55 protein-coding genes, 1 other RNA gene and 3 pseudogenes (1 of these 59 running past the window's edge) are annotated in these 57671 nt (G+C 39.0%); 43 read left to right on the top strand and 16 right to left on the bottom strand.

Annotated features, from left to right (window positions below; all coding sequences use genetic code 11):
- A partial coding sequence (locus tag H1X92_RS11345) for a hypothetical protein (RefSeq protein ID WP_180559000.1) occupies positions 1-1110 on the top strand: 1110 nt, incomplete at its 5' end.
- 205 nt (positions 1111-1315) lie between these two features.
- On the opposite strand, the gene nadS is transcribed toward H1X92_RS11345, so the two are convergent.
- Together nadS and H1X92_RS11355 are read right to left on the bottom strand one after the other, a co-directional pair.
- Entirely contained in the window at positions 1316-1612 is a 297-nt protein-coding gene (nadS, locus tag H1X92_RS11350) for a NadS family protein (RefSeq protein ID WP_180560259.1), read from the bottom strand.
- A 46-nt stretch (positions 1613-1658) separates the two neighbouring features.
- A complete protein-coding gene (locus tag H1X92_RS11355; protein WP_180560260.1) occupies positions 1659-1982 on the bottom strand; it encodes a type II toxin-antitoxin system RelE/ParE family toxin in 324 nt (107 codons plus the stop codon).
- 375 nt (positions 1983-2357) lie between these two features.
- Between H1X92_RS11355 and H1X92_RS15925 the strand changes: the two are divergent.
- A pseudogene (locus H1X92_RS15925) lies at positions 2358-2711 on the top strand (BRO-N domain-containing protein); the annotation flags it as partial.
- A gap of 759 nt (positions 2712-3470) precedes the next feature.
- Here the strand turns inward: H1X92_RS15925 and H1X92_RS11365 are convergent.
- Positions 3471-3842 carry a hypothetical protein gene (locus tag H1X92_RS11365; RefSeq protein ID WP_180560262.1) on the bottom strand — a complete coding sequence of 124 codons (372 nt, stop codon included), beginning with the start codon at positions 3840-3842 and terminating at the stop codon, positions 3471-3473.
- Between the two features lie 516 nt (positions 3843-4358).
- Here H1X92_RS11365 and H1X92_RS16265 point away from each other — a divergent pair.
- The gene (locus tag H1X92_RS16265) at positions 4359-4961 is read left to right on the top strand and encodes a BRO family protein (protein WP_180560263.1); all 603 of its coding nucleotides are present in this window, start codon (positions 4359-4361) and stop codon (positions 4959-4961) included.
- A gap of 93 nt (positions 4962-5054) precedes the next feature.
- Here the strand turns inward: H1X92_RS16265 and ssrA are convergent.
- Positions 5055-5417, bottom strand: a transfer-messenger RNA (tmRNA) gene (gene ssrA, locus H1X92_RS11375).
- Positions 5418-5473: 56 nt separating this feature from the next.
- Positions 5474-5956 (bottom strand): SsrA-binding protein SmpB, encoded by a 483-nt coding sequence (smpB, locus tag H1X92_RS11380; RefSeq protein ID WP_180560264.1) that lies wholly within the window; start codon positions 5954-5956, stop codon positions 5474-5476.
- A 157-nt stretch (positions 5957-6113) separates the two neighbouring features.
- On the opposite strand from smpB, the gene H1X92_RS11385 reads away from it, so the two are divergent.
- The gene (locus H1X92_RS11385; protein WP_026821677.1) at positions 6114-6548 is read left to right on the top strand and encodes a type II toxin-antitoxin system RatA family toxin; all 435 of its coding nucleotides are present in this window, start codon (positions 6114-6116) and stop codon (positions 6546-6548) included.
- A complete protein-coding gene (locus H1X92_RS11390; RefSeq protein ID WP_180560266.1) occupies positions 6541-6831 on the top strand; it encodes an RnfH family protein in 291 nt (96 codons plus the stop codon). Before H1X92_RS11385 ends, H1X92_RS11390 begins: the two co-directional genes overlap by 8 nt.
- A 101-nt stretch (positions 6832-6932) precedes the next feature.
- On the opposite strand, the gene bamE is transcribed toward H1X92_RS11390, so the two are convergent.
- From bamE to nadK, 3 genes are all read right to left on the bottom strand, one after another.
- Positions 6933-7289 (bottom strand): outer membrane protein assembly factor BamE, encoded by a 357-nt coding sequence (gene bamE / locus H1X92_RS11395; RefSeq protein WP_180560267.1) that lies wholly within the window; start codon positions 7287-7289, stop codon positions 6933-6935.
- Between the two features lie 113 nt (positions 7290-7402).
- The gene (gene recN / locus H1X92_RS11400) at positions 7403-9064 is read right to left on the bottom strand and encodes a DNA repair protein RecN (protein WP_180560268.1); all 1662 of its coding nucleotides are present in this window, start codon (positions 9062-9064) and stop codon (positions 7403-7405) included.
- An 86-nt stretch (positions 9065-9150) separates the two neighbouring features.
- Entirely contained in the window at positions 9151-10050 is a 900-nt protein-coding gene (nadK, locus tag H1X92_RS11405; RefSeq protein WP_180560269.1) for an NAD(+) kinase, read from the bottom strand.
- A 106-nt stretch (positions 10051-10156) separates the two neighbouring features.
- Between nadK and grpE the strand changes: the two genes are divergently transcribed.
- A complete protein-coding gene (grpE, locus tag H1X92_RS11410; RefSeq protein WP_180560270.1) occupies positions 10157-10765 on the top strand; it encodes a nucleotide exchange factor GrpE in 609 nt (202 codons plus the stop codon).
- Between the two features lie 38 nt (positions 10766-10803).
- On the opposite strand, the gene ung is transcribed toward grpE, so the two are convergent.
- Positions 10804-11487 (bottom strand): uracil-DNA glycosylase, encoded by a 684-nt coding sequence (gene ung / locus H1X92_RS11415; RefSeq protein ID WP_180560271.1) that lies wholly within the window; start codon positions 11485-11487, stop codon positions 10804-10806.
- 334 nt (positions 11488-11821) lie between these two features.
- Here ung and grcA point away from each other — a divergent pair, with 334 nt between their 5' ends.
- A complete protein-coding gene (grcA, locus tag H1X92_RS11420) occupies positions 11822-12205 on the top strand; it encodes an autonomous glycyl radical cofactor GrcA (protein WP_180560272.1) in 384 nt (127 codons plus the stop codon).
- Positions 12206-12313: 108 nt separating this feature from the next.
- Here the strand turns inward: grcA and srmB are convergent, their stop codons facing one another.
- Both srmB and nadB read right to left on the bottom strand, forming a co-directional pair.
- Positions 12314-13645 (bottom strand): ATP-dependent RNA helicase SrmB, encoded by a 1332-nt coding sequence (srmB, locus tag H1X92_RS11425; RefSeq protein ID WP_180560273.1) that lies wholly within the window; start codon positions 13643-13645, stop codon positions 12314-12316.
- A gap of 172 nt (positions 13646-13817) precedes the next feature.
- The gene (gene nadB, locus H1X92_RS11430) at positions 13818-15410 is read right to left on the bottom strand and encodes an L-aspartate oxidase (protein WP_180560274.1); all 1593 of its coding nucleotides are present in this window, start codon (positions 15408-15410) and stop codon (positions 13818-13820) included.
- Positions 15411-15662: 252 nt separating this feature from the next.
- Between nadB and rpoE the strand changes: the two genes are divergently transcribed.
- From rpoE to acpS, 11 genes are all read left to right on the top strand, one after another.
- On the top strand, positions 15663-16238 hold the full coding sequence (gene rpoE, locus H1X92_RS11435) for an RNA polymerase sigma factor RpoE (protein ID WP_180560275.1): 576 nt from the start codon (positions 15663-15665) through the stop codon (positions 16236-16238).
- Between the two features lie 34 nt (positions 16239-16272).
- Positions 16273-16899: an anti-sigma-E factor RseA gene (gene rseA, locus H1X92_RS11440; protein WP_180560276.1), complete on the top strand. Its 627-nt coding sequence runs from the start codon at positions 16273-16275 to the stop codon at positions 16897-16899.
- A 5-nt stretch (positions 16900-16904) separates the two neighbouring features.
- Positions 16905-17864, top strand: coding sequence for a sigma-E factor regulatory protein RseB (gene rseB, locus H1X92_RS11445; RefSeq protein WP_180560277.1), 960 nt, complete (start codon positions 16905-16907; stop codon positions 17862-17864).
- A complete protein-coding gene (rseC, locus tag H1X92_RS11450) occupies positions 17864-18322 on the top strand; it encodes a SoxR-reducing system protein RseC (protein ID WP_180560278.1) in 459 nt (152 codons plus the stop codon). The genes rseB and rseC overlap by 1 nt, the downstream gene beginning before the upstream one ends.
- A 243-nt stretch (positions 18323-18565) precedes the next feature.
- Entirely contained in the window at positions 18566-20362 is a 1797-nt protein-coding gene (gene lepA / locus H1X92_RS11455; RefSeq protein ID WP_180560327.1) for a translation elongation factor 4, read from the top strand.
- An 18-nt stretch (positions 20363-20380) separates the two neighbouring features.
- On the top strand, positions 20381-21349 hold the full coding sequence (lepB, locus tag H1X92_RS11460; protein WP_180560279.1) for a signal peptidase I: 969 nt from the start codon (positions 20381-20383) through the stop codon (positions 21347-21349).
- Between the two features lie 191 nt (positions 21350-21540).
- Entirely contained in the window at positions 21541-22245 is a 705-nt protein-coding gene (rnc, locus tag H1X92_RS11465; RefSeq protein WP_180560280.1) for a ribonuclease III, read from the top strand.
- The gene (gene era, locus H1X92_RS11470) at positions 22242-23150 is read left to right on the top strand and encodes a GTPase Era (RefSeq protein ID WP_180560281.1); all 909 of its coding nucleotides are present in this window, start codon (positions 22242-22244) and stop codon (positions 23148-23150) included. Before rnc ends, era begins: the two co-directional genes overlap by 4 nt.
- Positions 23151-23161: 11 nt before the next feature.
- A complete protein-coding gene (gene recO, locus H1X92_RS11475; protein WP_180560282.1) occupies positions 23162-23875 on the top strand; it encodes a DNA repair protein RecO in 714 nt (237 codons plus the stop codon).
- Between the two features lie 87 nt (positions 23876-23962).
- Positions 23963-24694 carry a pyridoxine 5'-phosphate synthase gene (pdxJ, locus tag H1X92_RS11480; RefSeq protein WP_180560283.1) on the top strand — a complete coding sequence of 244 codons (732 nt, stop codon included), beginning with the start codon at positions 23963-23965 and terminating at the stop codon, positions 24692-24694.
- Positions 24694-25074 carry a holo-ACP synthase gene (gene acpS / locus H1X92_RS11485; RefSeq protein ID WP_180560284.1) on the top strand — a complete coding sequence of 127 codons (381 nt, stop codon included), beginning with the start codon at positions 24694-24696 and terminating at the stop codon, positions 25072-25074. Before pdxJ ends, acpS begins: the two co-directional genes overlap by 1 nt.
- Here acpS and H1X92_RS11490 read toward each other — a convergent pair.
- Positions 25071-25331 carry a YfhL family 4Fe-4S dicluster ferredoxin gene (locus H1X92_RS11490; protein ID WP_180560285.1) on the bottom strand — a complete coding sequence of 87 codons (261 nt, stop codon included), beginning with the start codon at positions 25329-25331 and terminating at the stop codon, positions 25071-25073. The genes acpS and H1X92_RS11490 overlap by 4 nt on opposite strands.
- Before the next feature lie 172 nt (positions 25332-25503).
- Positions 25504-27030: a sulfatase-like hydrolase/transferase gene (locus tag H1X92_RS11495; RefSeq protein WP_180560286.1), complete on the bottom strand. Its 1527-nt coding sequence runs from the start codon at positions 27028-27030 to the stop codon at positions 25504-25506.
- Positions 27031-27234: 204 nt separating this feature from the next.
- Between H1X92_RS11495 and tadA the strand changes: the two genes are divergently transcribed.
- Positions 27235-27729, top strand: a complete 495-nt coding sequence (gene tadA, locus H1X92_RS11500; protein WP_225507143.1) for a tRNA adenosine(34) deaminase TadA — start codon at positions 27235-27237, stop codon at positions 27727-27729.
- Positions 27730-27808: 79 nt separating this feature from the next.
- On the opposite strand, the gene mltF is transcribed toward tadA, so the two are convergent.
- Entirely contained in the window at positions 27809-29260 is a 1452-nt protein-coding gene (gene mltF, locus H1X92_RS11505; RefSeq protein WP_180560287.1) for a membrane-bound lytic murein transglycosylase MltF, read from the bottom strand.
- 265 nt (positions 29261-29525) lie between these two features.
- Here mltF and purL point away from each other — a divergent pair, with 265 nt between their 5' ends.
- The 6 genes from purL to glnB all read left to right on the top strand — a co-directional run bounded on the left by purL (position 29526) and on the right by glnB (position 39903).
- On the top strand, positions 29526-33416 hold the full coding sequence (purL, locus tag H1X92_RS11510) for a phosphoribosylformylglycinamidine synthase (RefSeq protein ID WP_180560288.1): 3891 nt from the start codon (positions 29526-29528) through the stop codon (positions 33414-33416).
- A gap of 867 nt (positions 33417-34283) precedes the next feature.
- Positions 34284-35723 carry a sensor histidine kinase gene (locus H1X92_RS11515; protein ID WP_180560289.1) on the top strand — a complete coding sequence of 480 codons (1440 nt, stop codon included), beginning with the start codon at positions 34284-34286 and terminating at the stop codon, positions 35721-35723.
- Positions 35724-35767: 44 nt separating this feature from the next.
- Positions 35768-36565 carry a two-component system QseEF-associated lipoprotein QseG gene (gene qseG, locus H1X92_RS11520; protein WP_180560290.1) on the top strand — a complete coding sequence of 266 codons (798 nt, stop codon included), beginning with the start codon at positions 35768-35770 and terminating at the stop codon, positions 36563-36565.
- Positions 36562-37899 (top strand): two-component system response regulator GlrR, encoded by a 1338-nt coding sequence (glrR, locus tag H1X92_RS11525; RefSeq protein WP_180560291.1) that lies wholly within the window; start codon positions 36562-36564, stop codon positions 37897-37899. Before qseG ends, glrR begins: the two co-directional genes overlap by 4 nt.
- Before the next feature lie 26 nt (positions 37900-37925).
- Entirely contained in the window at positions 37926-39548 is a 1623-nt protein-coding gene (locus H1X92_RS11530; RefSeq protein WP_180560292.1) for an NAD+ synthase, read from the top strand.
- Positions 39549-39564: 16 nt separating this feature from the next.
- Positions 39565-39903, top strand: a complete 339-nt coding sequence (glnB, locus tag H1X92_RS11535) for a nitrogen regulatory protein P-II (RefSeq protein WP_180560293.1) — start codon at positions 39565-39567, stop codon at positions 39901-39903.
- 109 nt (positions 39904-40012) lie between these two features.
- Here the strand turns inward: glnB and hmpA are convergent, their stop codons facing one another.
- Positions 40013-41221, bottom strand: a complete 1209-nt coding sequence (gene hmpA / locus H1X92_RS11540) for an NO-inducible flavohemoprotein (RefSeq protein ID WP_180560294.1) — start codon at positions 41219-41221, stop codon at positions 40013-40015.
- A 287-nt stretch (positions 41222-41508) separates the two neighbouring features.
- On the opposite strand from hmpA, the gene glyA reads away from it, so the two are divergent.
- The 3 genes from glyA to H1X92_RS11555 all read left to right on the top strand — a co-directional run bounded on the left by glyA (position 41509) and on the right by H1X92_RS11555 (position 44776).
- On the top strand, positions 41509-42762 hold the full coding sequence (gene glyA, locus H1X92_RS11545; protein ID WP_180560295.1) for a serine hydroxymethyltransferase: 1254 nt from the start codon (positions 41509-41511) through the stop codon (positions 42760-42762).
- Between the two features lie 89 nt (positions 42763-42851).
- Positions 42852-44003 (top strand): 3-phenylpropionate MFS transporter, encoded by a 1152-nt coding sequence (locus H1X92_RS11550; protein WP_180560296.1) that lies wholly within the window; start codon positions 42852-42854, stop codon positions 44001-44003.
- A gap of 476 nt (positions 44004-44479) precedes the next feature.
- Positions 44480-44776, top strand: a complete 297-nt coding sequence (locus H1X92_RS11555; protein ID WP_180560297.1) for a hypothetical protein — start codon at positions 44480-44482, stop codon at positions 44774-44776.
- A 254-nt stretch (positions 44777-45030) separates the two neighbouring features.
- Here the strand turns inward: H1X92_RS11555 and suhB are convergent, their stop codons facing one another.
- On the bottom strand, positions 45031-45834 hold the full coding sequence (suhB, locus tag H1X92_RS11560) for an inositol-1-monophosphatase (RefSeq protein ID WP_180560298.1): 804 nt from the start codon (positions 45832-45834) through the stop codon (positions 45031-45033).
- Between the two features lie 125 nt (positions 45835-45959).
- Between suhB and trmJ the strand changes: the two genes are divergently transcribed.
- The 15 genes and pseudogenes from trmJ to rodZ all read left to right on the top strand — a co-directional run.
- A complete protein-coding gene (gene trmJ / locus H1X92_RS11565) occupies positions 45960-46688 on the top strand; it encodes a tRNA (cytosine(32)/uridine(32)-2'-O)-methyltransferase TrmJ (RefSeq protein ID WP_180560299.1) in 729 nt (242 codons plus the stop codon).
- A gap of 87 nt (positions 46689-46775) precedes the next feature.
- Positions 46776-47270: a Fe-S cluster assembly transcriptional regulator IscR gene (gene iscR, locus H1X92_RS11570; RefSeq protein ID WP_180560300.1), complete on the top strand. Its 495-nt coding sequence runs from the start codon at positions 46776-46778 to the stop codon at positions 47268-47270.
- An 81-nt stretch (positions 47271-47351) separates the two neighbouring features.
- Positions 47352-48566, top strand: a complete 1215-nt coding sequence (locus H1X92_RS11575; protein WP_180560301.1) for an IscS subfamily cysteine desulfurase — start codon at positions 47352-47354, stop codon at positions 48564-48566.
- Positions 48567-48598: 32 nt separating this feature from the next.
- Positions 48599-48985, top strand: coding sequence for a Fe-S cluster assembly scaffold IscU (iscU, locus tag H1X92_RS11580; protein ID WP_180560302.1), 387 nt, complete (start codon positions 48599-48601; stop codon positions 48983-48985).
- 90 nt (positions 48986-49075) lie between these two features.
- Positions 49076-49399, top strand: a complete 324-nt coding sequence (gene iscA, locus H1X92_RS11585) for an iron-sulfur cluster assembly protein IscA (RefSeq protein ID WP_180560303.1) — start codon at positions 49076-49078, stop codon at positions 49397-49399.
- 97 nt (positions 49400-49496) lie between these two features.
- Positions 49497-50018, top strand: a pseudogene (gene hscB, locus H1X92_RS11590) (co-chaperone HscB).
- Positions 50019-50028: 10 nt separating this feature from the next.
- Positions 50029-51879: pseudogene (gene hscA, locus H1X92_RS11595) on the top strand (Fe-S protein assembly chaperone HscA).
- A gap of 2 nt (positions 51880-51881) precedes the next feature.
- On the top strand, positions 51882-52217 hold the full coding sequence (fdx, locus tag H1X92_RS11600; protein ID WP_026821717.1) for an ISC system 2Fe-2S type ferredoxin: 336 nt from the start codon (positions 51882-51884) through the stop codon (positions 52215-52217).
- A gap of 27 nt (positions 52218-52244) precedes the next feature.
- Complete coding sequence (iscX, locus tag H1X92_RS11605; protein WP_180560304.1) at positions 52245-52445, top strand: Fe-S cluster assembly protein IscX; 201 nt, start codon at positions 52245-52247, stop codon at positions 52443-52445.
- A gap of 166 nt (positions 52446-52611) precedes the next feature.
- A complete protein-coding gene (gene pepB / locus H1X92_RS11610; RefSeq protein WP_180560305.1) occupies positions 52612-53907 on the top strand; it encodes an aminopeptidase PepB in 1296 nt (431 codons plus the stop codon).
- An 89-nt stretch (positions 53908-53996) separates the two neighbouring features.
- Complete coding sequence (locus tag H1X92_RS11615; RefSeq protein ID WP_180560306.1) at positions 53997-54431, top strand: enhanced serine sensitivity protein SseB C-terminal domain-containing protein; 435 nt, start codon at positions 53997-53999, stop codon at positions 54429-54431.
- Between the two features lie 335 nt (positions 54432-54766).
- On the top strand, positions 54767-55192 hold the full coding sequence (gene ndk / locus H1X92_RS11620) for a nucleoside-diphosphate kinase (RefSeq protein ID WP_180560307.1): 426 nt from the start codon (positions 54767-54769) through the stop codon (positions 55190-55192).
- Positions 55193-55380: 188 nt separating this feature from the next.
- Positions 55381-56550, top strand: a complete 1170-nt coding sequence (locus H1X92_RS11625) for a bifunctional tRNA (adenosine(37)-C2)-methyltransferase TrmG/ribosomal RNA large subunit methyltransferase RlmN (protein WP_180560308.1) — start codon at positions 55381-55383, stop codon at positions 56548-56550.
- 77 nt (positions 56551-56627) lie between these two features.
- Positions 56628-57041: a fimbrial assembly protein gene (locus H1X92_RS11630; protein WP_180560309.1), complete on the top strand. Its 414-nt coding sequence runs from the start codon at positions 56628-56630 to the stop codon at positions 57039-57041.
- Between the two features lie 106 nt (positions 57042-57147).
- Positions 57148-57671, top strand: the 5' portion of a protein-coding gene (gene rodZ, locus H1X92_RS11635; protein WP_180560310.1) for a cytoskeleton protein RodZ. The gene runs 499 nt beyond the window's last position; only the first 524 of its 1023 coding nucleotides appear in the window; it begins with the start codon at positions 57148-57150; its stop codon lies beyond the right edge, outside the window.

Below are 57671 nucleotides of genomic sequence, written 5' to 3' on the forward strand. Positions count from 1 at the left end.
AACAGCGCCACCTTTCCATTAATACCCGCCTTACGAGCCGGAACAGTGGTAAACGGTAAGCGCGTGCATAAAGTCCAGCTTGATAACGATGATATCACGCTTTACTGGTTGGCGATTAATCCACTTACTGGAAAGGCCAAAAATAAAACCCCAATTCAAAGCCAGATAGATAAAGCTTACCCCGAATTATCAGCAGGTTTGCATTTACCAAAATTCGCGAGAATTGAATCACCAAGTGAAGCAGTCAGTGCTGGTGATATTTCTGATCCGTTCCGGCCAAAATATGCTGTAGATGTGCAATTACTGGATAGTGATGGCAACGAATCAGCCGCACCTACCTACAAAGCAGTGCCGCTGCCTTTACCCATGGCAGGGGTTGAATGTGGTATGTTTCAATTTCCACCGGAGGGAACTTTAGTTGAAATTGCTTTTGAAGGTGGGAGGCCCGATAAACCGTTTATCCGGCAAACACTCAGTCAAAATAATACCCTCCCAGACATACAACCAGGGGAACAATTGCAGCAGCAACGCAAAGAAGTTTTTCAGCGCGTGACACAAGATGGTAGCTGGAATCGTGAAACAGACCAAAGCATCAATGAAGCATCAATGATCCGAAATATCAAAGCGGACAAAGAACAACGCGAACTGGTCGCGAGAGAAACCACAGTACAGGCCAATGACACATTAACCGTTTTAGGTACTAGAAAACTATTAGCAGGTGCAATCCAGAATTTAGCCGAGGGTGACTACGCAATAGCAACATCATCAAACTATGTCGGCAGTATTGAAAAAGACATGACTATTGAGGTTGGTCAGAATGCCACTGTAGAAATTGGACAGAAGCTAATAGAGAAAGTTGGGCAAATAAAGCAAAGTATTGCTGGCGTACAACAACAAATCATAGCCCCTATCATTTGGATAGGTAGCCAACAAATCAACGTTGCTCAGCTGATGATAGATACGTTAGATGTGGTCAAGGAATTAGCAGAACTCACCGCATCACATACTCACAGTAATACAGGCACACCAACTAACGCATCAGCTATCAAAGGCACTGGCACCAAGTCAGACAGCTTGAATAAAAAGTATTCCCCTGTTATTGGTAAGTAAAGTTATCGTCCACCATTTGCCCATCTAACGTGGGCTTTTTGTACCTTCAATAAAACTGTCTGAGCGCCATTCTGAGCGCATCACATAACAAACCACATCAACGATAAACAAAATGGAACGCACCTGCTGCATAGCCCTGAGAAATCACAGCGCCCACGAAATAAAAGTTTTCACCACGTAAAGAATGATGAGGAAATAGAAAATGTCAAAGTGTACTTAGCTCATTAATTAGCGTTGGATTACGCTCAAGCATTTTAAGTAATTTAAGTGCTGAACCAGAAGGAATACGGCGGTGTTGTTCCCAGCTCTGAATTAAGGATGCAGAAACGCCAACAGCTTCGGCAAATTCACTTTGCTTTAAGCCAAAGGTTTCACGTAGGTTTTTTACATTAGGCAGACGATGGCGATGAATATTTTCAGAAGGAATAGAACGTTCCCCTTTTTCCATCGCTACCATCTGATTCATGCTTTCAACCAGATCGCCAAAAAGTTTTTTGTCCATCGTGCCTCCGTTGTATGAATATGTCGCGTATCTACGCAGCGGTTGATTATTGCAATTTATTAATGATGGCTTTAAGTACTTCTTTTTCTTTTGAGGTTAAGTCATCTTTTTTATTTTTTGGGTAGATTAAAAGAAGATAGATCTTTCCAATTTTCGTCATGGTGTAGTAAATGATTCTGACACCGCCCTGTTTTCCCATTCCTTCCCTCAACCAACGGATCTTTTTACATCCTCCAGTAGCGCTAATGGTACTGCCTTGTTCATGATTTTTTAGTAAGTATTGTTGTAGTTGTCTAAATTCATCATCGGTTAACAGTTCTGTACGTTCTCTACTAAATACAGGGGTTTCAATAAAAAGTAGGTATTCCATAAAAAACATCCTTTCCTTCTATAGTTAATAGATTACTCGTACTACGTACGATTGTCAAGATATTATCGTACATGGTACGAAAATTTAATATTCAAAGGAATATATAGTTGACCTTCCGAAAGTAATTCATTAAAGTTCTGCACACGAGGACTCAAAACCTCTTAAAGCGGTACAAACCAACCCCGTCAGTGTTGGATTTTTTATGCCTATCATTATTGAGCGCATTATGCGTTCATACCCGGAACAATGTCGGGAGGGCGACTAATACAACACCCTAGAGGGGAATAAGTCCGCGGTATCTTTAAGCCGTTTTGAGCCTCCCGACGCCATATTATTGGTATAAATATAAATCTCAAAAAAATTAAAGAGGCTATAATGGCTAGCTTATTAATCACTCCTTTCATGTTTGAAAATCATCAATTACGCACATTTGTTAAAAATGGCATCCCTTGGTTTGTTGCTCAGGATATTTGCGATGCTTTACAGATTACAAATAGTCGAAAAGCTATCGCAGCACTTGATGATGATGAAAAGGATGTAACTTTGAGTTACACCCTTGGCGGAAAACAGAGAATAAACATTATCAATGAATCGGGAATGTACACTTTAGTACTCCGTTGTCGTGATGCTGTTAAACAAGGAACGCTACCTCATCGATTCCGCAAATGGGTAACAAATGAAGTATTGCCTTCAATTCGCAAAACTGGAAGTTATCAAACTTCAAAGAGAGTTGCTTCAACCGCCACCCTTGTGACTTGTCCTTGCTGCAAAAAGCCAGCAGGTATAATCACGATACATAAGACCCATAGAGAACATACAGAAATAGTAGCTATATGCCAAGACAGGCATTGCCAGAAAGAACCATTCAAGTATGACTTAACCTTTTCATATTACATAGAACTTAGCAAAATAAAGATCGATAATAAGGCTAAAAAGGTCATAGATAAACTCTCATAAAAAAACAATTAGCTCTTGCGAAGTAATTGTCTCATTAAATGATTATTTGCCCACATTACGTGGGCTTTTTGTACCTGCAATAAAACTGTCTGAGCGCCATTCTGAGCGTATCACATAACAAACTACATCAACAGATAAACAAAATGGATCGCATTCACTGAATAGCGCTGACGACTCACAGCACCCACGAAATAAAAGTTTTCACCACGTAAAACGCACTACACCGCACCCGCCTGCACAATTTGGATCTAAAAATTATTTCAGTTTTAAAATTCTACAAAACATATCGCCAAGCCGCGCCAATACTAAGGACTTGCCGAAAACTTCAAATTGAAATGTGTGAAAATAATTTCAATAGATTTCCGTTTTTAGATCACGAACTGGATCGCACAAAAATACAACGCAATGAAATATAAAAGAAAATTCTATTTTACGTGGGTTTGATTGGATCGCGAAATGAGCCGCATAATTTCAAAAAGCTAGTAAACATGCGGCTTGAGAGGACATGAAATACTGAAATACATGTAACAATTATTTTTCTTGTTCTTCTTTATCGTCTGCATGAGCAATGCGAATTGTGTCGCTTGCTTCGATTAAGCGGAGGGCTTCTTCTTCTGAGTAGCCTTTTAAATCGACATTCTTTTTGTCGGTATAAACTTCAATTCTAACGTTACGTTCTTGACCAAACATTTTTAATATCCCTATAAATTTTTTAGCCATTTCGGACTTAGCAGCAGTTTCGTATAGCACTCTTATGATGCTAGGCGGATTTGTTGAAAAGCATTTTAATTCACCAGCATCAACGCCAGCCTGTTCACATTCTAACAGAAATTGTTCTTTCAAGTCCGCAGGTATAGTCATGCGAATGGAACTGTACTTAGCTACAGAGTTAGTATTGCTCATACAAACTTATCCTAAAAAATATCAAGTTTGTCTAGTGTGACATATTTTAGAAAAAATAAAACACGGCGTGACATGTCACGAAAATGATTATGTGGTTAGAATGCTATTGACCTCAAAAGGATAATTATCTACTGTTCATATTGATGGTAAATACATCCTATTCAGTAATGTCGGGAGGGTGGCAAATATAACACCTGAAAGGGAAATAAGCCCACGGTACTTGTAGCCGTTTTGAGCCCCCTGACACCATCATATTATAATATTATTGACCTTTAGGACATTATTATTTATTGTCTACTCGCGAGGCGTCGAAAACCTCTAAAAGCGGATCACACCAACCCCGTCAGCGTTGGCTTTTTTGTGCCTATAAACGGCTCTCTGGCATAGTTCCATCCGAATTATGTTGGGAGGACGGTGAATAAAATACCCTTAGGGGAAATAAACCGTGTGGTTACTTTTGGCCATTTCGAACCTCCCAGCACCCAACTTATTCGAAAAAAACAAAAGGAGTCAGTAATGGCTAATCTATCATTAACCCCATTTATATTTGAAAATCAGCAAATACGCACATTGATTAAAAATGGTATCCCTTGGTTTGTTGCTCAAGATATTTGCAACGCCTTGCAGATCACAAATAGCCGACAAGCTATCGCCACACTTGATGATGATGAAAAGGGTGTAACTTTAAGTGACACCCTTGGCGGGAAACAAAAAGTAAACATCATTAATGAATCTGGTATGTACACATTAATGCTGCGTTCTCGTGATGCCATTAAAAAAGGTTCGATATCCCATAGGCTGAGAAAATGGGTTACAAGTGAAGTAATTCCATCTATCAGAAAAACAGGTAGTTACTCACATAATAAAAATCCTAATCAAATAGAATTTATATGCCCTGAGTGTGGATCAAAAGCAAACATTATAGAGAGTCAATATAGGCATCGTTGCTTAACAGAGTGCTATATAAAATGTACGAACAAGCATTGTTTAACTGCAGCATTGCTGGACATTCAACTTAGACAAATTCTGACATATCCCAATAAAGATAAAGTTAAAAAGACAATAATGTCTATGAGCAAAATGGATAGGGCAATAGCACTTGATATGCTGATGAGCTAATTAAAAGTGTCCACTTGATTATAAGTGGTGGACGCAAAGTGGACATTAGGTAAATCAAAGGGGCTACGTTTTCACGTAACCCCTTGTTTTATTTGGTGGAGCTGGCGGGAGTTGAACCCGCGTCCGAAATTTCTACATCCTCGGTACTACATGCTTAGTCTAGTCTTTACATTCGCCAGCTAGCTGTGGACAGACACACTACTAACAGACTAGCCTGATTAAGTTTAACGCTTCAACCCCAGGCTAGGCATCCACGCGATCTCTTTTAGGTTTGACCTCTCTTGATCCCCGTCCTAAGAGCGGAGGCTAGGGAGAGAGGGCTCTAAGCAGGTTATTAAGCTGCTAGAGCGTAGTTATCGTCGTTTGCGACTATTTTTTGCGGCTTTTTACGAGGCCAACCGCCCCTCGGCATGCACCTTGGGTTTCGCAAATCCCGTCGAATCCAGAATCAGCCCCAAGTTGATTATTCAATTATATCAGAAAAAAACTTAATAATGCTAGCACTTAGCTCATTAGCGGCCAGCATTTTTCATAATTCTTGCTTTGTCTAACTTCCATTCGCGCTCTTTAATATCTGAACGCTTGTCGTGCTCTTTTTTACCCTTGGCGACACCAATTTTGATTTTACACCAGGCATTTTTCCAGTAAAGGGATAATGCTACCGCAGTGTGTCCTTCGCGATTGATTTTACCAAACAGCGAATCAAGTTCACGTTGATTTAGCAATAACTTTCGGGTACGCATTGGATCACACACCACATGGGAAGAAGCCACATTTAGCGGGGTAATTGTGGCGCCAAAAAGATATGCTTCACCCTCTTTTAGTAAAACATAACTGTCACTAATATTGGCTTTGCCTGCGCGTAGTGCTTTAACTTCCCAACCTTGCAAAGCTAGACCCGCCTCGATTTCTTCACTAATGAAGTATTCATGGCGTGCTCTTTTATTTAGCGTAATCGTTGCCGAACCAGGCTTGTGTGCTTTTTTCTTTGTCATAATCGGCGATTATACTGTATGTATAACTAAATGGCACGGTAAGGATCTATTATTTGGTGTTAAGTGAGCATTTATTAGACTAAGTTGCCGCCCAGAATTTTTATTTCAGTGTATATCAATGTTATTATTGTTTTTGATTTACTTGGTGAGAATGGTTATGCCGCAAATTAGTCGTTCTGCATTAGTGCCTTATAGTGCGGAGAAAATGTACAATTTAGTCAATGATGTGGATTCATATCCGCAATTTTTGCCCGGTTGTGTGGGTAGTCGGGTGTTGAATTATGCTAATAATGAAATGACCGCGTCTGTTGAGGTTGCTAAAGCAGGTATTAGTAAAACTTTTGTTACTCATAATATATTAAAGGATAATAAGAGTATTAAAATACAGCTGGTAAAAGGGCCATTTCGTAAGTTAATGGGTAATTGGTTATTTACACCATTGAATGAAAATGCCTGTAAAGTAGAGTTATACCTTGATTTTGAATTTACTAATAAACTGATAGAGTTGGCTTTTGGTCGTATTTTTAAAGAGCTGGCTGGAAATATGGTGCAAGCTTTTACTCAACGGGCGCACGAGGTTTATCGTGGCTGATATAGATATTGAAGTGGTTTTTGCATTGCCAGATAGGCAATTTCTGTTGCACGTCAAGCTAGCAGAAGGCGCTTGTGTTGAAGAGGCGATTGTGCAATCAGGTATATTGGCGCTTCGTGATGACATTGATTTAAGTAAAAATAAAGTGGGTATTTATAGTCGACCCGCTAAATTATCCGATATTTTATCTGATGGTGATCGGGTTGAAATTTATCGTCCGTTACTTGCTGATCCGAAAGAAATACGGCGAAAGCGGGCAGAAAAAGCCAAACAAAAATCTTAGTAACTTATTTGTAATGAACTAGAGTGACCGCCAATTGTGTTGCCGTTTAATTGGCGGTCTAGTGATAATTTTACATAAATATCAATAGCATTGCGTAGGGGTTACATGAGTGTTGATGCTTTCTGTGCTGCTAAGCTATCGTTATTTTTGATATCGACTAAAATACCATTGCGATCAAAAGTAAGGGTTAATGTTTGTTGTTTAACCTTTTCATGTCCAGGCTGTTGACGGAAAATATAATACCAAATTAGCTGGCCAAACGGATCCTTTAGCATTGGTGTGCCTAATGTATAGGCGACTTGCTGTTGAGTCATCCCTTTTTGGATTTTTGCAACATCACTGGCAGAAAGATAGTTGCCTTGATTAATGTCAGGACGGTAAACAAGCCGTTCTGCCATAGAACAACCTGCTGTTAAAACAACAGACATTGCAGCAGCAATTAACAGTTTACAACGCATGGTCATATATTCCTTTGAGAGTCAGAATATCGATAATAATCGACATTGATGAAATTGAAAACCTTTCCTCATTATTCTATGAGCCATAATATACAATAAAGTTGAGGATGTTTTTAGGCAGCAAGTAGATCTTTTGCGCTAGCTAGGATGTTTTTAGTTACTTCGCTACCGCCCAGTAACCGGGCAATTTCTTGTAAGCGGTTTTTTTTATCTAATAATTGCATTTGCGTTTCTGTTTCACAACCATTAGTTTGTTTGCTCACATAAAAATGGTGATGACCACAGGCTGCAACTTGAGGTAAATGGGTAACGCACATAACTTGAGTTGAATTGCCTAATTCGCGTAATAGTTTTCCAACCACCGCGGCGGTAGGACCACTAATCCCCACATCAACCTCATCGAAAATGAGTGCGGGCGTATCCATTTTTTTGGCTGTTATCACTTGTATGGCCAGTGCGATACGTGAAAGTTCTCCACCTGAAGCAACTTTTATTAATGCTTGATGAGGTTGTCCCGGATTGGTTGTAACGTTGAATTCGACTTGGCTTGCTCCATCAATTTGTAAATGTTCAGGATTAAAATTGACATCAACCGTAAAATAGCCATGCGGCATTGAAAGTTGATGCATACTGTTGGTGATTAATTGACTTAATTCACTGGCATATTGTTGCCGTATTTGATGCAGTTTGCTGGCTATTTCTAACGCATATTGATGATGACCTTCGACTTGAGTCGTTAGGTGGTCACAATCATCTTGTTGCTGATTGAGCTTTTCTTGTTCTGCCAGTAGTTGTTGATGTAATTCAAACAGTAATTCGGGCGCAACGCGATGTTTACGGGCTAAATTGACATATTTTGCGATGCGTTGTTCTAATTCGAATAGTTGGCTAGGATCTAGCTCTGTCCGGTCACCATAATGACGTAATTCATTACTCACTTCATGAATTTGGATCGAGGCTTCTTCAAGCATATCAAGTAAATGACTGAATTGATTACTAACAGAAGAAAGCTCATTAATCTCTTGCTTTACATGATTTAGCATACTGATAATATTTTGTTCTTCATTGTCATTAAGGATTTGTAATGCATTTTGACTTAAGGAAAGAAATTGTTCACGGTTGGCCAGTTGTTTATATTCTTGCTCTAGTTTTTGATATTCATCCGCTTGTGGTTTTAATTCATCCAATTCTTTCAGATGATATTCAATAAGTTGTTGGCGTGATAGGCGTTCAGCGGCTTGTTGTTGAAATTTTGTTAATTCTTGGCAGCTTTGATGCCAATTTTTCCAGGCTGATTTCATTTCAGCTAAGATAGCGGTTTGGTTGGCGTAAGTATCCAACAGATATTTTTGATGCTGATTATCTAATAGTAATTGGTGAGCGTAATGGCCATGTATTTGAATAAGTAATGTCCCTAGTTCACGTAATTGAGATAAGGGAACCGCGGTGCCATTAATAAAACCGCGTGATCGTCCATCAGCCGTGATGATTCTGCGTAGCAAACATTCATTATGGTTATCTAATTGGTAATTTTTTAGCCAATCTTGTGCTGTGGGAGTGTCAGTAAGGGAGAAATGGGCACAAATATCGCTACGAGAAGCACCAGGACGCACGATATTGGTATCAGCTCGGTTGCCTAAACATAAACCCAATGCATCGATTGCAATTGATTTACCAGCGCCTGTTTCGCCGGTAATGGCGGACATCCCTGGATAAAAATCAATTTCCAGTTTGCGGACAATGGCAAAATTATTGATGGTTAATTGAATAAGCATGTGCTTCTCCTGTATGTAAAAACACTACTGTTAATAAATACAGTATAAACTGGTTTTTTATACAGTAAAGTAGTAATTAAAAAAAATCAAAAGGTTTTCTTTGACCAGCCTAGTTTTGAACTTAATGTATTGAAATAATTATAATCTTTTGGATGGATGAGATTAAGTTTTTTATTACTTCGTTTGATTAAGACCTCATCATCATCTTGGATAGGTAAAATGATTTGGCTGTCACAACTGATTTCATAATTGATGTTTTTTTGTCTAAATTTTAATTTAATACTACTGTCACTACTGATAACGAGAGGTCGTGATGAAAGAGTATGCGGAAACATAGGAACTAACGCGATAGCCTCAAGGTTGGGGGTGAGGATTGGGCCTCCGGCAGAGAGCGAATAAGCGGTTGAGCCCGTCGGTGTGGTAATAATCAGTCCATCGGAGCGTTGAGAAAAGGCAAAGCGATCATCTATATAAACTTCAAATTCGATCATATGAGCCACTTTGCCTGGGTGTAAAATGACTTCATTAATTGCCGTACTCATGCGCGGTTTGTGATTTTTTTTGCTGATTTGGGTTTCCAATAAGAAGCGCTGTTCTTCATAAAAATGGCCAGCTAATACGTCTGTCAGTTGCTGTAGCGCGTTATCTGGCCCCAGATCAGTTAAAAAACCAAGGTTACCGCGATTGATGCCAATAACTTTATTCTCATAGCGTGATAGGACGCGAGCAGCGCCTAGCATATTACCATCACCACCAACAACGATTATTAAATCAGCGGTTTTACCAATGTCTGTAAATCTACCGATGTTGGCATTTTTTAACTTAAGCTGTTGGGCAATTTGTTGTTCAACAATAACTTTATATTTTTGCGCTCTTAGCCAGTTATAAAGTTGTTCATGAGTTGCCAATGCCTCTGGATGTCTAGGGTGACCGACAATGCCAATATATTCAAATAATGCCTTTTTTGCTGGTTTTCCGGTCAGCATGGTTTATTTCCTCTTACAAGTTGGCGTGCTCTCTTGAATCCCAAACTTTTATCCCCATAATAAGCTAATAATCTGGATTAATGCTAAAAAGAATGTGGAGATACTCATGAGTAGTAAAGATCATAAAGTGCATGATGAGCAAGCCTCTAAACAAAAAGAATCAAAAAAATCACAAAAAAATGAGGCAAAAGAACCAGCAATTCAGACCGAGCAACCAGTGAGTTCTACGGAAGAAGTATTAATTGATCCACGGATTACTGAATTAGAGCAGCAGTTGCTAGAAGCGCAAAAACGTGAGCGTGAAGCATTGTTGCGCGCTAAGGCTGAAGTGGAAAATATTCGTCGCCGTACTGAGCAAGATGTTGAAAAAGCGCATAAGTTTGCTCTAGAGCGGTTTGCTAATGAATTGCTACCTGTGATTGATAATCTGGAAAGGGCCATCGAACTTGTTGATAAGGAAAAAGCTGAATCAATACCAATGCTGGAAGGACTTGAATTAACCTTAAAATCTTTTTTAGCCACAGTAGGCAAATACGGTATTAAGGTAGTAGCGGAGAAGAATGTTCCTTTCAACCCAGAACAGCATCAAGCCATGACGATGATCGATTCTGCAGAGCATGAACCTAACCAAGTTATTGATGTTATGCAAAAAGGTTATACCTTAAATGGTCGTTTATTGCGTCCGGCAATGGTGATTGTGTCAAAAGCAAAGTAAATGCAGATAATGCCACCCATATGGTGGTGGCATTCAGTTTATTCTTCAGGAATGATCGGCGTCCAGTCAATAGGGCTTAACCCCTGTCTTATGAGTATTTCATTGGTTTTAGAAAAATGTCGGCAACCGAAAAAACCTCTATGGGCAGAAAGAGGGGATGGATGTGGTGCTTTAAGGACAAAATGTTTATGGTTATCAATAAATTGACCTTTTTTCTGTGCATGGGCACCCCACAGTAAAAAAACGACACCAGTGCGGTATTGATTAATTGCTGCAATTACCTTATCGGTAAAGGTTTCCCAACCGAGATGGGCGTGAGAATGTGCTTTGCCTTGTTCCACGGTTAAAACCGTGTTTAATAATAATACTCCTTGCTGGGCCCAACTGACCAGATAACCGTGATTGGGGTAGTGGAAATCTGGAATATCTTTTGCAAGTTCTTTGTACATATTAACCAGTGAAGGTGGCGCAGGAACACCTGGTCGGACAGAAAAAGAGAGACCATGCGCTTGATTAGGGCCATGGTAAGGATCTTGTCCTAGTATCACCACTTTTACTTCACTCAGTTCGGTATAACGGAAAGCATTGAAGACATCTTTTTGTGGTGGAAAGATTGTCGTACCTTGTTGGCGTGCTTTAGCAACATAAGCCAGGGTGTTACGGAAATAATCTTGTTCTTTTTCTGAACCGATGACATCGTGCCAGGTGGGCAAAGCGGACATAACCATTCCTTTAGATTTTGATTAATATAAGGTTTAACTTAACATTTACGTTATGTGAGGTAAATTTTAAAACGGAAATCGCTTGTTTTTCATTATAATTTTCGGATTAAAATTATTTTCTAAAAAATATAAATTTTTTTTAAACAAAAAATTGATTTAAAACAGAAAGTTGTCGATCTCATTATTAATTGCGAACCGAAATTATTGATTTATATCAATGAATTACCGATATTTAATTGTTATATAGTCTATAGAAATAATGGTTATAGCAAATAGCAAATTTGAAAATAATTTCAAATTGTTATTTTAATCTTGTTCGAATTTGGAGGTCGACATGGTTATTGGTATACAGATTACTAAAGCAGATAATGCAGCATTATTAAATTCTTTTTGGTTATTGGATGACGAAAAAAATGAAGCTCGCTGTATTTGCGCTAAAACTGATTTTAATGAAGGACAAATTGTTGCCAAGAAGATGTTAGGTTCATTTGAATATCGGGAAATCCCCCTTGAAGTTAAACCGCAGGTAGCGGTAGAAGGAGGACAACATCTTAATGTTAATGTTCTATCTCGTGAAACTTTAGAAGATGCGATTGAAAATCCGGAAAAATATCCACAATTAACCATTCGGGTTTCAGGTTATGCAGTGCATTTTAATTCCTTAACACCTGAGCAGCAACGTGATGTAATTACGCGTACTTTTACGCAAAGTTTATAATTAAATAGTACTTAATAAGTTGAGAAATAATATCTAACAGCCTGATAATGGTTTCAGGCTGTTAATTTTTGTTAGTTAAGCAGAAAAATTAATAAGTGGTTGGGATAATCATTCGCTGTTATCAGTTTGCTTTACTGATGGTTTACGACGTTTACCGATATTTTTACTGTCGCGATGGCGCTCTTTGGTTTTTTTCTTTTGTTGTTGGTCAGTTTTTTTCTTTTCTTGCCGTTTTAGTCGAATTTTTTTCGAGGGTTTGGCTTTACGTAACGAACCTTCAGACGGTGCTTTTGTGGTTGGCCGAAGGCTATCGATGACGCGTATTTTTAATGGCTCTTTAAGATAACGGCTGATTTTACCTAATAGCGGCTGATCATGGGCTTCGACTAAGCTAATTGCTATTCCTTTGCGCCCAGCGCGTGCGGTTCTACCAATACGGTGCAAATAGACATCAGCAGTACGCGGTAAGTCAAAGTTGAATACATGACTAATATCGTCAATATCTAGGCCACGTGAGGCCACATCGGTTGCCACTAAGACGTTAATTTGTCCACTATTTAGACGTTTAACCGCTTCAGTCCGCTTTGCCTGAACCATTTCTCCTTCGAGTAACCAGGTTTTTATATTGGCTTGCTGTAACCATTGAACCAACTCATGCGCTCTTTCGCGTTTGCGGACAAAGATAATCGATTTGGTAGCATCGGGTTGCTTTAGTAGATGGCAAAGTAGTGCGGTTTTATGTTCGAGGTTATCAGCGCGGTAATAGTATTGTTGGATCTTTTTTCGTTCGCGTCTTGAAGGATCAGCATCAATTTCATGAGGATTATTCAGTAACCGATTAGCAAAATCGTGAATGGCTTCACCTGCGAGTGTTGCTGAAAATAACATAGTTTGTTTGCGCCAACGTGTTTCACCTGCAATAGTTTCAATGTCGTTGGCAAATCCCATATCAAGCATTCGATCGGCTTCATCTAAAATTAAGGTTTCAATTGCCCGACAATCAAAATTTTCTTCTTTAATATACTGTAATAAGCGTCCAGTAGTTGCGACAACAATATCTTGATTTTCACTAAAAATTTCAGCGTGGTTAACATAGGATACCCCGCCGGTAATGGTTGCGATATCAATATGGGTGTATTTGGCTAACGCTTTTGCCTGTTCAGCCACTTGCATTGCTAGTTCACGAGTTGGCGCTAAAATCAGAATACGTGGAGGTCCAGATCGTTTACGCGGAAAGTCAAGTAAGTGTTGGATCACCGGTAGTAAATAAGCGGCGGTTTTTCCTGTTCCGGTAGGCGATGAACCTAAAATATCGCGTCCTTCCATAGCGGCAGGGATAGTTGCAAGCTGAATGGCTGTCGGGCGCTCATAGCCTTTATCATCCAGTGCATTGAGCAGACTTTGGTCTAACTCAAGTTCAGAAAATGTAGTTGCAGTCATTGTATACCTCTGGTTAGGCAATGGATTATAAACAGAACGCTCAAATTGTTCATCTATTAAAATGGTTTGTTGAGTGATGATATAAAGAATTATTAGCAATCAATGACAAATCAGCTAGCAGCTTTGTCCAGTATAGATAAAAGGGGGTAATTATATTCCCCTCTTTAGTCATTTAATTGAAAGGGCTCAGAATAGTCGCTTTAGCATCCGGTTGCTGTTGCGGATAATCTAATGTGTAATGTAATCCACGACTCTCTTTACGCTTAAGTGCACAGCGGATCATTAATTCAGCTACTTGTACCAGGTTACGCAGTTCCAATAAATTATTTGATAGACGGAAATTTGAATAGTATTCATCTATTTCTTGTTGTAGTAACTGGATACGATGTAATGCCCGGGTCAGTCGTTTGGTCGTTCTGACAATACCCATATAGTCCCACATAAACAGTCTTAACTCATGCCAATTATGTTGAATGACAACTTGTTCATCTAAATCATGGCATTGATTTTCATTCCATTGAAAGAGTGTTGACGGTTTATCAATTTGTTCGATTTGTTGCATTATCTGTTTTGCCGCAGACCATCCATAGACAAGACATTCTAATAATGAATTTGATGCTAGCCGGTTGGCACCATGTAACCCGGTATAACTAACTTCACCAATAGCATAGAGGTGTCTCAGATCCGTTTGACCATACTGATCAACCATAACACCACCGCAAGTATAATGGGCAGCCGGTACAATTGGAATTGGCTCATTAGTCATGTCAATACCTAATGTGGCTAATTTTTGATAGATAGTTGGGAAATGTTGTTTTATCGCGCTTTCGGGCTGATGGCTAATATCAAGAAACATACAATCTGCCCCTAAACGTTTCATTTCATGATCAATGGCACGAGCAACAATATCACGAGGGGCGAGTTCCGCTCTTTTATCAAAATCGGGCATAAAGCGGCTACCATCAGGTCGTCTAAGATAGGCACCTTCACCTCGTAAAGCTTCGGTTAGTAGAAAATTGCGTGCTTGTGGATGATAAAGACAAGTCGGATGAAATTGATTAAATTCAAGATTAGCCACCCGACAACCGGCTCGCCAGGCCATGGCAATGCCATCGCCTGATGAAATATCGGGATTAGTGGTATATTGATATACTTTAGCGGCTCCTCCGGTTGCTAATACAGTTACTTTTGCATGACAAATAACAATCTGTTGTTGGTCGAGATCCCAAATGTAAGCACCGGTAATTGTCGCTGGATCTTTGTCTGAACGGAGCAAATCGATAGCATTGTGTTGCTCCTTAATCGTGATATTCGGATGCTTAATAGCTTTTTCAACCAAGGTTGTTTCTACCTGTTTACCTGTTGCGTCGGCATAATGAAGAATACGACGATGGCTATGGCCACCTTCTTTTGTTAAATGATATTGTTCTTTACCCGCTTGATTGATCTGTTTATCAAATAAAACACCTTGCTCAATTAACCACTGTACACAGTGGTAAGCATTACAGGCGACAAATTCAACGGTTTTTTTATCACACAACCCGGCCCCAGCAATTAAAGTATCTTTAACATGGGCTGCTATGCTATCTGTTTGATCAAAAACCGCTGCAATTCCACCTTGGGCATAGTAAGATGCGCCTTCAGTTGAAATGTTTTTACTAAGTATGGTTATTTGGTATTGTGATGCTAATCGAAGCGCTAACGATAGACCGGCGATGCCACTACCAATGATTAAAATGTCCGTATAGTGTTGTGTTGATGGCATAATGTTTGATTACTGAGCTTTGATAATAGAGTAAATTACCATGTTAGCCTATTCTTTTATTTAGAGTAAATATGGTGGCCTTGAAAGAACTTTTCTTATGGTTTAGCTTAAATTGAATATGAAATAATTTAAATTGACTGGAACTTTGCAAGTTTTTGTCACTCAAAAAAATGCTTGCTTACAAATGAGAGAAAACATGGCGGGTTCAAATAAGGAAAATATGAGGCTTATTTTCGGGAGAAGTGACCTCGGATGAGCGAGCAGTTGACAGACCAGGTGCTGGTTGAACGGGTACAAAAAGGGGATAAAAAAGCTTTTAATTTACTGGTTATTCGATACCAGAATAAGGTTGTGAGCCTTGTTTCTCGTTATGTACCGCAGGGAGATGTCCCGGATGTAGCCCAAGAGTCATTTATTAAAGCTTATCGCGCTATCGGTTCATTTCGTGGTGAAAGCGCATTTTATACTTGGCTTTATCGGATCGCAGTCAATACAGCTAAAAATTATCTTATATCCCAAGGACGTCGACCGCCATCGAATGATTTGGATGTAGTTAATGCAGAAAATTTTGAAGCTTCTAATGCATTAAAAGAAATTTCGAACCCTGAGAATTTAATGTTGTCAGAAGAATTGAAAAAGGTAGTTTTCCGGACCATAGAGTCACTTCCTGAAGATTTACGCCTGGCAATTACGCTGAGGGAGTTAGATGGACTGAGTTATGAGGAGATAGCGCTTATTATGGATTGTCCTGTTGGTACAGTTCGTTCGCGCATTTTTCGGGCAAGGGAAGCTATTGATAATAAAGTGCAACCGCTAATACGAAATTAAGTGTGGTTCACATTTTACTGAAGGGTACTTTGGCATGCATAGAGAGAGACTTTCCGCTTTAATGGATGGAGAGATCTTTGATTCAGAATTGATCCATACCATTTTACAAGATGTTTCGTTACAGAAACGATGGGAGAGCTACCATCTTATCCGCGACAGTTTGAGAGGCGATATCAACGAAGTTATTCATCTTGATATTACCGGTAAAGTAGAGCAGGCGCTGGCAAGTGAGCCTATCCAAATTGCGCCTGATGCAATACCGGAGTCACAACCTGAGCCAGCTAGCTGGCGTTTAATGCCTTTTTGGCGTAAGCTTCGCCCTTGGGCTAATCAGATAACGCAAGTTGGTGTAGCAGCTAGTGTTGCCGTAGCTGTTATTGCTGGTGTGCAGAATTATAATACGTCTAATATAGAGACGGATGGCAAATCTGACTCACCCATATTTAATACAGTACCTATCATGGGTGCTGCGTCGCCTGTGAGTTTAAATGTTTCCAATGATCAATTGTTTGCTCAACCGCAAACCGAACAGTTAGAACAACGTAATCGCCGACTTGGTTTGATGTTACAGCAATATGAACTTGAGCGTCGTTCAATGCTGAATCAAAGCGTAACATCGTCTTCACCAGTAGTGGAAAAAACTCACTCAGGAGCAGAATAGCAGTAATGAAGCATTGGTTATCCGCCCTCTTTTTTTTGCTGGGCGGTTTATTGTTGCCTTTACATTCCTATGCTAAAGAATTATCGGCTGAAATTTTATTAACTGATATGGGTAATGCGGTAAAATCTTTACCTTACGAGTTATCATTTATTATTATCAACCCTCAAGGTATAACGCCGATCAGATATCGTCATGTCATTATTAACAATAAACCCATTGCTCAAATAATGCAGATGGATAGCTCTCGTCGTGAAATTATTCAAAAAGGTAATCAAATTAGCTATTTTGAGCCAGGCTTTGATTCTTTTACCCTAGATGGCTCTTATATCGTTGATTATTTACCATCAGTTGTTTTTGCTAATTTTACTAAACTGCAATCTTATTACAATTTTATTCAGTTAGGCAGAACGCATATAGGTGATATAAGCTGTCAGGTTATTCGGGTTATCCCAAAAGACAATTCACGGTTTGGCTATATCTTATTAATTGATGAAAAAACCAAGTTACCAATGCGCATTGATCTATTAGATAGTAAAAATGAAATATTGGAACAATTTAGAGTTGTTTCTGTAGTTTTTAATAGTCAAGAGTTGCTAAAATCGATGCAAGTGATTGCATCATTGAATATGCCTCCTTTGTTACTTATTCCCAAATCAATTACTAAGCAATTTAACTGGCAAGTAAACCAACTTCCGTTGGGATTTGAAGAAATATCTCGTAGCTGTAATGAGATAGCAACCGATGAATCATTAGAGACCATGATATTTGGTGATGGGTTATTTAGTTTTTCTATTAATGTCACTAAAGCAGGAGAGCGACCACTTATTGAACAGCCATTTCGTAAAGGTGGTTTAACCATTTACACGGTAATAAAGGGGCAATACGAAATTACAGTTATTGGTCAATTACCTTTGTTAACTGCTAGTCAGATTGCTGCTAATATTAGTTTTAAAGAGGCAAATTAATGGTTAAAGAGTGGGCCACGGTAGTGCGTTGGCATAATGGTCGTGTTGTTTTGCGATATGGTTCTAATTCCGGTTGTGGTAGTTGCGCTGCTCGTTCAACCTGCGGATCTTATATTCTAAATAAAATAGGACCGAAAACTGAGTATCAATTAGAACTTGAGATCAGCCAGCCTCTGGTTGTTGGTCAGAAAGTGGAAGTAGGGATCCCAGAAGGCAGTTTATTACGTTCAGCCATGCTTGTTTACCTTACCCCATTACTTGGGCTTTTTATCGCCGGTGGCGTTATGCAATTTTTCTTTTTAAATCAATTAATTATCTTTTTTGGTGCCGTTGTTGGTGCAAGTGTTGGTTTTTTTCTGGCAAAAAAAATTGCGCATTATTGGGAAAAAGAAACCCTATATCACCCCACCATTTTGCAAATCGGTTTACCGCCTAATGAATTAAAAGAGCAAGTATGAATGACATAGTCAGTCAAAATGCTTATCGATAGTAAAAACAAATCGTCACTAATCATGCGTATAAACGCCTTATTCATAAAAACGACTTTTCATTATTAATGATTCTTTGAGTTGTTTGTCGCTTATATGTAAAATGCATTCCCAAGATTGTTATAACAGCTTTTATTAGTTTTAGCTTTGTAGGCTAAACTATCGCTAAAACTGATTTTATAAGGCCATTTAGAAGAAGATATAACCTTGAAAATCAAACATATAAGAAATTTTTCCATCATCGCTCACATTGATCATGGTAAATCAACTCTGTCGGATCGTATTATTCAGATCTGCGGTGGCCTTTCTGATCGTGAAATGGCCGCCCAGGTATTAGACTCGATGGATTTGGAGCGAGAACGAGGGATCACCATAAAAGCCCAGAGTGTTACCCTTGATTATAAAGCCAGTGACGGCGAAACTTATCAGCTTAATTTTATTGATACTCCCGGTCATGTGGACTTCTCTTATGAAGTATCCCGTTCTTTAGCTGCTTGTGAAGGCGCATTACTGGTTGTTGATGCCGGGCAAGGTGTGGAAGCGCAGACCCTTGCTAATTGTTATACCGCTATTGAAATGGATTTAGAAGTTGTTCCTGTGCTAAATAAAATCGATTTACCAGCGGCTGAGCCTGATCGGGTGGCTGAAGAAATTGAAGATATCGTTGGCATAGATGCACATGACGCGGTTCGTTGTTCGGCAAAAACTGGGTTAGGGGTACAGGAAGTAATTGAACGTTTGGTTAAAGAGATCCCACCGCCAAAAGGTGATCCGGCAGCTCCTTTGCAGGCATTGATTATCGATTCGTGGTTTGATAATTACCTAGGCGTTGTTTCGCTGGTACGAATTAAAAATGGTACTCTTGGTAAAGGCGATAAAATTAAAGTGATGAGCTCAGGTCAGCTTTATAATGTTGATGGCTTAGGTATTTTCACACCCAAACGCATTGATCGCCAACAGTTAAATTGTGGTGAAGTAGGTTGGTTGGTCTGTGCCATAAAAGATATTCACGGCGCGCCGGTTGGTGATACATTGACCGGTGCTCGTCATCCGGCTGAACAGGCGTTGCCTGGCTTTAAAAAAGTAAAACCACAGGTTTACGCCGGTTTATTCCCCGTTAGCTCTGATGATTATGAAGCATTTCGTGACGCTTTAGCTAAATTAAGTTTGAATGATGCTTCGTTATTTTATGAACCAGAGAGTTCAACTGCTTTAGGTTTTGGATTTCGCTGCGGTTTCCTTGGTCTACTTCATATGGAGATCATCCAGGAGCGTTTGGAACGTGAATATGATCTGGATCTTATTACCACTGCACCTACAGTTATTTATGAAGTTGAGTTAACGAATGGTGATGTCATTTATGTTGATAGTCCCTCTAAGTTACCGGCGCTTAATAACATAAATGAATTACGTGAACCCATTGCAGAATGTAACATGCTAATGCCGAAGGAATATCTTGGTAATGTCATTACGTTATGTGTAGAAAAACGCGGTGTGCAGACTAATATGGTCTATCATGGTAATCAGGTCGCATTAACCTATGAAATTCCTATGGCTGAGGTGGTGTTAGATTTCTTTGATCGTTTGAAATCGACTTCTCGGGGATATGCTTCATTAGATTATGGTTTTGTCCGTTTCCAAGCGGCGGATATGGTGCGTGTAGATGTGTTAATTAATGGTGAAAGAGTGGATGCTTTAGCATTGATTACGCATCGTGCAAATGCACCATACCGGGGTCGTGAGCTGGTAGATAAAATAAAAGATCTGATCCCGCGCCAGCAGTTTGATATTGCAATTCAGGCCGCTATTGGTACCCACATTATAGCGCGTTCAACGGTGAAACAATTACGTAAAAATGTATTAGCTAAATGTTATGGTGGTGATGTTAGCCGTAAGAAAAAATTACTACAGAAACAGAAAGAAGGTAAAAAACGAATGAAGCAGGTTGGTAATGTTGAACTACCGCAGGAAGCATTCCTAGCTATCCTTCACGTAGGTAAAGATAACTAACCGTTATAAGGAGTCATAATGGCTAACACTTTTTCTTTGATTTTGACGCTGGCGACCTTAATTACAGGGATTATCTGGCTTATTGATCGTTTTAAATTAGCTCCTGCTCGCAAGAAAAAAATGGCACAGCAGCAAAAGGTGATTGAGGGAAGCGTAGAGCAGACGCACTTAGCTGAAAGTATACATAAACCATCATGGGTTGATACTTGTTCATCTATTTTTCCGATATTAGCGATTGTATTAGTAATACGCTCATTTATTTATGAGCCGTTTCAAATTCCATCAGGTTCAATGATGCCTACTTTATTGGTTGGTGATTTTATACTAGTAGAAAAGTTTGCTTATGGATTAAAAGATCCTGTTACACAAACAACCTTATTGGAAACAGGAAAACCTAAACGTGGTGATATTGCGGTTTTTAAATATCCTAAAGATCCTAGTGTAGATTTTGTTAAACGTGTTATTGGTCTACCTGGTGATAAAATTGTTTATGATCCTGAACAAAAAGAGTTACGCATATACCCGAATTGTTCAAGTTCAAACTGTGCGCGAGCATTACCAATTATCTATTCTTCATTAAAAGAGAGTGAATGGGCCTTATTTTTTAATATGGATTCAATGGTAGAAAGCCAGAAAGGGAGTTATCAAATTCCATTGGGTGAACCAGTTCCAACTAACGCATTACGTCAAGCGGAAAGAATTGAAAAATTAGATGATGTTAGCCATGAAATCTTAGTGATCCCACAGGTATATACCCAGTCACGTTATCAACAGCCCGGTTTACCAGACAATGAATGGATTGTTCCGCCTAAACACTATTTTATGATGGGAGATAATCGGGATAATAGTGCAGATAGCCGTATGTGGGGTTTTGTACCTGAAGAAAATTTAGTTGGGCGTGCCGTTATTATCTGGTTTAGTCTTGATAAGCACGAGGGTGAATGGCCAACTGGGGTGCGTTTAAGTCGAATTGGTGCAATTAACTAATAAAATAAACTAATCATTGATGCTAAATTGATTTATATAGCAATCGAGATAGAATATAGCGAGACAATCAAATATGATGGTTTCCTAAGTGATATCAGGAAACCTACCAACGCAGCAGCTTTGTAAAAATTAATTTTACAGATCTGTTGCGTATGCTTTTTGTAATTTGATAATAAAATAATTGGTAGCACATGAATTCTTCTTTAATTGAGTGGTCAGAGCGGCAAGAAATTAAACAGCTACAGCGTAAGCTTGGTTATGCTTTTAAACAAATTGAATTATTGAAACAAGCATTAACTCATCGTAGTGCCAGTAGTAGTCATAATGAAAGATTGGAATTTTTAGGCGATTCAATTCTTAGTTTTGTGATTGCTAATGATCTTTACCATCGTTTTCCTAAAGTTGATGAAGGTGATATGAGTCGTATGCGCGCAACATTGGTCAGAGGAAATACTCTGGCTGAGCTTGCACGAGAGTTTGATTTGGGAGAATGCTTGCGCTTAGGGCCAGGTGAATTAAAAAGCGGTGGTTTTCGTCGAGAATCAATATTGGCAGATACTATCGAAGCTTTAATTGGCAGTATTTTTTTAGATAGTGATATTCAAACCACTGAACGAATTGTTTTGGCCTGGTATGACACTCGATTAATAGAAATTAGTCCCGGCGATAAACAAAAAGATCCTAAAACACGTTTACAAGAGTATTTACAGGGACGCCATCTACCTTTACCGAATTATTTGGTCGTTCAAGTTCGCGGTGAAGCGCACGATCAGGAATTTACTATTCATTGTCAGGTTAGTGGCATAAAGGAACCTGTTCAAGGAGTGGGTTCAAGTCGTCGTAAGGCTGAACAAGCAGCCGCTGAGCAGGCATTAAAAATATTGGAGCTTGAATGAGCAAACCGAAAACCTATTGTGGATTTGTCGCTATTGTAGGGCGTCCAAATGTGGGTAAATCAACATTACTGAACCAATTACTTGGGCAAAAGGTTTCTATTACTTCACGTAAACCACAGACAACCCGTCATCGCATCATGGGAATTGAGACAGAAGGTAATTATCAAACAATTTATGTCGATACCCCCGGATTGCATGTAGAAGAAAAGCGCGCAATAAATCGTTTAATGAATCGGGCAGCAAGTAGTTCAATTGGTGATGTGGAACTGATTATTTTTGTTGTTGAAGGTACACATTGGACAATCGATGATGAGATGGTGGTAAATAAACTGCGTCATGTGCCTTGCCCGGTATTATTAGTGATCAATAAAATTGATAATGTAGTGGATAAAACCCGCTTACTGCCTCATATTGGCTTTCTTAGTAAGCAAATGAATTTTCTGGATATTGTGCCGATTAGTGCGGAAAAAGGTACTGGTATTGATATTATTACTAAAATTGTTCGACAACATATGCCAGAAGCGGCGCATCATTTTCCAGCAGACTATATTACCGATCGCTCACAACGCTTTATGGCTGCTGAAATTATTCGTGAGAAGTTAATGCGTTTTCTTGGTGATGAATTACCCTATTCGGTCACAGTTGAAATTGAACAATTTGTGGTAAATGAACGCGGTGGCTATAACATTCATGGTCTGATTCTGGTTGAAAGAGATGGCCAGAAAAAAATGGTTATTGGCAATAAAGGTAGCAAAATTAAGAAAATTGGCATTGAAGCTCGGATGGATATGGAAAAACTTTTTGCGACTAAAGTTCATCTTGAACTTTGGGTCAAAGTTAAAGCTGGATGGGCTGATGATGAACGTGCACTGCGTAGTTTAGGCTATATAGATGATCTTCATTAAGGCGGATTTCAGTGGACGGTTGGCAACGTGCATTTGTACTTCATACTCGCCCTTATAGTGAAACGAGCTTATTATTAGATTTTTTCACCGAAAATGAGGGTCGAATTCGACTATTGGCCAAAGGTGCTCGTAGCCGTCGTTCTAATCTAAAAGGCTGTTTACAACCCTTTACGCCCTTGCTGATCCGTTGGGGAGGCAAGGGAGAAATGAAAACGTTACGTGGCGCAGAACCAATTTCTTTAGCGCTACCATTTACCGGTACCGTGCTGTACAGCGGTCTATATGTTAATGAATTGCTTGCGCGAGTTTTAGCCTACAACATCCCTTTTCAAAGCCTATTTTTTGAATACCTTACCTGTTTGCAGATATTGGCTGGCAGTGAATCTACGCCAGAACATGCATTGCGTCGTTTTGAATTATCATTGTTATCTCATTTAGGTTATGGTGTTGATTTTTTACACTGCTCTGGTAGCGGTGAACCGGTGATAGATAGCATGACTTACCGTTACCGGCAAGAGAAAGGTTTTATTGCCAGTTTGGTTATTGATCACTTGAGTTTTACCGGCAAGCAGCTTAAGGCATTTGCCTATCGTGAGTTTCCTGATATTGATACATTGAGAGCAGCAAAACGTTTTACACGCGTTGCGCTTAAACCTTATTTAGGGGGAAGTCCATTAAAAAGCCGCGAGCTTTTTTGCCAGCTTATATTGCCTAAAACGCGTTGAAGTGGGGTCACTAACACCTATTTCAAGATATTATGATTGCATGGATAAACGAAATTCTAACTATGAAATGGATAACAGGAGTTTAATATGGCAGAGTTATTATTAGGCGTTAATATTGATCATGTTGCGACAGTGCGTAATGCACGGGGAACTCAATATCCTGATCCAATACATGCGGCATTTCTTGCTGAACAGGCGGGTGCAGATGGGATCACCGTCCATTTGCGTGAAGATCGCCGCCATATTACTGATCGTGACGTTAAGTTACTTCGCCAAATGTTACAAACGCGGATGAATCTGGAGATGGCAATAACAGATGAGATGGTCAATATTGCCTGTCAGATCAAACCTCAATTTTGTTGCCTGGTACCAGAGCGACGTGAAGAAGTTACGACGGAAGGTGGGCTTGACGTTGTTGGCCAACAAGCGTTAGTCGCAACGGCTGTCAAACGATTAGCCGAAGCAGGTATCACGGTTTCTTTATTCATTGCTCCTAACGATAAACAAATTGATGCGGCAGTGGAAATTGGGGCGCCCTTTATTGAAATTCATACCGGTGCTTATGCTGACGCTAACAGCGAGTTAAAGCAGGAAGAAGAGTTTAAACGTATCAAGCAAGCGGTAAGTTATGCTACGGCGAAAAAGCTTAAGGTCAATGCGGGTCATGGGCTAACTTACCATAATGTCCAGCGTATTGCACAGTTGCCAGATATATATGAACTTAATATTGGTCATGCGATTATTGGGCGAGCCCTTTTTAGTGGTATGGCAATGGCGGTCAGTGATATGAAGAAAATTCTTCGTGAGGCGCGTGGTTAATGGCGATTATTGGATTGGGTATCGATTTGGTTGAAATTATACGTATAGAGCAGATTATCGAGCGTTTAGAAGAACGCCTGGCAAAACGTATATTGTCTGCTCAAGAATGGCGACAATATCAAAGTCACTCTCAGCCAGTCCGTTTTTTGGCAAAGCGCTTTGCTGTCAAAGAAGCAGCGGCAAAAGCTTTAGGAACCGGTATTCGAAATGGTTTAGCACTTAATCAATTTGAAGTTTTTAATGATGAATTAGGTAAGCCAGGGCTGAATTTGTTAGGGCAAGCAAAAATATTGGCTGATTCATTAGGTGTGCAACACATACATGTATCATTATCTGATGAACAAAATTATGCTTGTGCCACGGTGATTATGGAAAGTTAAATTTTATCGGCATGGTGTGTTAAGACAAATTTATCCCATAATTGTTCTTCTGTTTCAGTGTTATTCGGATCTTTAATAATGGTATTGCTGATCGGACAAACGGATTGGCAAGTTGGCTTATCATAGTGGCCAATGCATTCAGTACAGAGATTGGGGTTGATTTGGTAAAATTCTTCTCCCATTGAAATCGCTTCATTAGGACATTCTGGTTCACACATATCACAGTTGATACAGCGATGAGTAATTAATAGTGACATTTTAAGCTTTATTTAAAATATTAGTTATATTATTAAGTAAGTAAAAAGCTGCATTTATTATTAGGCTTGAAGCGAAAATAAACACAGCTTATTTTATATTGTCTAGCGTAAATTATCACGCTAAAACAATAATATTATTACCTTATTAACCGGTTTGCTCTTTGGCATACTGCTATGGTGCCATATCGGCCGGTAATTTTGTATAGTCAATTCGTTTATTGCTAAAGTCAATGACACTATTTTGTTGTGAACAAATATCGTTTGAAATCATATTACAGGAATGGTCAATACTGGGATGGTCAATACCTGACCATTCAGAAAATAGACTTAAAAAGTTAATTCCACTTCTGGCAGCGTTGATGTACTGCCGGTCGTTAGAATTATAAGCACTAATAAACAGTGGTACTTCGTAATCCTGACGATATTGGTCGTTATGGGTGAGTTTAAGGTCACTCGGATTGTTTTTATTGACGAAACCCAGACCATGATCAGAAAAGTATATCATGCTCCATTTTGACTGGCTGTTAGTTAAATATTGATGAATCGTTGCTAGTAGCTTATCAGTATTTTTTATGCTCTGGATATAACATGAGATTTCTTTACTTTTATAAAAGATATCATAATGATTATCAGTTCTTACGCAGGCACGGGGATGGCTGCCAATTAAATGAACAATAATCAATTTTTTGGCAGGAGGAGCTTTGATTGCTGCCGCGATTTGCGGTAGCAATTCATCATCGTTGGTATCTTTACTATTATTATAACTTCCTCTTTTAAGGAAAAACGGCTGGTCGGCTTTTTTACCCATTGAGGCAATCGGTGTGTCATAGATACCAACCGCTCCCTGATTTGATAGCCAATAGGTGGTAAATCCCCATTTTTTAGCGAGTGCAATAATATTATTGGCTAATTTAGGTGGCTGAGCTAGGGAATGAGTTAATGATGGTACGGTTGTTGAGGCGGCTGAAATATAATGATTAAATATAATACCATTTGCACTATCCATAAATGGGGTATTATTAATTGGAAAGCCATAAACATGCATAAAGTCACGTCTGGCGCTTTCTCCAATCACTATAACATAGGTATCATAAGGTGTGGCAGCATTGTTTGGTTGGAAATCATCTTTCTGCGCAATTAAACTAAAAAGTTTTGTCGCCTCTTGTTTAGCATAGTAAAAATCGTTGATAAATTTAATTTCAGGATAACCACTATTTAAAATATCAAATTTACCCATTTCTTTATAATCTTTTATTGGACCATAGAGAAGAAACAGTACAAAGGTAATAAAAGCCCAAATCTTTATTTTTTTTGAGCTTTTAAGCTTAAATTTTGCACAGGAAAAACCGAACAGCAAAATAAATACTGAGCCGGCGTAAAGATAGTATGGAATATTAGTAATAAATTCTATTGCTTCATGTAAATTGGTATAAGTAACCGATGTTGCTATGGTGAGTGAGGGCGCACCGTACAGAAACCTGGCTGGAAAATATAGCGCTGCAATAACTGAGAATATGATAATAAACCCACTATATATTATCCGTAATGGACTGATAACGATGAGTAATGCGACGATACCCGCTGTATAGTTTAGCCTTGCTGGGTAGCCCATAGCATAATGAATTAGGCTGAATAATATAGTATGGAGCAATATTTTTAGCCAAAAATACTGATTGTTATTTATTAATTTTTTTATCATTTAATATACACATGTTAAATAGGTTATTATCTTTAATTTAAAGATGTGCAAGGTCAAATAGGCTAATTTTAAGTAATAGCATAGATTATTTTACAGATAGTTTATCAACGTGATTAACTATCTTCATTAGTTTCATTAAACCATAAATTGATATTATGTTATAACAATTTTTGTCGTGTAAGTTAATTTTTGAGGTTTTTATTCGTGGAGCAAGCCGAAAAAGATGTTTATTGGATGCAAAAAGCTATTTTACTCGCAGAAAATGCGCAAGCAAAAGGTGAAATTCCAGTAGGTGCAGTATTGGTACATGAAGATAAATTGATTGCAGAAGGTTGCAATCATCCTATTTCCGCTCATGATCCATGCGCTCATGCAGAAATTTTAGCTTTGCGCGCAGGTGGTCAATATTTACAAAATTATCGCTTACTTAATACTACCCTTTATGTGACACTAGAACCTTGTATTATGTGCGCTGGGGCTATGATCCATGCACGTATTGGTCGCTTGGTTTATGGTGCCCCGGATCAAAAAACCGGTGCTGCGGGATCAGTAATTGATGTTTTTAATCATCCTGATATGAATCATCGTATTTTGGTATTGGGAGGGATTTTGGCCGATGAATGTTCGGAGATGTTAAGTTGTTTTTTTAAACAGCGGCGAGCAGAAAAAAAGTTGGCCAAGAAAGCGCCACGTTGCTAAATTAAATCTGCCTAAGTAGCTTAGTGAGGCTACTTAGGCAGAAATAGAGGCTAATACTATTTAGTGATTTTTGGCTAAATTAATCACTACTCTCTTTTTTGCTACTGGTTCTAGAGAATAAAAGAGGATCCCTGGCAGCAAGCTGCATATTTTGATTCATTTCCTTATTCTGTAGGTAACCCACCAAGCTCTGGTGATAACGGCGAATATTTTCCACATAGCGATAGGCTTCATAACCACGCGCATAACCGTAAGTTAATTTAGCAAAATATTTTTTCTTGCTAAGTAAGGGAAGTCTGGCTTTTACATCTAACCAACTGTCTGGATCACCGCCTTGCATGCGTGTCAGTTTCCTGGCATCAAGCATATGTCCCAACCCCATATTATAAGCTGATAATGCAAACCAAATGCGATCATCAGGCGCAATAGTGGTTGGTAAGCGTGAAATTAGGTATTGTAAATAAGCGGCGCCACCTTTAATACTTTCCTCTGGATCCAGCCTATCTGACACACCCATAGTTTGTGCAGTAGGAACCGTTAGCATCATCAAACCACGAACCCCAGTTGGTGATGTGGCAAGTGGATCCCAGTGTGATTCCTGCCAGGAAATTGCTGCGAGTAGACGCCAATCCATATTTTCTGCATATTTTTTAAACAGATGTTTATAGGTTGGCAAAGTTTTATTAATCGCAGTAATAAAAGTAAGCGTATCAAAATAATCAAAGCTAGCTACATGGCCAAAATATTTTTCATCTAGGCGTGTTAAAAGTTCTTCTTCTTTGCTTTTATTGAAGAAGTCTAACATTGCTGCATTTAGACTATTATCTTTTGAACGTTTCATATACCAATTAAGGCTATGATCGTCGCTAACATTAAAAGCTACCGCAATGTTTGGATGAATACGTTGCTGCATGGCGACGACAATAGAGTTTTCTATAGTATAATCAATTTTCCCTTCGGCTAGCAGTTGTAATAACTCAGTCGCATTATAATGACTGGTTTCTTCCCATTGAAGATTAGGATATTTTTGCTTCAACCGTTGCAATGTACTAGCGTGTACTGAATCAATGGCAACGACAAACTTGCCTTTTACATCATTCAAGGATCGTGGACGATTTATCCCTTTACGATAAATCAGTTGTTGTGAAACGGTATAGTAGGCAGGGCCCGGCTGTGCTTTATCGAGGCGCTTCTCATTGTAAAGAAGTCCTGCAGTAATGAAGTCACTATTACCGTTTTCAAGATCATTAAAAAGTTGATTGATATTTGAACGTACATTGATACGTAGCTTTACGCCAAGGTAATCGGCAAAGCGTTTAGTCAGTTCGTAATCAAATCCGCTTGCTTCTTGCTTATCGTTAAAGGACATAAGTGGTGAATTAATGGTACTTACACGTAGTTCACCACGAGAAATAATTCTCTTCACCTGGTCTTGCTGCTGGTTGGGCCACTCAATATTAAGTGCAATGACACCAACAGAAATTATAGAGACGATAACGATAACAAGATAATTAATTCTAATATTAATCAAATGGTTATATCTCGTTAGTTAAACATATTATCTTAATTAAAATGACCAAATTATGGTCAATTTTTTAAGAGCCCGACATTTTGCTTAACAAAAAAAGGATTTGCAACGTAATTTAATCTATTTTACATATCTTTAACATTTCCCAGTGAGTGATAAATGTTCACGCAAACGGTTTCGTAACGGCTCATGATGCTTTATAATAGTCAGCCAGTTTTCCTGATACTTATCTTCAGGCCAGCTTTATAAGTTAAGAGAATCTATTACTATGGAACTTCTGCGTGGCTCACCCGCTTTATCGACATTTCGCATTACTAAGCTTCTTTCTTTATGCCAACAACAACAACTGCCGGTTATTGACATTTATGCTGAATATGTACACTTTGCTGAACTTGGTGCGCCATTAAATCAGGAAGATCGACAAAAACTGAGTCAATTGCTCCATTATGGCCCTTCATTAACTGAGCAACAGCCTAAGGGCCAGTTACTCTTAGTTACTCCACGGCCAGGCACTATTTCACCTTGGTCTTCAAAGGCAACGGATATTGCTCATAACTGTGGATTACAGCAGGTGATCCGGCTTGAGCGTGGCATTGCTTATTATATTATTTGTTCTGCGCCATTGGATATATCACAATTGGATGATTTATCTGTCATTTTGCATGATCGTATGGTTGAAGCTGTTTGGACTTCTTTTGAACAGGTAAAATCCCTCTTTATGCACCATAAGCCGGCGCCGATGGTAACGATAGAAATATTAAAAAATGGTCGTCGTGCACTGGAATTGGCAAATACTGAATTAGGGTTAGCGTTAGCCACAGATGAGATTGATTATTTAATGCATGCCTTTCAAGCATTAGGCCGGGATCCAACGGATGTTGAGCTCTATATGTTTGCACAAGCTAATTCAGAACATTGTCGGCATAAAATTTTTAATGCCAGTTGGGTTATTGATGGTAAATCTCAACCTAATTCTTTGTTTAGCATGATAAAAAATACTTATCAACAAACCCCTGATTATATTTTATCGGCATATAAAGATAACGCTGCCGTAATGGAAGGATCGAATATCGGGCGTTTTTTTCCTGATCCAGTAACCGGTAAGTATGATTATCATCATGAAAATGCGCATATTTTGATGAAAGTAGAGACGCACAACCACCCGACTGCCATTTCTCCTTGGCCAGGAGCTGCAACCGGTTCGGGTGGAGAAATACGCGATGAAGGTGCAACTGGACGTGGTGCAAAGCCTAAAGCAGGCTTGGTTGGATTTGCAGTTTCTAACTTACGTATTCCAGGCTTTAAACAACCTTGGGAACAAAATTTTGGCAAACCGCAACGTATTGTTAGTGCGCTGGATATTATGCTTGATGGGCCATTAGGGGGCGCCGCTTTTAATAATGAATTTGGGCGACCCGCTTTGTTAGGTTATTTTCGTACTTATGAACAACAAGTGGATAGTCATAATGGAGCAGAATTACGTGGCTACCACAAACCGATTATGTTAGCGGGTGGTATAGGTAATATTCGGGCAGAACATATTCAAAAAGGGAATATACCCGTTGGCGCTAAATTAATTGTATTAGGCGGCCCGTCAATGAATATTGGACTGGGAGGCGGCGCAGCTTCATCGATGACTTCCGGGCAGTCTGATATTGATCTTGATTTCGCCTCGGTACAACGTGATAACCCTGAAATGGAGCGTCGTTGCCAAGAGGTTATTGATCGTTGCTGGCAGTTAGGTAAGGATAATCCGATCCTATTTATCCATGATGTAGGCGCGGGAGGGCTTTCTAATGCCATGCCTGAGCTCGTGAATGATGCGGGTCGCGGGGGAGTATTTGAACTACGCCAAATATTGAATGATGAACCAGGTATGGATCCACGTCAGATTTGGTGTAATGAATCTCAAGAGCGCTATGTATTGGCAGTGTTACCTGAACAACTTCCTTTATTTGAGTCTATTTGTCGTCGAGAACGCGCGCCATATGCTGTAGTTGGTGAAGCAACGGAAAATCGGGATTTGGTTCTTAATGATAGTTATTTTAAAAACCAGCCTATTTGCATGCCGCTTGATGTTTTGTTAGGTAAAGCACCCAAGATGCAACGTGACGTTAGTTCTCAATATGCAGCCGGTAAACCGATTAATCGCGAGACGATAACTCTAACAGAAGCAGTTAAACGGGTATTACATTTACCCGCTGTCGCAGAGAAAACTTTTCTGATTACTATTGGTGATCGAAGTGTTACCGGAATGGTGGCGCGAGATCAAATGGTGGGGCCTTGGCAGATCCCGGTTGCTGATTGTGCGGTCACGACTGCTAGTTTAGACAGTTATTATGGTGAAGCTATGTCTATCGGTGAGCGCTCACCAATAGCACTTTTGGACTATGCGGCATCTAGCCGGATGGCGGTTGGAGAAGCGTTAACCAATATCGCTTCTGCTTATGTTCAGGAGCTAAAACGGGTGAAGCTTTCCGCTAATTGGATGGTCGCCGCGGGACATCCTGGTGAAGATGCAGGTTTGTATCAAGCTGTGAAGGCGATTGGTGAAGAGCTATGTCCAGCATTAGGTTTAACCATCCCGGTTGGTAAAGATTCAATGTCAATGAAGACCACCTGGCATGAAGGCGAACAGATTTGTGAGATGACCGCGCCACTTTCTGTTGTTATTACGGCTTTTTCTCGGGTTGAAGATGTTCGTTTAACGGTTACACCTGAACTGAAAAGTGATCAAGATAATGCATTATTATTAATAGATCTCGGCCAGGGGCATAATGCATTGGGTGGTTCAGCATTGGCGCAGGTTTATCAGCAATTAGGTGATCATGCACCGGATGTGCGTGATGCTAACTTATTAAGAGGCTTTTTTAATGCGATTCAGGCGCTTATAAAAGAACAAAAATTATTAGCTTATCATGATCGCTCTGATGGTGGCCTATTTGTTACATTAGCTGAAATGGCATTTGCTGGTCACTGTGGTTTGAATATTGATATCGGTCATTGTGATAAAGATATTCTTGCGGCTTTATTCAGTGAAGAATTAGGTGCAGTCATCCAAGTCAAGCAAGCGGATAGGGAAATGGTGGAAGCTTGTTTAGCTGAGCATGGATTGGCTGAGTGTGTTCAGTATATTGGTATGGCAATTAATGACGATATTGTTGCTATCAACAGCCATGGCAAAGAAATTTATCGTGAAAAGCGTAGTCAATTGCGATTATGGTGGGCTGAGACCAGTTGGCAAATGCAACGTTTACGAGATAATCCTGAGTGTGCCGATCAAGAACATCAAGCTAAACAAGATCTGACAGATCCGGGATTGAATGTAAAATTAAATTTTGATCCAGCAGATGACATTGCTGCGCCCTATATTATGACAAACCGCTCACCAAAAGTGGCTGTTTTACGTGAACAGGGGGTCAATTCCCATATTGAAATGGCGGCTGCATTTTATCGTGCAGGTTTTACTGCCATCGATGTGCATATGAGTGATTTGTTAGCTGGTAGAGTAACACTCGCTGATTTTCAGCTGTTAGTTGCCTGTGGCGGCTTTTCTTATGGTGATGTATTGGGTGCCGGAGAAGGCTGGGCAAAATCAATTTTATTCAATTCACGTGTACATGACGAATTTGCTGACTTTTTTACTCGCTCTGATACTTTATCTTTAGGCATATGTAATGGGTGTCAAATGATGTCTAATCTCCATCAGTTAATTCCAGGTGCTGAACATTGGCCACGATTTGTACGTAATCGTTCAGAGCGGTTTGAAGCGCGTTTTAGCTTGGTAAAAGTGATGGAAAGTCCTTCGCTATTTTTACAAGATATAGCCGGTTGCCAGCTACCAATAGCGGTTTCTCATGGTGAGGGACAAGTTGAGATGCGTAACATGGCTGATGTTAACCAGTTGGAAAAAAATCATTTAGTCGCGCTACGCTTTGTTGATAATTATGGTCAGGTTACTCAACAGTATCCTGCAAATCCAAATGGTTCGATTAATGGTATTACTGCGGTGACGAGCTTAGATGGGCGGGCGACTATCATGATGCCGCATCCGGAGCGAGTATTTCGTACAGTTAGCCATTCCTGGCATCCACCAGAGTGGGGCGAAGATAGCCCCTGGATGCGTATTTTCCGTAATGCTCGTCGTCAGTTGGGTTAATTAGATATTTTCTTCTGTGGCTAATTTTAGTGATAAAAAAATGGTTAGAGATAGGCGATAAAATGTAACGATAATTTTTTGATTGAAAATAAGTAGAATAGGTTTGATGATCAGCTAAATTTAGTTGAAACTCAATGTTAATTATTATTAAAATTAATTAATAATTGGTTAAATTGTTGGTTAAGTTCTCTAACTGTCGCTAATTGACAAGTAATCAAAATAAATTGTCTCAAAACGGAGACATTTAATTGTATGATTTTTTATTATTATCTCATTCACTCTATGAAATGTCGCAAATAGGCGACATTTTTACTAAAATAGAGGCATTAAATTTAACGAAACACCATTTTAAAACCTTAAAAATTTTATTTTTTATTAAATTTCAATCAATTATAATTTCTTTTAAAAAGATGGCATATAAAATGCATATTATGTTGGGTAGTTGCTCATTCAACTTTTTATGTCGGACCCAATGTAGAGGGATATATACCACATAAACCAGGAATGATGCCAAAAGTAAGGTGCCTACCGTCCAGCAGCATGATATTGCTTATTAACTGGCTTTATCAAACATCGGGCGACACGTGGAGTGAGGCACCATTTATAAAAATTCGCTGCTCTCCTCGCCGATATGGGCGGGGTGCAGTGAGTTATTAGATAAAGTATTTATTGCTGCTTTAGCCCATGAATATTATTTACCTTCCTTGTCTTACTTCCTTATTGATTATTTAAAATTTCATCCTTGATATTCGTGATTAACAGGCTGTTTTTAACATAACAATTGATTAGATATTTTTATTAAATTACGAGACAAATTCACTATCGCATAAAAGTTCTGTTACCATAATAGTATGAATAGGTAATGAGATGATTTCTTTGAATAAATGGCATTATTTTCCGCGCTCACTACGCCAACTGGTGGTGATGGCTTTTTTATTGGTTCTATTGCCATTATTAATATTGGCCTATCAGGCCTATCAAAGTTTAGATGAGTTGAGTAATCAAGCAGCTGATATTAATCGTACTACCTTGCTTGATGCCAGGCGAAGTGAAATCATGACCAGCACTGCGCTTGAAATGGAACGTAGTTATCGTCAATATTGTGTGTTAAACGATCAAACTTTTGCTGCGCTTTATAAGAAAAAACGGCAAGAATATAGTGATATGTTAGCGCGTCAACTGGCTATTTTGCCCGATAAAAGCCAAATCGCCACTATTCAAACCTTACTGGAAGATCTCTCCGATTTAAAATGCGAAAATAATTCGCCTATTCCAGAAATGGCTACGGCGCTTGAACGTTTTTCGGTTACCAATAACCAATTAGTACAATTAACACGGGATGTCGTATTTGGACGTGGTACTCAATTGCAGAATGCGATTGCTGAGAAAGGGCAATATTTTGGTTGGCAAACACTAATTGTCTTTTTATTGAGTGTATTATTAGTTGTTTTATTTACTAGAATGATTATTGGTCCGGTGAAAGCTATAGAGCGTATGATTAATCATCTTGGGGCAGGAGGAACACTTTTTACTAGATTAGAGCGTTTTAAAGGCCCCAGTGAACTACGTTCATTGGCTCAGCGTATAGTTTGGTTGAGTGAACGACTTCGTTGGCTGGAGTCACAACGACATGAATTTTTACGTCACATTTCTCATGAATTAAAAACACCTTTAGCCAGCATGCGTGAAGGGGCTGAACTATTAGCTGATGAAGTAGCAGGACCTCTAACTTTAGATCAACGAGAGGTTGTCGCTATATTGGATAATAGTAGTAAACATTTGCAACAACTTATTGAGCAATTATTAGACTATAATCGTCAGTTAGCTGATGGGCCGGCACAGATTCAGCAAATTGATTTAACCAAGTTGGTGGCAAATGTCGTTTCTTCACATAACCTAACGGCTAGATCTAAAAATATGCAAACTGAAATTGAGTTGAATATGACTCACTGTCGTGCAGAGCCTACATTTTTGGCTAGAGTGATCGATAATCTCTATTCTAATGCAGTGCACTACGGTTCTGAATCGGGTAAGATTTGGATAATAAGTAATGAAACTGATGATAAACTCCAAATCGATATCGCTAATACAGGAACACCCATTCCAGAAGCTGAACAAAATATGATTTATGAACCTTTTTTTCAGGGATCTTTATTGCGTAAAGGGGCAGTAAAAGGTAGCGGGTTAGGATTAAGTATTGCCCAAGATTGTATTAAGAGAATGAATGGTCAATTGTTGCTTATCGACTGTCCGTTTGCTGATGTCTGTTTTCGTATTGAACTACCACTAACCACAGAGTATGAATAATGCCAAATTGGTCTAATTACAACACCCTAATAGCCGCAGGGATAATGCGGAAAACATGGCATATTGCATCAGCTAGTCTAAGTTGTGAGGGATTTTTTTCCACTAGCTGGAAAATAAAGTTAACAACACTTTTTTTACCCTTTTTATTAATAGCATGTAGTAAGTCTCATCATCCATTACCTCTGGATATGATAAATGAATCGATGCCAATAGAAGAACGTATAACAGATTATCGCTACGTAAATTGTGAAAAAATATGGAATATAGACAGTGAGAATGCTACCGATAATCCGCTTTACTGGTTGAGAATAGTTGATTGCGCTAATCGATTGAATAAAGAGCAAGCGCGTTTGATGACTAAAACGATCCAGTTAATTAATTGGCAGAATGTTTTTCGTCATAGTATCTTACTCGATGTTACAGAACCAACAGTCATCGCCCGGCGTAAAATGATTGATAATTTGAATATTTATAGTTTGCAGTTTCCTGCACCTATTCGCCCACTATTAGAATTATGGCGCGAAAATCAAATACAGACTGTTAATCTTGAAGAAGCAAATGCTAAATATTTACGTTTACAACAAGAAAGCGATAATAAATTAGACCGTCTTACTGAACAAAATGCTCATCTCACCTATGAATTAAATATTATCTCACGTAAGTTGGAAAATCTGAAAGATATTGAACGACAACTTTCTTCACGTAAACAGGAACAAGCAGTAGCAAGCGGAAAAATGGATAAAAGTAGTGCCAATTCTGCACCAAATAGCACAGAGTCAAAAACACCAGATGTGACTAAAGAGTCGCATTCGGTTGATAAAAGTGGAGAAAATCCGCAATGACAGTGCATAAATCAGCCAACTTACTGTTGGTAGATGATGATCCCGGTCTGCTGAAATTATTGGGCATGCGTTTAACCAGCGAAGGATTTAAAGTGGTTACCGCAGAAAATGGTGCGGATGCCTTGAAAATTTTAGCAAAAGATAAAATTGATCTGGTAATCAGTGATTTGCGTATGGATGAAATGGATGGCATGGCACTTTTTGCTGAGATACAGAAACAACAGCCAGGTATGCCGGTTATTATTTTAACGGCACATGGTTCAATCCCTGACGCGGTAGCTGCAACACAAAGAGGGGTATCAAGTTTTCTTACTAAGCCGGTTGATCGTGATGCCCTTTATAAAGCGATTGGTGAAGCCTTGGCTATGTCAATTTCCGTTTCTGATGAAAATTGGAGTGAAGAAATTGTCACCCGGAGCCCGATAATGCTTCGTTTATTAGAACAGGCACGTATGGTGGCGCAATCTGATGTTAGTGTATTAATCAATGGCCAAAGTGGCACCGGTAAAGAAGTATTGGCGCGTGCAATTCATCGTGCTAATTCTAGAGCTAAAAAGCCCTTTATTGCAATTAACTGTGGGGCTTTACCTGAGCAGCTTTTAGAATCTGAGCTGTTTGGCCATGCCAAAGGCGCTTTTACCGGTGCGGTTACCCATCGTGAGGGTTTGTTTCTTGCCGCGCAAGGGGGAACATTATTTCTTGATGAAATTGGTGATATGCCTTTGTCGCTTCAAGTGAAACTATTACGGGTTTTGCAGGAACGTAAAGTACGCCCTTTGGGCAGTAACCGGGATCTAGATATTGATGTTCGAATTATTTCAGCCACTCATCGTGATTTACCAAAGGCAATGGAAAAAAATGAATTTCGAGAAGACCTCTATTACCGTTTAAATGTGGTAAATATCAAAATTCCTGCCCTTAATGAACGTCCAGAAGATATTCCTTTATTAGCTAATCATTTGTTAAGGGAATCAATAAAACGTCATAAACCTTTTGTGCGTAGCTTATCGAAAGATGCGATGAAATGTTTAATGGCGGCAAGTTGGCCGGGTAATGTAAGGCAATTAGTGAATGTGATTGAGCAGTGTGTTGCATTAACCACGGCGCCAGTTATTAGTGAAGCATTAGTCATGCAGGCGCTGCAAGGCGAGAATACCGCATTACCTACTTTTGTTGAGGCTCGCAATCAATTTGAACTGAATTATTTGCGCAAATTATTACAAATGACAAAAGGCAATGTTACCCACGCAGCACGTATGGCAGGTCGCAATCGAACTGAGTTTTATAAATTATTAGCCAGACATAAACTGGATGCTAATGATTTTAAAGAATAATTATTATGTCTGGAGAGTGAAATTTTATGAACCGAACGCTGAATATTGCACTAGCACAATTAAATTGGCTGGTAGGTGATATTGAAGGCAACTGTGAACGCATGTTGCAGGAAGCTAAGGCTCAACAGTTACAGGGTGCGGATCTTATTCTGTTTTCGGAATTGGCTTTAACTGGCTATCCGCCGGAGGATTTACTTTTTCGGTCGGATTTTTACCAACGTTGTAACAAACAGCTTGATCGCCTTCAAGAGGCTAGTCAAAATATAGCCATTGTCGTAGGTCATCCATGGCAGCAAAATGAAAAATGTTATAATGCATTGTCATTTTTCTGGCAGGGACAAATGGTGGCGCGTTATTTTAAGCAACAATTGCCTAATTATGGTGTTTTTGATGAAAAGCGCTATTTTTATGCTGGTCACGAAAGTTGTGTATTATCTTTTAAAGGTTATAAATTAGGTTTTTTAATTTGTGAAGATGTTTGGTTTGATGAACCAGTTGATAAAATTAAAGCATTAGGCGCTGATGTTCTGATTATCATTAATGCTTCACCTTATAATCGCGAAAAACCCCATATCCGTACAAAGTTATTAAAATCTCATAGTCAAAGAACGCATTTGCCAATTGTCTATTTAAACCAGGTTGGCGGGCAGGATGAACTTATATTTGATGGTGGCTCAAAAGTATTTAATGGAAAGGGTGAGGTAACGCATTATTTAGCGCAGTTTGCTGAGCAAGTTATCCTGTGTAAATTTAATGATTACGAACCGCTGCCAGTAGCTAATTTAGCTAAAACTTTATCGCCTACCGCTCAAGTTTATGAAGCATTAGTCATGGCAACCCGTGACTATATTAATAAAAATGGCTCCTCTGGCGTTATTTTGGGATTATCAGGTGGAATTGATTCAGCTTTAACCTTGGCTATTGCAGTAGATGCTTTAGGAAAAGATAAAGTTCAGGCTGTAATGATGCCTTTTAAATATACAGCTGAGATAAGCATCCATGATGCCAGAGAACAGGCAGAATTGTTAGGGATTGAATTTGCGATAGTATCTATTGAAGCTATGTATGATGCATTTATGGCTGGTTTGTCGCCCTTATTTGCAGACATGACTGCCGGCACAACCGAAGAGAATTTGCAGGCTCGCTGTCGGGCTATTATTCTGATGGCAATATCCAATAAGAGTGGCCGTTTAGTATTAACGACCAGTAACAAAAGTGAATCGGCAGTAGGTTATACTACTCTCTATGGTGATATGGCCGGTGGTTTTGCGGTATTGAAAGATGTACCGAAGACGTTAGTATTTGAGCTGGCAAAATATCGTAATACCATTTCAGCAAACATCCCTCAGCGCGTGATTGAGCGGCCACCTACTGCTGAGCTAGCGCCAGGGCAACTCGATCAGGATAGTCTACCACCTTATCCTGTGCTGGATGCGATCTTGGAAGGTTATGTAGAACAGGATAAATCGGTCAGTGAATTAGTTGCGGCTGGATTTGATGAGGTAACAGTACGTAGGGTGATCAAGCTAGTTGATATTAATGAATATAAACGACGTCAAGCACCAGTAGGTCCGCGCGTTACAATTAGAAATTTCAATAAGGATAGGCGTTACCCAATTACTTCGGGTTTTGGTCGTAAAAACTGGTGATAATAGGATAAATTTGATGAAAAAAATTGATGCAATTATCAAACCTTTCAAGTTAGATGATGTAAGAGAAGCTTTAGCCGATGTAGGCGTAACCGGAATGACAGTCACGGAAGTAAAAGGGTTTGGACGGCAAAAAGGTCATACAGAACTTTATCGCGGTGCAGAATATATGGTTGATTTTTTGCCTAAAGTAAAAATTGAAATTGTTGTTTCAGACGATATTGTTGATAGTTGTGTCGAGACGATAACGCAAACCGCACAGACAGGAAAAATTGGTGATGGTAAAATCTTTGTTTATGATATTGCTCAGGTGATCCGAATTCGAACCGGTGAGCAGGATGAAGCGGCTATTTGATTTTAAAGGGTAACAGATGGTTGAAAGTTACAAAGGAGTTGATATGGAATCTGTAACCTCCTATCCCACCTGTTACCACTTATCTTGCTTTTAGTGTTGGTTTTAATGGTTATTGTCTATTTTCCTCAATAACTTTATGTGGCCCAAAACACTCATAATGGATGTGACTGGTATTTACTCCCATGGCGAGCAACTGTTTGGCAATAAATTGCATAAAGTTGACAGGGCCACAGAAGTAGTAATGCATATTTTTAATATTAAGCCGTTGTTTTACTTTTGATAGATTCATTAGTCCTTGATATTGATACTGTTCGTGTTGTCTATCTTGCTCTCGCGGATTGTTATACCAAATGGCACTGAAGCCATGGATAAAATCAGTTAATTTATTTTTCACTTCATTAGCAAAAGCGTGATGTCCGCTATGCTCTGTCGCATGTAGCCAATTTAATGGTGCTGCATGTTGTTGTTGATATAGTTTTTCCAACATACTTATCATCGGCGTTAAGCCGACACCGGCTGAAATCAGTGTCACTGGCGTATTGCTATTGGCCGTCAGAAAAAAATCTCCGCAGGGTGGTGCCAGTTTGACGATATCACCTTCGTTTATCTCGTTGTGCAGATAGTTTGATACACTACCTTTTTCTTCACGTTTTACCGCTATAGAATAACTTTTACCATTAGGCGCATTAGTTAATGAGTATTGCCGAATTTGTTGATTGGTTAGTTTTTCACGATCTTGTAAATAAATGGTTAAATATTGTCCTGGTAGAAAATCGACTACCTCATTACCATCTTCTGGAATAAATTGAAAACTGGTAATTGTTTCGCTACGAGGGATCTTTTTAGCCACTTTGAAGCGACGTAAGCCACGCCAACCACCGATACTTTTTTCATTTGTTTTATAGATTTGTTCTTCACGGTTAATAAAGATATCGGCCAGCACAGCAAAAGCTTTAGCCCAGGCCTCAATAATTTCTTTTCCAGGCTGAAATAGCTCATCAATGGTATGTAGAAGATGATGACCAACAATCGAATAATGTTCAGGTTTTATATTCAGACTAGCGTGTTTGTGGGCAATTTTTTCAACGGCGGGTAGTAAGGCAGAAACATTATCAATATTGGTGGCATAGGCGCAAATGGCATTAAATAACGCTTCTTTTTGATCCCCATTAATTTGATGACTCATATTGAAAATATCTTTTAATTCAAGGTTATGTTGAAACATACGTTGATAAAAATGAGCAGTTAATTTAGGGCCGGTGGAGACTATGAGAGGAATAGTTGATTTAACGGTCGCAATAGTTTGAGTATCAATCATATAAAATTCCTAAATTAGCTAATGGTTTTAAAGTTGCATTAAAAATGCAACTTAAATTGTTTCCGATTAAAAGTAAATAATTAATTGTAAAAATGAGATTGAGTTAGCGTATTTAAGTTGGCAATAAAATCGCTATCGAGAAATGTTTTATTTGATGCTACATATATAGCAATCGTTTGCGTAATTTTTTATTTTGGGGCTATCTCAGTGAGCTAAAAGAGTTTACACTGTGTGCTATTCATTTAATTGAATAGCGATTTAAAATGTGGCTGAGTCAGGAGAAGTAAATGTTAAAGCGTGAAATGAGTATTGCAGATTATGATCAAGAACTATGGCAGGCAATGGAAAATGAAGTTAAGCGTCAGGAAGAGCATATTGAGTTAATCGCTTCAGAAAATTATACCAGTCCAAGAGTTATGCAAGCTCAAGGTTCCCAACTTACGAATAAATACGCTGAAGGTTATCCAGGGAAGCGTTATTATGGTGGTTGTGAGTATGTTGATATTGTTGAACAACTCGCTATTGATCGCGCGAAAACTTTATTTGATGCGGATTTTGCTAATGTTCAGCCACACTCAGGTTCACAAGCTAATACTGCTGTTTATATGGCCTTATTGCAGCCCGGCGATACGGTATTAGGCATGAATTTGGCACATGGTGGACATTTAACCCATGGATCACCGGTCAATTTTTCCGGTAAGCTTTATAATATCGTTCCTTATGGTATCGATGAAAAGGGTAAAATTGATTACGACGATATAGCCACTCAGGCACAAAAATATAAACCTAAAATGATTATTGGTGGTTTTTCCGCTTATTCAGGCGTGGTAGATTGGGCTAAAATGCGTCAAATTGCAGATAGTGTAGGTGCTTATTTATTTGTTGATATGGCGCATGTCGCTGGTTTGATCGCTGCTGGTGTTTATCCTAATCCTGTTCCTCATGCACATGTTGTGACCACCACCACCCATAAGACTTTGGCCGGCCCTCGCGGTGGTTTGATTTTGGCTAAAGGTGGTGATGAAGAGTTTTACAAAAAACTAAATTCTGCTGTATTCCCTGGCGCTCAAGGTGGTCCGCTAATGCATGTTATTGCTGGGAAAGCGGTTGCACTAAAAGAAGCGATGGAGCCTGAATTTAAAACCTATCAACAGCAAGTGGCTAAAAATGCGAAAACGATGGTTGATGTTTTCATCAAGCGTGGTTACAAAGTTGTTTCTGGTGGAACTGAAAACCATTTATTCTTATTAGATTTAGTGGATAAAGGGATCACCGGTAAAGAGGCGGATGCCGCACTGGGTCGTGCTAATATTACCGTCAATAAAAATAGTGTACCAAATGATCCAAAGGGTCCATTTATTACTTCAGGTATTCGTATTGGTACACCCGCCATCACTCGTCGTGGGTTTAAAGAAAAAGAATCTGCTGAATTAGCTAATTGGATATGTGATATTTTGGACAATATTGATAATGAAAGTGAGATTCAAAATATAAAACAAAAAGTATTGTTAATTTGCCAGCAGTTTCCGGTTTATGCATAAATAAGTTAAAATTTTGTTATCCGTTTCAGCCTGTTTTAGTTATTTACTGAAATGGGCTTTTTACATCGATAATTAAATGGCAATAAATAATGATTATTCCATCAACACGTTGGCTTGCGTTAGATTATTTCACTTATTTTTTTGCTTATGGCATTTTTTTGCCTTTTATCGCAATTTGGCTAAATAGTGAAGGGCTTGAGGCCGATATAATCGGTATTTTGTTAGCATCGGGCCTAATTGCGCGTTTTATTGGTTCTTTGCTGATCGCACCAATAGTAACAGGATCCCGTCACCTAATTACCACCTTGCGTCTATTTGCTGGTTTAACACTGATTTTTGCAGTTGGATTTACCGTTAGTTCACATTGGTTATGGTTATTATTTATCATGTTGGCTTTTAATCTTTTTTTTTCACCGATGATACCTTTAACCGATGCGTTAGCCGCTAGTTGGCAAAAACAGATAACATTTGATTATGGTAAAGTGAGGGTTTGGGGTTCGATTGCATTTATTATTAGCGCTTCTTTGATCGGTTATTTAGCGAATAACTGGGGACATAAAATAATTATCTATGCATTACTTGTCAGCATAATAATTATGCTGTTGGCGATGTTATTACAACCTACTATTATGCCTAAAGCTACTTATCGCCAGATCGCCAATACAACTATATCATTGAAGCAATTATTGCTTGAGAGCTCAGTTTGGCGTTTTTTACTGTGCACAACCTTATTACAGAGTTCTCATGCCGCTTATTATGGTTTTTCTTCAATTTATTGGAAAGAAGTGGGTTATTCCGATACTACTATTGGTCTGTTATGGGCTTTAAGTATTGCTGCTGAAGTGATTGTATTTACCTTTAGCTATGTGCTTTTTCGTCATTGGCAGGCAAGTGGATTATTATTGTTAGCAGCAAGTTGTGCGGTTATTCGTTGGGGATTAATGGCTAGTTTTACCGCTTTACCAATATTGATAGTGAGCCAACTTTTACATAGTGGTACTTTTACTGTTTGTCATCTTGCGGCAATGCGTTTTATTAGTGGACGTAGCGAAGATGAAATTATTCGTCTACAAGCATTTTATTCGGCATTGGGGCTAGGAGCGGGGTTAGCGATAGTGACAATCGTGGTGGGTTTTGTGTATGAATTTTTCCCTTTTCACCATAACTGGGTATTTTGCTTAATGTCATTGATTGTCATTCCAGCATTATTTATTCGACCGAGTGAAAAATCACATCAATAAATTTGATGGTATAGTCGAACTAGTTAGCTAAACTTGTTCATTTAACTTGAATAACAGATAAATATTAACCAAGGATGCAAATAAAATTTTTTATATTAAAACTAAGCAAGTTGGCCAATCATTAAAATCCTCCTTTGCTAGCAAACAGCAATTTAATATTCCCTCATTACGTCTATTGCTTACGACTTTAATGGCGAATTGCTGATTAAATCTTTTCCACCATGTTGAAATATATAACTTATCACGCAAGCGTATTATATCCAAAATTACTTTGTCTGGTTGATAAATTATATTAATAAAATTAGTTATTTAATATTATTTATATATATATTTATTACAAAAATGTATAAAAAACATAATGGAAATGATTATTATTTGCTTTATCATTAGCAACATTGCGATTTAGATTATTCAACTCAATCGTAATGAATAAGGTCATCTATTAATTAGGCGTCACAATACCCTAGGAGATTGAAATGAATTATTCAGTAAAATACGGATTATTAATATTATCAATTTGTTACATGATTTCAATTTTGTTCCCTTCCATGGCGATGGCGGCCAATGACAAAAAAGATAAGCAATATATGTGTCACGGTTGGCACGGTTATCCAAACAAGCAAATGGATTTATTTGATCAGCCTGTTACTGCTGCTAATGAAAAAGAAGCCTTACAATCAGCGATGGGGCTAATAGGAGAGAAAGTTAAAGCGTCTAGTGATGCTAATCAGAAAATTCATACTCAAAGATGTGATGAACTTTCAGCTCAGTAAAGTTAACTAAAAGCGTTGGTAAAATACCCCTTAATACCTAAATAGGGTTAGGGGGTTTAATAGACAATCATTCTATAAGACGGCATCGACAATAACAGCAAATCTGGAAAATATTTGCCAGTTTATCTAAGCAGCTAAGTCGTGGCGAATCTTATATCTATTTGAGAGCCGCCGCCAACGAGTTAATGACAAAACCACGTCATCAAAGATTACAAACTAAATAATAAATATTGGCTAGGGCTATTTTTATTTTTTTAGCTTTTTAGTGGATCGCTTAACTCAGTCTGTATTTCTGGTACCATTTTTTTCACCATACGTGGACTGCCTGCCAGCAAATTGCCTGAGCAGAGATAATTATGACCGCCAACAAAGTCAGTTATAATACCACCTGCTTCACGTACTAACAGCTCACCGGCCATAAAATCCCATGGTTTTAAGCCAATTTCAAAAAAGGCATCGACGCGACCAGCCGCAACATAAGCTAAGTCTAAAGCTGCTGACCCTGTACGGCGAAAATCGGCGCATTTTTTAAATAGTTTAGCGATAATATTAATATATGCGGCTGAATGTTGTTTCGCTTTGAAAGGAAAACCCGTGGCAATAATTGCCCCTTCTAATTCATTGGTATTTTTAAGACGAAGGCGGTAACCGTTTAATTGTGCTCCTTGGCCACGTACTGCAGTAAATAGCTCATTAAGCATAGGATTATAAATGGTGGCAACTTCTGTACGGCCGTTAATACGTACCGCGATAGAGACGGAAAAATGGGGTAAACGTTTAGTAAAATTGGTTGTGCCATCCAAGGGATCAATAACCCACTGAATATCATTCTTCTCACCAAGTATTTGACCACTTTCTTCAGTAATAATGGTATGGGTAGGATAAGATTTCTGGATGACTTCAATAATAATTTGTTCCGCTTTTTTATCGATATTGGTCACAAAATCATTTTGGCCTTTTGCCATTATTTCAATAGAATCCGGTTTTTCATAGCTTTTAGCAATAAAGTTGCCTGCTTGGCGAGCTGCTCGAATAGCAATAGTTAGCATTGGATGCATGGGTTATTTCCACTGGAATGTTAAAGAACAAGGATTAAGCAAAGGTGGCAGTATAACAGAGATTCGTCAACATGACTATGATTGTGGTAGAATAGCCTGATGATCAACGCCAAATAAAGACAATTATGTTAGAAAATATTCGCATTATTTTGGTTGAAACCTCGCATACTGGAAATATGGGATCAACTGCCCGGGCGATGAAAACGATGGGACTAACTAATTTATACTTAGTTAATCCACTTATTTTACCGGATTTACAAGCTATTGCATTATCTGCTGGGGCCAGTGATGTGATTGGTCAAGCGACTATCGTGGCGACATTAGATCAAGCTGTACTTGGATGCAGTTTGGTAATTGGAACTAGTGTGCGCGCTCGTACTTTATCATGGCCACAGGTGACACCACGAGAGTGTGGTGAAAAAACCATTCGTCAGGCAATAAATTCCCCGGTGGCTATCATTTTTGGCCGCGAACGCGTTGGCTTAACCAATGAAGAACTACAGAAATGCCAATATCATCTTCATATTCCAACCAACCCTGAATATGGTTCACTCAATTTGGCAATGGCTGTTCAATTGATCAGTTATGAAATTCGTATGGCATACTTGACAATAAATGAAAAAAAATCCTCGGTGGATAATAAAGATAAGGTACAATATCCGCCAATTGAGGATATAGAACGTTTTTATATCCATCTTGAAGCAGTGCTCAATGCATCTGGATTTATCAGAAAGCGTCACCCTGGACAAATCATGAATAAATTGCGACGTTTATTTACTCGAGCGCGTCCTGAAATGCAGGAACTCCATATTTTGCGTGGTATTCTCACATCAATTGAAAAATGGCATAAATAATAGTTGAGTAAAATACTAGGTTAAATAGTTGACTAAAATACTCAGGAATGACACAATTTTTGTCACATTTAACTATGGGGATATATTATGAGACTAACATCTAAAGGACGCTATGCAGTAACAGCCATGCTGGATGTGGCATTGCATTCAAAGACTGGGCCAGTGCCATTGGCTGATATATCGGAACGCCAGGGAATTTCGCTTTCTTATCTTGAGCAACTGTTTTCTCGACTTCGCAAAAATGAATTAGTTGCCAGTGTTCGTGGCCCTGGTGGCGGATATTTATTAGGTCGGGAGGCAAAAACTATTTTCATCGCTCAAGTTATTTCTGCTGTTGATGAGTCGGTTGATGCAACTCGTTGTCAGGGAAGAAAAGAAGGATGCCAAGGTGGAGAGCGTTGTTTGACCCATGCATTGTGGCGTGATTTAAGTGACCGTATTACCAGTTTTCTTAGTAATATTAGCTTACAAGAGTTGGTCAATAATCAAGAAGTACAAGAAGTTGCTGATCGTCAAGATAACGATAAACATCCGGTGAGAGCGACTCATCAATCTGAACCCATTATTAATATGCAAGCATAAATTGAACGGTTCAACAAAATAGAGTAATTGCAAAGTAATAAAATTTTGAGACGTTTTTCGTCTTATGGAGCTAGTGAGTTAATGAAACTACCGATTTATTTAGACTACTCGGCGACCACACCGGTTGATCCTCGTGTCGCTGAAAAAATGATGCAGTGTATGACTATGGATGGCAATTTTGGTAATCCGTCATCCCGTTCTCACGTTTTTGGCTGGCGGGCTGAAGAGGCTGTTGATATTGCGCGTAATCAGATTGCTGAGTTAATTAATGCGGATCCGCGCGAGATTGTTTTTACTTCAGGAGCGACTGAATCAGATAACTTGGCTGTGAAAGGGGTTGCCAATTTTTATCAGAAAAAAGGCAAACATATCATTACCAGCAAAACTGAGCATAAAGCAGTTTTGGACACTTGCCGTCAACTTGAGCGTGAAGGTTTTGAAGTGACTTATCTTTCGCCAAAAAGTAGTGGTCTTATTGATCTACATGAACTTGAAGCCGCTATGCGTGTGGATACAATTTTGCTGTCAATCATGCATGTTAATAATGAGATCGGTATTATTCAAGATATTGCCGCTATGGGTGAGCTTTGCCGCAATCGCGGTATTATTTTTCATGTTGATGCGACCCAGTCAGTAGGTAAATTACCGATTGATTTAAATGAACTAAAAATTGATTTAATGTCTTTCTCAGCACACAAACTGTATGGACCAATGGGAATAGGCGCACTTTATGTACGTCGTAAACCCCGTATTCGACTAGAAGCCCAACAGCATGGTGGTGGTCATGAACGAGGGATGCGTTCAGGGACATTACCAGTACACCAGATTGTAGGAATGGGTGAAGCTTATCGGATTGCTAAAGCAGAAATGGCAGTAGAATCTGTTCGATTACGCGCCTTACGCCAACGCTTATGGAACGGTATTAAGAATATTGAAGAGGTTTATCTTAATGGGGATCTGACCAACGGCGCTCCTCATATTCTCAATGTTAGTTTTAACTATGTGGAAGGTGAATCATTGATGATGGCGCTTAAAGATTTGGCGGTCTCATCAGGTTCAGCATGTACATCGGCAAGCCTTGAACCTTCATATGTACTAAGAGCATTGGGAATGAATGATGAGTTAGCACATAGTTCAATTCGTTTCTCTTTTGGTCGATTCACTACAGAAGAAGAAATCGACTATGCCATCGAGCTAATCCACAATGCGATAGGTCGGCTGCGCGATTTTTCTCCCCTATGGGAGATGTATAAGCAGGGTGTCGATCTTAATAGCATCGAATGGGCTCATCATTAATAGACGAATAGACGGTTTCAGGAGTTTACAATATGGCATATAGCGAAAAAGTAATTGATCATTATGAAAATCCACGCAACGTAGGTTCGTTTGATAATGATGATCCCATGGTAGGTAGTGGGATGGTAGGGGCACCAGCTTGTGGTGATGTGATGAAACTTCAGATCAAAGTTAATGACGCAGGTATTATCGAAGATGCGCGCTTTAAAACTTATGGTTGTGGTTCGGCAATTGCCTCTAGTTCATTAGTAACGGAATGGATGAAAGGTAAGACTTTGGATGAAGCAGAGACTATCAAAAATACGGCTATAGCTGAAGAGTTAGAGTTGCCACCAGTTAAAATTCACTGTTCTATTTTGGCAGAAGATGCGATTAAAGCGGCCATTGCAGACTATAAAAATAAACGGCAAAGCAAATAGTTAATTAATATAAAATCCCTTTTAGGCGTGATACTGGTTTACTTTTATTTATCGTATCCGCCTGTACTGGTTTTGATTGTGAAGTGTTGTATGTCAATTTCTCTGACTGAAAATGCGGCAGAGCGTATTCTGACTTTCTTACATAACCGAGGAAAAGGTGAAGGCCTACGTTTAGGTGTAAGGACTTCTGGCTGTTCAGGCATGGCTTATGTGCTTGAATTTGTTGATATCATTAATGAAGATGATACTGTCTTTGAAGACAAAGGCGTAAAAGTTGTCATTGATGGTAAAAGTATGATTTACCTCAATGGAACAGAATTGGATTTTGTTAAAGAAGGTCTTAATGAAGGTTTTAAGTTTAACAATCCTAATAGCAAAAATGAATGTGGCTGCGGTGAAAGTTTTAACGTATGAGAATTTATTTATTATTTGATAAACCTAAAGCTGAATAGACGAAGGCTGTGACATAAATTTCCCACTGCCGGTTTCATATTTTCAACCTAGAGCATTTATGGACTATTTTACCCTTTTCGGTCTGCCATTTTCATATTCTATTGACCTTGAGCAATTAACTTACCGTTATCAGGAATTACAGCGTCAGCATCATCCTGATCGCTTTGCTAACCAACCTGAAAGTGCCAAACTAGGTGCACTCCAACAGGCTGCGACAATCAATGCCGCTTATCAAGCCTTAAAACAGCCGTTAAAACACGCTGAATATATGCTAACTCTATATGATATTGATATCAATAATGAGCAATATACTATGCATGATACGGCTTTTTTAATGGAACAACTTGCGCTGCGTGAAGAGTTGGCGTGTATCGAAACCAATGAGCAAGCAGAAGAGGCATTAGCCTTATTTTCCTCTGATTTAGCTAAAACAATAACAAGCTACTTGCAGTAAATGGAAAAACAGCTGAATGATGAACAGTGGACGAAGGCGGCAGATATTGTTCGCAAACTTCGTTTTCTCGATAAGTTGCAGCAACAAGTTGAACAATTGGAAGAGCGTTTATTCAATCGTTTTTAGAGTAAATTTTATGGCATTATTACAAATTAGTGAGCCGGGCATGTCGTCGATGCCACATCAGCGCCGTTTAGCGGCTCGTATTGATTTAGGTACAACAAATTCTTTGATTGCAACGGTTCGCAGCAAAAAAGCGGAAACACTGCCTGATCCGGCAGGATGTGAATTGTTACCTTCTATAGTCAGTTACCAATCAGCGGCTATTACAGTAGGTAATCAAGCGAAAGCAAAAGTGGAACAAGATCCGGCTAATACCATTATTTCAGTTAAACGCTTATTGGGCCGCTCATTGACTGAGATCCAGCAACGCTATCCTAATTTACCTTATCAATTGACAGCAAGTAAAAATGGCTTACCGTTGATCCACACAGCCATAGGGCAAGTTGATCCTATTCAAGTTTCTTCTGAGATATTAAAGTCATTGGTACAGCGGGCAGAGGAAACCTTGAATGGTAGATTAGACGGTGTAGTGATCACCGTGCCTGCTTATTTTGATGATGCGCAACGTCAAGTAACTAAAGATGCGGCGCGTTTAGCCGGATTGCAGGTATTACGCTTATTGAATGAACCTACTGCGGCGGCTATTGCTTATGGTTTAGATTCACAGCAAGAGGGCATCATCGCTGTTTATGATTTAGGTGGTGGTACGTTTGATATTTCCATTCTTAGGTTGCAGCGTGGCGTATTTGAAGTGTTAGCAACGGGCGGAGACACAGCATTAGGTGGAGATGATTTTGATCAATTGCTGGTGGATTGGATATATCAACAAGCGGGTATTACTGATCGCCAGGATCATCGCTTACAGCGGCAGATTTTAAATATAGCTAGCCAGGCGAAAATAGCATTAACGGCTGATGATCAGACTGAAATTGAAATCAATGGTTGGCGAGGAACCCTGTCAAGGGAGCAGTTGAACGTATTAATTCGGCCATTGATCCAACGCACTTTATTAACCACTCGTCGTGCATTGAAAGATGCCGCAATTGATATTGATGATATTTTGCAGATTGTAATGGTGGGTGGTTCGACCCGGGTACCGTTGGTACTTTCTATGGTTGAGGAATTTTTTGGCCTCACAGCCTTAACTTCAATTGATCCAGATAAAGTTGTAGCCATTGGAGCGGCTATTCAGGCAGATATTTTAGTCGGTAATAAACCGGATAGTGAAATATTGTTACTTGATGTTACTCCTTTATCGCTTGGTTTAGAAATCATGGGGGGATTGGTTGAAAAAGTGATCCCACGTAATACGACACTACCTATCGCTAAGGCGCAGGAATTTACTACCTTCAAAGATGGACAAACAGCCATGACATTTCATGTTGTATAAGGCGAACGTGAAATGGTTAATGATTGCCGTTCTTTAGCGCGTTTTACCCTACGTGGAATACCGCCATTGCCGGCTGGAGGTGCGCATATTCGGGTCGTTTTCCAAATAGATGCCGATGGATTATTGAGTGTTAGCGCGGTAGAAAAATCAACGGGTGTCAGTTCTTCGATTCAAGTTAAACCTTCATATGGTTTAACCGATGACGAAATTGCCAATATGATCACTGACTCAATTGTCAATGCGCAAGATGATATGGTAGAGCGTCGTCTTACCGAGCAGAAAGTTGAAGCCAGGCGGTTAATTGAAACGTTACGGGTCGCATTGAAAAAAGATGCTCATTTATTGAATAAAGAAGAAAAAGCAGCGATTGATAAGGCTGTAAATGAATTAGTTAACAGCACACAGGGAAGCTCCTGTGTTGCGATTGAAAATGCACTTAAACAACTGGATAAGCAAACACAGGATTTCGCAGCTCGACGTATGGATATCTCTATTCGTCAAGCATTGTCAGGTCATTCTGTGGACGAGATATAATAATGCCGAAGATAATTTTTTTACCGCATAAAGAGTTATGCCCGGAAGGGGCGGTTGTGGAAGTGGAGAAAGGTGAATCCATTCTTGATGCTGCTTTACGTAGTGGCATTGATATTGAACATGCTTGTGAAAAATCTTGTGCTTGTACAACTTGCCACTGTATTGTCCGTGAAGGCTTTGATTCTCTGGAAGAAAGCTCTGAACTAGAGGATGACATGCTAGATAAAGCATGGGGATTAGAGCCTGAGAGCCGTTTAAGTTGTCAGGCCATTGTGACTAATGAAGATCTGGTCATAGAAATTCCTAAATACACGATTAATCATGCCAGAGAGCATTGATCCTTATATTTAATTGTAGGAGGGGTGGTGAGTTTAAAGTGGACCGATAGCCGTGCAATTGCAGAGGCACTCTATGATAAATATCCTAATATTGATCCGCAAACGGTTCGTTTTACCGATATGCATCAGTGGATTTGCCAACTAGATGGATTTAATGACAATCCGCAAGCTTCCAATGAAAAGATCCTGGAAGCTATTCTATTAATATGGCTTGATGAGTATCAATAATAGCTGATTAAAAGATTAAATTACCTACAAAGCTGGGAATTGCCAGCTTTTTTATTATTAACATTTATCGTGCAATGTATGAACTCATGATAACCTCTATTATTAATATCTTATATTTATCAATGATTCCATAAACACATATGACAAACTAAGGTGGGAAGAGGGGATGGAAAAGCAGATCATGCAAGTCTCGCTATCTTATCAAGCAGCGGCGCCTTGCTGGGGAAAGAATGCATTAATTAGCTTCTGTGAGCAAGGGATAGTTATTCACTTGCAGCCACAAGCAAAGCTGTGTGCGATCCAAAGTGCAGGTCGTCGATTAGATAGCCAAGGCATTCATCATGTCATGTTAGTAGGTGATGACTGGGACTTGGAAAAAAGTTGGGCATTTTGGCAAGGTTTTAGAGCACCCAAGGGAGTCCGTTCTATTGAATGGCCAAATTTATCTGAACATGAGAAAAAAGAACTACATTATCGCACACGAATTATTGATTGGGTTCGCGATATTATTAATACACCGGCTGAAGAATTAGCGCCTGAGCAGTTAGCGCAGCGCAGTGCCGACTTATTATGTAAAACAATAAAGGATAATATCAACTACCGTATCATTCAGGGTGACGAATTAGCAAAACAGAAATATAGTGGAATTTATACCGTAGGCCGTGGCTCGAGTCGCCCGCCCGCATTACTTGTGCTGGATTATAATCCAACAGGTAATTTAAAAGCGCCAGTATTTGCTTGTTTGGTTGGAAAAGGGATTACATTTGATTCTGGTGGTTATAGTATAAAACCCTCTTCATCAATGAATTCAATGAAAGCAGATATGGGTGGGGCAGCTATGCTAACTGGGGCGTTGGCCTTAGCAATAAGCCGAGGTTTAAAACAACGAGTAAAACTTTTCCTCTGCATTGCGGATAATATGGTCAGTGGTAATGCCTTCAAATTAGGTGATATTATTCGCTACCGTAACGGCAAGTCTGTTGAAATTATGAATACTGATGCGGAAGGAAGACTGGTGTTGGCTGATGGATTAATCGATGCGGGTAAAGAAAAACCAGCATTGATTATTGACGCTGCAACATTAACCGGCGCAGCCAAAATGGCAGTAGGTAACGATTATCAAGCGGTATTAAGTTTTGATGACAAGTTAGTGGCTGAATTGATGTCTGCTGCGGAAATGGAAAATGAACTCTTCTGGCGTTTACCTTTGGCGGAATTTCATCGTCGCCAATTACCTTCTGCCTTTGCCGATCTAAATAATATTGCATCACCCTCTCATACTGCTGGTGCCAGCACCGCCGCTGCTTTCTTATCACATTTTGTTGAAAATTATCGTAAGGGATGGTTGCATATCGATTGTTCAGCTACTTATCGTAAATCTGCCATGAATTTATGGGCGGAAGGTGCAACCGGCATTGGCGTCAGAACTATTGCTAGTTTATTACTGAAAAAGGCAAAATAGCCATTTCTTGTATGATTATTTACCAAGAAATTCATTTCTCTGGTAAATAATTAGTTGGCAAGAGAGTATTAATTATAAAGGAAGCTAAAATGGCGGCCGATAAAATCAATCAAACTGCGCTGATGACAACAATTACAGTGCCAGTCGATAGTGCTATTAAATTGAGCATACTTGAAACCTTACCACAAAAATTAATCAGTGGGCTGTGTCATTTTTTTCAACAATATAAAATCATACGCCGTGCTTTTTTACTACAAGCAAAGGATAAGACAACAGCAGAAGAGCCGGTGATGCTTATTGCTTTAGAAATTAGTCTTGGTTATGAAAAGGAAGGGCAACAATTAATACCACAGTTAGGAAACATAGCGCTTGATTATCTTGAAGATAATCAGTCAATTGATTTTTATTTTTTGCAACCTAATGGCACAGGTATTGATCATTTTATTATTCACCATACGCAGCCATTTTATCAACGTAAAATAGGTGGTTGGTTGCGTAACACTATTGCTGTTAAAAATTGTTAAATTTTGCTAGCCATTGTTTCCTTATTGATATCAAGCTGATTTTTATATTTAAATTTATCTAAGCCTAAAACGTTAAAAAGAGTTGAGCTGATTATTTTGATAATCGAATTTATGGTTTTAAATTTTAGAAAAATGTGATTTAAGCTAAAAAAATAAAAAAATTGTATAAAAAAAATTAACAAAATTTGTCGTCAAGTGGGCAATTGAATTGCCAATATCTATAATAGCCAGCTATTTTGCCTTAATAAAAATGATGATAAATCTTTTTCTTGGCAGGCAGTATGGATGCAAGGCAAAAATATCATGATGAAAAATAATAGCTAAGAGGATTTCTAATGACGATGCAACGTACGTTTTCCATTATTAAGCCAAATGCGGTTAAAAAAAATGAAATTGGTGCGATTTATAACCGTTTTGAGCAAGCTGGATTGGAAATTATTGCAGCTAAAATGGTGCATTTAAATCGTGAACAGGCTGAAGGTTTTTATGCTGAACATAAGGGTAAGTCTTTTTTTGCTGGATTAGTCGAATTTATGATCTCAGGCCCCATTATGTTGCAAGTCTTAGCGGGTAAAGATGCTATACAGCGTTATCGTGATTTAATGGGAGCAACGGATCCCTCAAAGGCATTGGCAGGAACATTACGTGCAGATTATGCAGATAGTTTCACCGCCAATGCAGTACATGGTTCAGATTCTGTCGTGTCCGCAGAACGAGAAATTGCTTATTTCTTTACTGACGACGAAATATGTCCGCGTTAACAAACAGAAATAGGATATTATTAGCAAAATATTAATAAAGTTTGTAAAATGCCATACCTTGTTAAGAGATTTATTGGCAAGGTTATGGCATATAATGCTATTAAAAATAATATTTAATCCAATAAATAAAGTTAATTGTTATAATACCTACAGTTTTCGCCGAAAAGTGTAATAACGAGGCAATAGAAATGTTTCAATCTAAAACAACAGCACAGTGTGTGCCTTCTTTTTCTCCTGTCAGCCAATCAGCAAAAGTCAATTTGTTGGATATGGATCGTAAACAGATGCGGCAGTTCTTTAGTGATATGGGGGAAAAACCATTTCGCGCCGATCAGGTAATGAAATGGATTTATCACCACTGTTATGATGATTTTGATTTGATGACAGATATCAATAAAGTGCTGCGGAATAAATTAAAGGAAGTAGCTGATATTCGGGCACCTGACATTGCGCAAGAGCTGCGTTCTACTGATGGTACCATCAAATGGGCAATAACGGTCGGTGAGCAACAAGTAGAAACAGTCTATATCCCTGAAGATGATCGCGCGACACTTTGTGTCTCTTCTCAAGTTGGCTGTGCCCTTGAATGTAAATTTTGCTCAACCGCACAGCAAGGTTTTAATCGAAACTTACGCGTTTCAGAAATTATAGGCCAAGTGTGGCGGGCTGCTAAAGTTATTGGCTCTTTGAAATCCAGTGGTCGGCGCCCGATTACCAATGTTGTGATGATGGGAATGGGAGAGCCCCTATTAAATCTAAACAATGTTATTCCAGCAATGGAAATTATGATGGATGATTTTGGCTTTGGATTGTCAAAGCGACGGGTAACTTTATCGACTTCGGGTGTAGTACCGGCTCTTGATAAATTGGGTGATATGATTGATGTTGCTTTAGCAATTTCCTTACATGCGCCGACTGACGAAATTCGTGACGAGATTGTACCGATTAATAAAAAATATAACATTGAAACCTTCCTGGCCAGTGTCCGGCGCTATCTGACTAAATCTAATGCCAATCAGGGCCGAGTTACTGTTGAGTATGTCATGTTAAATGGTGTAAATGATAGTATTGAGCATGCACATCAGCTAGCTGAATGTCTTAAGCATACACCTAGCAAAATTAATTTAATTCCTTGGAACCCATTTCCTGGCGCGCCTTACAGTCGTAGTTCAAATAGTCGTATTGACCGTTTTGCCAAAGTATTGATGAAATATGGTTTTACTACTATTGTGCGTAAAACCCGTGGCGATGATATTGATGCGGCCTGCGGTCAATTAGCGGGTGATGTTATTGATCGAACAAAACGAACCTTGAAAAAACGTCGGGTTGGTGAACCAATTATAGTAAAAGCAGTCTGAATGTTAATTATGTAAATAAAGGGAATTAGATAATAGAATTCCTTTTATTACCAGCAATATAAATAAATGAGAGTGATATGATAAGGATATCTATCATTAATATTCTATTGTTAGTGGGTTTATTAATAGGATGTACTAGTATTAATAAAGACGTTGATATTGCGATTGTGACACGGACACAGCTAGGCATTGCTTATTTATCAGCAGAGAATTTTCCAGCAGCCTCTTATCATTTTGAGAAGATACTGCTGGCGGAACCGAAAAACGGGATTGCTAATTTAGGAATGGCGGTCATTATGCGTCAGCAAAAGCAACCAGCCTTAGCATTAAAATATTTTAAAGTGGCAATTCGTTCATCTGCAATCAATAATAAAAGTATACGAGATTATTATTTAGACTTTTTATGCTCTGAAAATGTATCTGAGGAGATGGTTAAACTGAGGAAAGAAGAAGAACGTAGAGGGCTTAATTGTCAAAATATTTCCAAATAAGGTAAGAAATATTATCGGTATGAAGGTTTTTGATTAACTTTATAGATGAAGTTTTTTTGAAAGTCTTCATGATGTTAAAACTCAAAAAAGACCAATAATTCCGCGAATGAATAGCAAACCTAAAACAGAAAAAACAGAAATCACCGTTGGCCAACGTTTATTGCAGGCGCGGGAAACGCTTGGTCTTTCCCGAGAAATCGTTGCCGAGCTACTTTGCTTAAAAGTATGCACCGTACGTGAGATAGAAGAGGACAGCAATTCCAATAGTGTTGATCCTACTTTCTTGCGTGGCTACATTCGTTCTTATGCAAAATTAGTGAAAATTCCAGAAAAAGAAATTCTTGAATTATTGGATAAACATACGCCAGCAAAAGCAGCTGTAGTTTCTCCTATGCAAAGTTATTCCCTAGGTAAAACGCGCAAAAAACGGGAAGGCTGGTTAATGAAATTTACCTGGCTAATTATCATTATTTGTATTGCTATGGTAGGTATTTGGTGGTGGCAGGGTTATAAAGTACAAAAACAAGAAATTGCCACTATGGCTGAACAGAATCGCTCGAATGCTGCTCAAATGCCGGCAGAACCACCCTCTTCTACGCCTGGCGCAGCAGCTACGACTGAACAAAATAA

The sequence above is a fragment of the Arsenophonus endosymbiont of Apis mellifera genome, from assembly GCF_903968575.1.
GTDB lineage: Bacteria > Pseudomonadota > Gammaproteobacteria > Enterobacterales > Enterobacteriaceae > Arsenophonus > Arsenophonus apicola.

Excerpts from the sequence above, each read along its gene's own strand:
- nadS (WP_180560259.1), bottom strand. The coding sequence starts at position 1,612 with ATGGACAAAAAACTTTTTGGCGATCTGGTTGAAAGCATGAATCAGATG.
- H1X92_RS11355 (WP_180560260.1), bottom strand. The coding sequence starts at position 1,982 with ATGGAATACCTACTTTTTATTGAAACCCCTGTATTTAGTAGAGAACGT.
- H1X92_RS11365 (WP_180560262.1), bottom strand. The coding sequence starts at position 3,842 with ATGAGCAATACTAACTCTGTAGCTAAGTACAGTTCCATTCGCATGACT.
- H1X92_RS16265 (WP_180560263.1), top strand. The coding sequence starts at position 4,359 with ATGGCTAATCTATCATTAACCCCATTTATATTTGAAAATCAGCAAATA.
- smpB (WP_180560264.1), bottom strand. The coding sequence starts at position 5,956 with ATGACAAAGAAAAAAGCACACAAGCCTGGTTCGGCAACGATTACGCTA.
- H1X92_RS11385 (WP_026821677.1), top strand. The coding sequence starts at position 6,114 with ATGCCGCAAATTAGTCGTTCTGCATTAGTGCCTTATAGTGCGGAGAAA.
- bamE (WP_180560267.1), bottom strand. The coding sequence starts at position 7,289 with ATGCGTTGTAAACTGTTAATTGCTGCTGCAATGTCTGTTGTTTTAACA.
- recN (WP_180560268.1), bottom strand. The coding sequence starts at position 9,064 with ATGCTTATTCAATTAACCATCAATAATTTTGCCATTGTCCGCAAACTG.
- nadK (WP_180560269.1), bottom strand. The coding sequence starts at position 10,050 with ATGCTGACCGGAAAACCAGCAAAAAAGGCATTATTTGAATATATTGGC.
- grpE (WP_180560270.1), top strand. The coding sequence starts at position 10,157 with ATGAGTAGTAAAGATCATAAAGTGCATGATGAGCAAGCCTCTAAACAA.
- ung (WP_180560271.1), bottom strand. The coding sequence starts at position 11,487 with ATGTCCGCTTTGCCCACCTGGCACGATGTCATCGGTTCAGAAAAAGAA.
- grcA (WP_180560272.1), top strand. The coding sequence starts at position 11,822 with ATGGTTATTGGTATACAGATTACTAAAGCAGATAATGCAGCATTATTA.
- srmB (WP_180560273.1), bottom strand. The coding sequence starts at position 13,645 with ATGACTGCAACTACATTTTCTGAACTTGAGTTAGACCAAAGTCTGCTC.
- nadB (WP_180560274.1), bottom strand. The coding sequence starts at position 15,410 with ATGCCATCAACACAACACTATACGGACATTTTAATCATTGGTAGTGGC.
- rpoE (WP_180560275.1), top strand. The coding sequence starts at position 15,663 with ATGAGCGAGCAGTTGACAGACCAGGTGCTGGTTGAACGGGTACAAAAA.
- rseA (WP_180560276.1), top strand. The coding sequence starts at position 16,273 with ATGCATAGAGAGAGACTTTCCGCTTTAATGGATGGAGAGATCTTTGAT.
- rseB (WP_180560277.1), top strand. The coding sequence starts at position 16,905 with ATGAAGCATTGGTTATCCGCCCTCTTTTTTTTGCTGGGCGGTTTATTG.
- rseC (WP_180560278.1), top strand. The coding sequence starts at position 17,864 with ATGGTTAAAGAGTGGGCCACGGTAGTGCGTTGGCATAATGGTCGTGTT.
- lepB (WP_180560279.1), top strand. The coding sequence starts at position 20,381 with ATGGCTAACACTTTTTCTTTGATTTTGACGCTGGCGACCTTAATTACA.
- rnc (WP_180560280.1), top strand. The coding sequence starts at position 21,541 with ATGAATTCTTCTTTAATTGAGTGGTCAGAGCGGCAAGAAATTAAACAG.
- era (WP_180560281.1), top strand. The coding sequence starts at position 22,242 with ATGAGCAAACCGAAAACCTATTGTGGATTTGTCGCTATTGTAGGGCGT.
- pdxJ (WP_180560283.1), top strand. The coding sequence starts at position 23,963 with ATGGCAGAGTTATTATTAGGCGTTAATATTGATCATGTTGCGACAGTG.
- acpS (WP_180560284.1), top strand. The coding sequence starts at position 24,694 with ATGGCGATTATTGGATTGGGTATCGATTTGGTTGAAATTATACGTATA.
- H1X92_RS11490 (WP_180560285.1), bottom strand. The coding sequence starts at position 25,331 with ATGTCACTATTAATTACTCATCGCTGTATCAACTGTGATATGTGTGAA.
- H1X92_RS11495 (WP_180560286.1), bottom strand. The coding sequence starts at position 27,030 with ATGATAAAAAAATTAATAAATAACAATCAGTATTTTTGGCTAAAAATA.
- purL (WP_180560288.1), top strand. The coding sequence starts at position 29,526 with ATGGAACTTCTGCGTGGCTCACCCGCTTTATCGACATTTCGCATTACT.
- H1X92_RS11515 (WP_180560289.1), top strand. The coding sequence starts at position 34,284 with ATGATTTCTTTGAATAAATGGCATTATTTTCCGCGCTCACTACGCCAA.
- qseG (WP_180560290.1), top strand. The coding sequence starts at position 35,768 with ATGCGGAAAACATGGCATATTGCATCAGCTAGTCTAAGTTGTGAGGGA.
- glrR (WP_180560291.1), top strand. The coding sequence starts at position 36,562 with ATGACAGTGCATAAATCAGCCAACTTACTGTTGGTAGATGATGATCCC.
- H1X92_RS11530 (WP_180560292.1), top strand. The coding sequence starts at position 37,926 with ATGAACCGAACGCTGAATATTGCACTAGCACAATTAAATTGGCTGGTA.
- glnB (WP_180560293.1), top strand. The coding sequence starts at position 39,565 with ATGAAAAAAATTGATGCAATTATCAAACCTTTCAAGTTAGATGATGTA.
- hmpA (WP_180560294.1), bottom strand. The coding sequence starts at position 41,221 with ATGATTGATACTCAAACTATTGCGACCGTTAAATCAACTATTCCTCTC.
- glyA (WP_180560295.1), top strand. The coding sequence starts at position 41,509 with ATGTTAAAGCGTGAAATGAGTATTGCAGATTATGATCAAGAACTATGG.
- H1X92_RS11550 (WP_180560296.1), top strand. The coding sequence starts at position 42,852 with ATGATTATTCCATCAACACGTTGGCTTGCGTTAGATTATTTCACTTAT.
- H1X92_RS11555 (WP_180560297.1), top strand. The coding sequence starts at position 44,480 with ATGAATTATTCAGTAAAATACGGATTATTAATATTATCAATTTGTTAC.
- suhB (WP_180560298.1), bottom strand. The coding sequence starts at position 45,834 with ATGCATCCAATGCTAACTATTGCTATTCGAGCAGCTCGCCAAGCAGGC.
- trmJ (WP_180560299.1), top strand. The coding sequence starts at position 45,960 with ATGTTAGAAAATATTCGCATTATTTTGGTTGAAACCTCGCATACTGGA.
- iscR (WP_180560300.1), top strand. The coding sequence starts at position 46,776 with ATGAGACTAACATCTAAAGGACGCTATGCAGTAACAGCCATGCTGGAT.
- H1X92_RS11575 (WP_180560301.1), top strand. The coding sequence starts at position 47,352 with ATGAAACTACCGATTTATTTAGACTACTCGGCGACCACACCGGTTGAT.
- iscU (WP_180560302.1), top strand. The coding sequence starts at position 48,599 with ATGGCATATAGCGAAAAAGTAATTGATCATTATGAAAATCCACGCAAC.
- iscA (WP_180560303.1), top strand. The coding sequence starts at position 49,076 with ATGTCAATTTCTCTGACTGAAAATGCGGCAGAGCGTATTCTGACTTTC.
- fdx (WP_026821717.1), top strand. The coding sequence starts at position 51,882 with ATGCCGAAGATAATTTTTTTACCGCATAAAGAGTTATGCCCGGAAGGG.
- pepB (WP_180560305.1), top strand. The coding sequence starts at position 52,612 with ATGGAAAAGCAGATCATGCAAGTCTCGCTATCTTATCAAGCAGCGGCG.
- H1X92_RS11615 (WP_180560306.1), top strand. The coding sequence starts at position 53,997 with ATGGCGGCCGATAAAATCAATCAAACTGCGCTGATGACAACAATTACA.
- ndk (WP_180560307.1), top strand. The coding sequence starts at position 54,767 with ATGACGATGCAACGTACGTTTTCCATTATTAAGCCAAATGCGGTTAAA.
- H1X92_RS11625 (WP_180560308.1), top strand. The coding sequence starts at position 55,381 with ATGTTTCAATCTAAAACAACAGCACAGTGTGTGCCTTCTTTTTCTCCT.
- H1X92_RS11630 (WP_180560309.1), top strand. The coding sequence starts at position 56,628 with ATGATAAGGATATCTATCATTAATATTCTATTGTTAGTGGGTTTATTA.